Here is a 57200-nt window from a genome sequence, read left to right as displayed (position 1 = left end):
GGCGAACTGGGAACGCAGTTCAACAACGGCGGGCATAAATCGCAGGTGGAAGCGCCAGTCAATGCCTCTATTGGCTTTAAAAAGTCGTTCTGACAACCTCTGAGGGGAGTAGGCCGGGTGAAGGCAATGCCTCACCTGGCCTACGTTGTTCAGGACACCTGTAGGCCTGATAAGCGAAGCGCCATCAGGCTAACGACAAGCTCAGGATAAAAATGACAGCTGATGGTTGAATCTGACGATCAGTTTATTCAGTTCAGTAGAATGGGCCAGACCCAGCTTCGTGATGATTCGCATTTTATGCGTCTGTATCGTTTTATAGCTCACACTGATCAGATCCGAGATTTCATTTGGCGAATATCCGCTCACCAGCAAACTGAGGATTTGCTGTTCACGATCGCTCAGCCGTTTTTGTGAACGGAATAAGCGGGGATTCCAGCACTCCCCCGTCAGAGTCGTCAGTCGACCAAAATCACGCAGCGGTGATTTATCGGTCAGTACAATCACTTTTTCGACATACAGCAACTCAATGCACAATTTTGCCAGACGGTCATCGGCAATCACCACCACGGCATTATCGTAAACTTTAAAGCGGTTCTTATTTAAATAGCTGACAAAATCAGCGCAGGACTGTTCGTGACTGATGATATTAAAAATCATCAGCCGATGGCGATAGCGTGCAGAGTAATCCACCATCACCTGCCAGGGGACATTCGTCACCTCAGCATTTTTACTTTTTAAATACGTTGAGACACTGCTGCCGACAAAATCTTCATTTCCACACATCAACATAAAGTTCACCTTCCTTTATAAACTTTTCAATTTATTACTCATCAAAAAATGAATAATGACCTTTTCGACATCCAACGCGTCGCGTGGATGTTTGAATTCAAACTTGCAGGAGATCTGCTGACAGGAATAAAGCTGGTTGTTTTCATCAAATTCGTTGATGGCAACAACGTTGACGACCCGGAGATCGCAATGCAAACGACCAAACTGTTCAAAATCAAGGGATGCCCCTTTGATCAGCGCATTTTTATAAAGAAAGCGGGTATTTATTTTTTGTGAAATCAGCGCGCAACCGCCGCGGGAGATATTCTTAATCTGCAGTGAATAATTCTCACCATTTTTATAGCGCCCAGAACAGTAAAAATGATACCCCTTTAAAAAGGAGAAACGCTGATGCTGGCGGCGCTGAACCAATAAGATCACTTCAGGTATGCGATACGCCAGTCCGCACTCCAGTTTATCGGTCAGCGACTGACTGAACCGGGCATTGAACCGGATAATGCCGCTGTCGCTGTGCAAGATAAAAGACTGGATAGAAGAGAGTGGGATGTCGCTATTGTTGGCAATCACGAAGTAGTCGAAGTCAACCTTTTCTAATTGAGTGACCACGCTGGTGTCTTTAAATTTCAGTTCCACCTTAGTTTTTCTGAGAAGCTCTTCGCGAATAATGGCCACGATCTCAAATTTATTGTCCTTTGCCATCCCAAATCCCATAGTTAAATCCTTATTTTGTATTTCAGATACTTCTCATTCGTGTTTAATGATAAAAGGCTAAAACTGACTCCCGCAGATGGTTTTTTGATTACCATAAGGGATTACCTTTCAGATATTTCGCATGATATTAAGTTTTTGGCTATTTTTACTGATTAATTGATATGTAAAAACATTCAGTGAAGTGTAAAAGTGGCCCGCATTATGCGTAAAAGAGGGTGAACTTAACGAAAACTTGATAATAAAAATGAATAAAATGCGATTAACTGCACGATTCTGAAATATAAAACCGATGTTTACACTATTTGCAACATAAGGATTCGGGTTGTGCTTTTTATGCACAACCCGCTGAGGGATAACGGCAAAATTAAATATCAGAGGGGACGAATGAACAATAACGGGAGATTCAGGAAGGGATAAATCTTATCATCAGAAAAAGCATTTTACAGTATTGCGGAATATGTCAGAAAGAATGAAAGACTTCCGTCAGAATGATTTTCTCCGGCCCGCTTCATTTCAGCAGGCCGGATGATAAAGGTGTTAACGTGATATTTTGCGGTGACGATGCATCCACATCAACTTATAAGCCGCGGGGATAATAAACAATGACAACAGCGGTGCCGTGATCATGCCACCGATCATGGGCGCTGCAATCCGGCTCATCACTTCCGAACCGGCCCCTGTCCCCCACAAAATCGGCAGAAGACCGGCAATGATCACCGCCACGGTCATCGCTTTGGGTCGTACCCGTAGCACCGCCCCGTGATACAGCGCGTCATCCAGTTTCTCTGCGCTGAACGTCTGCGGGTTGTCCAGTGAAGGATCGGCCTCAATGGCATGGCGCAGGTACATCAACATAACCACGCCAAACTCTGCGGCGACCCCCGCCAGCGCGATAAACCCGGTTCCTGTCGCCACCGACAGATGGAACCCCATCCAGTAGAGGAACCAAATTCCGCCCACCAGCGCAAACGGCACGCTGGTGATGATCAGCAGCGCTTCTCCGACCCGGCGGAACGCCAGATACAGCAGGACGAAGATGATCATCAGCGTCATGGGCACCATCAGCTTCAGCTTATGGTTCGCCCGCTCCAGCAACTCAAACTGACCAGAAAACGCGACGCTGGTACCGGGCTTCAACTGGACGTTATCGGCAATCGCCTTTTTCAGATCGTTGACGACAGAGACCATATCCCTGTCGCGCGCATCAATGTAGATCCAACTGGTAGGCCGCGCGTTCTCCGTTTTTAGCATCGAGGGCCCCGGCGCGATGTTGATTGTGGCCACATCCCCTAGTGTAATTTGTTGCTTCATCGGCGTCAGGATCGGTAACTGGCGCAGCGCCTGTGGGCTGTCCCGGAAGCTCTGCGGATAACGCAGATTGATCGGATAACGGGCAATCCCCTCAACGGTCTCCCCGACCATCGCCCCACCGACGGCAGAGGTAATAAACAACTGTACGTCACCTACCGTCATGCCGTAGCGGGCTGCTTTCTCACGGTTAATATCGATGTTGAGATAGCGGCCGCCTTGCAAACGCTCAGCGAGCGCGGACGTCACACCGGGAACGGTTCGGGCGACTTCTTCAATCTGCTCAGCCATCGCATCGATATCAGCCAGTACGTTACCAGAAACTTTAATCCCAATCGGACTCTTAATCCCGGTAGAGAGCATATCAATACGGTTACGAATCGGCGGCACCCACAGGTTTGCCAGCCCCGGCAGACGAACGGTGTTGTCCAGTTCCTCGATGATTTTGTCCATCGTCATCCCCGGACGCCACTGATCCTGCGGTTTGAGCTGAATCGTGGTTTCCACCATCTCCAGCGGCGCCGAATCCGTGGCGGTCTCCGCTTTCCCGGTTTTGCCAAAGACTCTGGCGACTTCCGGTACGGTCATGATCAGCTTATCGGTTTTCTGTAACATACTTGCTGCTTCTGCCGCCGAAATCCCCGGCAGCGTGGACGGCATGTACAACAGATCGCCTTCGTTAATCTGCGGTAAGAACTCGCCCCCCACTTTACTCAGCGGCCAGGCAACCGTCAGGATCGAGAGCACCGCCACCAGCAGCGTGGTTTTCGGCCAGTGCAATACTTTCAGCAATAGCGGATGGTAAATACGGATCAAAAAGCGGTTAAGCGGGTTGCTGCTTTCCGCCGGAATTTTCCCGCGGATCCACAGCCCCATCAGGATCGGGATCACCACGATCGCCAGAAAAGCCGCCCCCGCCATCGCATACGTCTTGGTGAACGCCAGCGGCCCGAACAGGCGTCCTTCCTGCCCTTCCAGGGTAAAGATGGGAATAAATGAGAGCGTGATGATCAGCAAACTGATGAACAGCGCCGGACCGACCTCCACTGACGCATTGGTGATCACCTTCCAGCGCGTTTCGTTATCAAGCGCTTCGCCCGGATGCTGGTGTTCCCACTCTTCCAGCCGTTTATGCGCATTTTCGATCATCACAATGGCGGCATCCACCATCGCTCCCACGGCGATGGCGATCCCGCCAAGCGACATAATGTTGGCGTTCAGCCCCTGGAAATGCATCACGATAAAGGCGATACACAACCCCAGCGGCAGCGAGATGATCGCCACCAGCGCGGAACGCACGTGCCAGAGAAACAGCGCGCAGACCAGTGCCACGACGATAAACTCTTCCAGTAGCTTATAGCTGAGGTTATCGATGGCACGGTCAATCAACTGACTGCGATCGTAGGTGGTCACCACCTCCACGCCTTCCGGCAGACTACTTTTCAGCGTCTCGAGTTTATTTTTAACCGCCGAGATCACCTCACGCGCGTTTTTACCGGAGCGCAATATAACCACCCCGCCAGCCACTTCGCCATCCCCGTTGAGTTCGGCAATCCCCCGGCGCATTTCCGGGCCGATCTGCACTCGCGCCACATCCCGCAGGTATACGGGTACACCGTTTTCCCCTGACTTCAGGACGATATTATTGAAGTCATCCAGCGTTTGCAGATACCCGCTGGCGCGGACCATGTATTCTGCTTCCGAGAGTTCCACCGATGAGCCGCCCGCCTCCTGGTTAGAGGCATCCAGCGCCCCTTTCACCTCCGACAGATTGATGCCGTACTGAGCGAGTTTCATCGGGTCGATCACCACCTGATACTCTTTCACCACGCCGCCCACGGAGGCCACTTCCGACACATTCGGGATGGTTTTTAACTCATATTTCAGAAACCAGTCCTGCAACGAACGCAGTTCCGCCAGGTCGTGCTTACCGCTGCGATCGACCAACGCATACTCGAAGATCCAGCCCACGCCGGTCGCGTCCGGGCCCATTTCCGCGCTGACGCCCGCCGGGAGCTTACCCTGCACCTGGTTGAGATATTCCAGCACGCGAGAACGTGCCCAGTATGGATCGGTGCCATCTTCAAAAATGACATAGACATACGAGTCGCCAAACTGCGAGAAGCCGCGCACCGTCTTCGCGCCGGGTACGGACAGCATGGTGGTGGTCAGCGGATAGGTCACCTGATTCTCGACAATCTGCGGTGCCTGCCCCGGGTAGCTGGTTTTGACGATCACCTGCACGTCGGACAGATCGGGCAGCGCATCCACCGGCGTGTTAACGATGGTCCAGGTCCCCCAGACGCTGAGAAAGAGCGCGCCAATGATCACCAGAAAGCGGTTGGCGACCGAGCGGCGAATAATCCATTCAATCATCTGCGTTCTCCTCAGTGCGCATGGGCCGCATGATCGGGCGACGCTGGTGGTTGCTGGGCGCGCATCCGATCCAACGCCCCCGAAATGTTGGCTTCTGAATCAATCAGGAACAGGCCGCTGGCAACCACCTTCTCACCTTCAGCCAGCCCGGAACGGATCGCCGTTACCCCTTGTGAGGCCTGGAAAACAGAGACGGGTTTAGGGACAAAACGCCCTTCACCGTCCACGGTGATCACCCGCTGCTCGTTGCCGGTATCGATCAGCGCTTTAGACGGGATCAGCAACATCGGCTCACTTTGCGTTTTCAGATTGAGATAAGCGTTCATCCCCGGTTTCAGCGCTTCATCGGGGTTATCGACTTCCAGGCGCAGTTGCAACGTTCGGGTGGTGGCATCGGCGCTGGGCAGCAGCGTCCACTTGCGGAAGGTGAAGGACTTGTCCGGACGCGCCGGAACGGTCAGCGAAAATGGCGACGCGTCTTTAATCAGCCACGCGATGGATTCAGGCACCGCGGCGGTTACCCACACCGGATCCATCCCCTGAATTTTCGCTACCACGTTATCTTTGGCGATGTTCATGCCAGCGCGTAAATCAAAGGCGGTAATCACCCCGTCAATGGGTGCCGTAAGGGTAAAGCGGGTCTGAATTTTGCGCGTTGCGGTCAAACGCCGAATATCCGCTTCCGGCATTCCGGCCAGCCGCAGTCGCTCCAGAATCCCCTCAACCTGAGTTGCCGTGCCGCCAGTCTCTTTGAGCAGCAGATATTCACTCTGCGCTTCTACCCAGTCAGGGATCGTGAGTTCGAGCAGCGGTGCGCCTTTTTTTACCTTATCACCCACGGTGAGCGGCCAGACTTTCTCGACAAATCCGGCGGCCCGTGCCTGCATAATGACAAACTGATACTCGTTGTAACTGACGTTGGCCGGAAACGTCTGGGCAAAGGTGAGAGGACCTCGGCGCACGGCCTCGGTTTTCACACCGAGATTTTGCGTTTGCGTTGGATCGATACGGACGCCCGGCGCAGCGGCGCTGGCAGACTCTTCATCGGCATATTTCGGCACCAGATCCATATCCATAAAGGGCGATTTGCCGGGTTTATCGAAGCGAGTATTCGGGTACATCGGGTCGTACCAGAATAGCACCTTGCGGGCTTCTTTTTCCGTGGCAGGCGGTGTATTCGCCGACGGGTGCGTAGCGGCGAAATACGCGTAGCCGCCTACGGCGATAATGCCGCCCGCCATCATGCTACCGATAATCAGCGCGATATTTTTCATGAGGTCATGCTCAACGTTAAAATAAGAGAGAATTACTGGCTTTTAATATCCTGTAATAAAGAGAGGTTGCCCTGCTGGATAAACGTAAACGCCACGTTGTCGCCGGGTTTAATATCGTTGAGCTGCGTTTGTGGTGTGATGGTAAAACGCATGGTCATTGCCGGCCAGTTCAGCGCGGGGATCGGGCCATGTTCAATGGTGACTTTTTTGCTTTCCGTATCAACGCCTTTTACCACGCCAGTGGCGCTGATCGCCGGGCTTTGTTCGGCAGCAGGCATGGCGCTCATCATATCGGCGTGATGGTGTTCATTGGCCTGAGCATTCATTGCCAGCGTTGAGAAAATCGCGAATGCCGCCGCTTTACATACTGTGTTCATGTCAATCTCCTGTGATGTCTTTAGATTTATTCCAGCCAACCGCCGCCAAGCGCGGTATAGAGCGTAATTTCGTTAACCTGTCGGGCGTAATTAAGGTCAAGCAGGGTTTGTTGCGTCGCAAATAGCGAACGTTCGGCGTCCAGCACTTCGATATAGCTCACCGCACCGTTGCGATAGAGCGCTCTGGCACGCTGAAGAGTGATTTGTAGCGAGGTCAGGTAACGCTGCTGACCGCGAATCTGATCGGTAAGGCTCTGGCGTAGCGCCAGCGCGTCGGCAACCTCTTTGAACGCGTTCTGGATCTTCTGCTCATAATTGACCACCGACTGCTGCTGGCGGATTTCAGCCAGATCGAGGTTGGCCTGATTACGTCCGGCGTTGAAGATCGGTAACTCCACTTTCGGAATGAAATTCCACATCCCGCTTGCCGCCGAAAACAGACTGGAGAGATCGCTGCTGCTGCCGGAGATCCCGCTGGTCAGCGTGATGGAGGGGAAAAATGCCGCCCGCGCCGCGCCGATATTGGCGTTTGCCGCCATCAGCGCATGTTCGGCTTCCATGATGTCCGGGCGCTGCAACAGGATTTGCGATGAGAGCGATGGCGGTAACGTCACGCCGTTGATATCACCGACGTCCTGTCGCGTGTCATCCGGCAGCTTGCCGTAGCTCCCCAGCAATAGCTGTAGCGCGTTAGTCGCCTGCGCCAGTTCCCCCTGACGTTTCGCGATATCACTGCGGGTACTTTCAATCACGCCGCGCGCCTGTTCCAGCGCCAGCACGTTGGTACTGCCGGTGACCAGTTGTTTTTCCACCAGCGCATATGCGCGCTCATAGTTGCTCAGCGTTTCTTGCGCCACCTGAAGCTGGGCTGAGGCCAGACGCTGATTGAACCAGCTCTGCGCCACGTTGGACACCAGCAGAATATGCACTGCCCGACGCGCCTCTTCGCTGGCGAAAAAGTTCTGTCGATCGGCTTCGCTCATGTTTTTCAACCGGCCAAAGAAATCCAGATCAACGCTCAGGTTCAGCCCGGCCTCATATTCACGCGTACTGCGGGTGTCACCTTTAAGTTTTCCACTCCAGTTTCCGCTGCTTTCTGCGTTCAGTTGCGGATAGCGATCGGCATCAGTCACCCGATATTGCGCCCTCGCCTCCTGCACTTTCAGCGTCGCCATGCGTAAATCGCGATTGTTGCGCAGTGCCTCGTCAATCAGCGCTTTCACCTGCGGATCGACAAAAAACTGCCGCCAGCCGCTGTCCTGATAGCCTGTCGGTGATGTCACCAGTTGGTTCTGACTGAGAGAAAACTGCTGCGGCACCGGAAGCGCCGGGCGCTGATAGTCCGGGGCGAGTGAGCATCCTGCCAGCAGTAACGCCATTGAGAGCGTGAGAAGCTTAAAATTACGCATAAGCCTGATTTTCATGTGGGTTGATATCAGCAACTTTACCTGGCGCTCTCTGATCGACCCGTGACAGCAAAATGACAAAGCTGTCATTTTCCCAGAATGCGATTGCTATCCGATCTGGCTTCTCTAGAATTGAGTGGCCCCATGACATTCGCGTGGTGAAGGAGGACGTATTGAAGATTTTGATTGTCGAAGATGAGAAAAAAACCGGTGAATACCTGACCAAAGGGCTGACGGAAGCGGGCTTTGTTGTCGATCTTGCCGACAACGGTCTGAACGGCTATCACCTGGCGATGACCGGCGATTATGACCTGCTCATCCTTGACATCATGCTGCCCGACGTCAACGGCTGGGATATTGTCCGGATGCTACGTGCCGCGAATAAGGGCATGCCGATTCTGCTGCTTACCGCACTGGGAACGATTGAACATCGGGTGAAAGGGCTGGAGTTAGGGGCGGATGATTATCTGGTTAAGCCATTTGCCTTTGCCGAACTGCTGGCGCGCGTCAGAACGCTGCTACGCCGGGGGGCGGCGGTGATTGTCGAAAGCCAGTTTCAGGTGGCCGATCTGATTGTTGACCTGGTGAGCCGCAAAGTGAGTCGTAGCGGCACCCGCATCACACTCACCAGCAAAGAATTTACCCTGCTGGAGTTTTTCTTACGCCACCAGGGGGAAGTTTTGCCCCGCTCGCTGATTGCCTCTCAGGTGTGGGACATGAATTTTGACAGCGATACCAACGCCATCGACGTGGCCGTGAAGCGCCTGCGCGGCAAAATTGATAACGACTTTGAGCCTAAGCTGATTCAGACCGTGCGTGGCGTGGGATATGTGCTTGAGGTGCCGGATGGTCAGTAAGCGGTTATCCCGCCCTTTTTCGCTGGCGACGCGCCTGACCTTTTTTATCAGCCTCGCGACCATTGCCTCCTTTTTTGCCTTTGCCTGGATCATGATTCAGTCGGTCAGAGTGCATTTTGCCGAACAAGACATCAACGATTTAACTGAAATCAGCGCCACCCTCGAACGTATCCTTGGCCCCTCCGACGAGCCGGAATCCCGCCGTCTGGAGATCCTGAAAAACGTGGTGGCCGGCTACTCAAACGTCATTATTTCGCTGGAAGATGCTAACCAGCAGGCGCTTTTTCATTCCCCTCATATGCCGGATATCCGCCAGTTTCTTGCCCATGCCACGGTGGATAAAACCGTTCCGGGCGGCAACGTCTATTTGATTAACGGTCCGTCGATGCAGATGGCAGGGCACGGCACCCATTCCAGTTGGCGCATGATCCGCCTGCCGGTCGGGCCGCTGGTAGACGGTAAACCGGCCTATACCCTGTATCTGGCGCTGTCGATCGATTTTCACCTGCATTACATTAACGATCTGAAAAACAAGCTGATCATGACCGCCTCGATCATCAGCATGTTGATCATTTTTATCGTGCTGTTTGCCGTTTATAAAGGCCACGAACCGATCCGTAGCGTCAGCCGACAGATACAAAATATCACCTCGAAAGATCTCGACGTACGTCTGGATCCCCGGTCGGTGCCTATTGAACTGGAACGGCTGGTGCTCTCGTTTAATCACATGATCGAGCGTATCGAAGACGTTTTTACCCGCCAGTCCAATTTTTCTGCTGATATTGCCCATGAGATCCGTACCCCTATCACCAACCTGGTGACGCAAACGGAAATTGTCCTCAGCCAGCCCCGTAGCCAGAAGGAGCTGGAAGAAGTGCTCTATTCCAACCTCGAAGAATTTAGCCATATGGCGAAAATGGTCAGCGATATGCTGTTTCTGGCGCAGGCCGATAACAACCAGCTGATCCCGGAGAAAAAAGCGATCAATCTGGCGGATGAAGTCAGTAAAGTGTTCGACTTTTTTGAGGCGCTGGCGGAAGAACGGGAAGTCGGATTGCATTTTGAAGGGCGTCCATGTCTGGTTTCCGGCGATCCCGGGATGCTGCGCCGGGCGATCAGCAATCTCCTCTCCAACGCGATGCGCTACACACCATCGGGCCAGACCATTACCGTCCGCCTGACAGAGGCGGACGAACAGGTGCACATCATCATTGAAAACCCGGGAACGCTCATCCCTGCCGAACATTTACCACGGTTGTTTGATCGCTTTTATCGCGTGGATCCGTCCCGCCAGCGCAAAGGCGAAGGTAGCGGCATCGGACTGGCGATCGTGAAATCGATTGTGACTGCACACCACGGAAAAGTGTCGGTGACTTCGGATGCGAACGTGACCCGGTTTACCTTGAGTTTGCCGAAAGAGCAGGCCTGACTGGCCTGCTCCCCGTGCCGTAGCCTCCCTCCTCAGCACCGCCAGCACTAAGATTCATCCTAAAAAAAACAGCGGCTTATCTTGACTGATTTTTCATCGATACATCTTTTTAACATTTATATTACTTTCTGCGCTCCGCCAGTCCACTTCTGTGACAACATGGTTGACCGTCAATCTTCTCTCTTCTGTCCGATAACGCCTTGCCCGCTATCGGATAAACACTCTCTGTCCATGCCGATCCTCATCGCCAAAAATTCAAACTACTGCACAAAATTCATCACCAAAAGGGAATAAAAATCCGAAAAATTGACCCTCTATACATTCTGAAACATCGCAGAAAAATTATCTCAGACGTTGCAATGAGCAATCAGGAGCTTTTCAGCCACTCCTTTCACCTTCACCATTGTTAATATAGCGTTGATATTTTTTAAAAGGTTTAATTATTACAAGCAGAATAAAGCATGGTTTATTTTTTATTGTGAAATAAGTCTCTGACTGATACCGTAAAAATACACACTAACAGTTATAAATATAAACAGGAGATGACATAAAAGCTTATGCAATATAACCTCCTGTGGTTGGTTTGGGGGCTTTGGATTTACCTCATCATCCATTACGGCGTAGGGGATCAACATTTTTACATCACGTTGAAGTCTCGATGGAAGATTGTTGCCGCAATTATTTTAAGCTGTGGTTTAATTTATGCTGTTTACTTACTTTCATCATCGACGGGGATCCGCACCATGTTTAAACGTAAAGGGCAAAACACGACTTTTGCTGATACCAACGCAGATATTAACATTGCATCATCGCTTAATTCTTCCCAGGTCTCCTACCTCGGTGACGATGTAGAAATCACGGTAAAACCTTCGCATAGTGCACAGACGGAACCCTCCGTTGCTGTTATTCCTGAAACCTGCATTATTAAGGGTGAACTGAACTCTACCAGTGACATTCACGTCAATGGTCGTATTGACGGTATTATTCGCTCAGAGAAGACGGTCCACATTTTAAAAAGCGGACACGTTGAAGGTGATATTATTGCTTACGCTATCGCCATTGATGGCGTGCTGAATGGCAACTGTATTGGTGGCGAAGTCAGTATTAATGCGCAGGGTATTGTGAATGGTCAGGTGAAAAGTGATTCGCTGGCCATTCACAAAAATGGCCGTTTCTATGGCAACTCACTACCACGTGAGGATGAAGAAGAACATGAAAATGCGTTTATTTCTGCAATGGAATCAGTGAAAGAAAACACGGTCGATATTTCAGACTTTTATAGAGAGTAATGTATTTATCGACATGCCGGATGCTGGCGATGATCATCGTCGCCGCATTATGGCAAAGAGCTGCCTGGTTGCTGATCCAGGCCAACGGTTGCCGTAATGCTGGACATTGCAGAAAAATAAGAGATGGAAGAAAGGCTCTTGCGAACACATTTGCTTCTCCGCCTGAACGTAATGTGAAGCGATCGATTCACTCTCTCCCGATCCATCCTGACACCTCAGACTCATCGTTATCATTCCCTGCATCAGATTAGGTCTATGAATTTCATTCATAGCGCCTATTTAAATAGCGTAATTATCTTTAACCGCAACTTCGTTAATCTGGGTACATCACGTGACGATACGCCGCGAAAGGCAGCGGAAAGTGGCGACAGCTGATGGACACACCCCAGCCTGCGCGGCTGGGGCGTCATCGGAGGCTAACTAAATATTCTTATCGAAGAAGACGTCTAACTTTTGCAAAGCCTCATCAACGTATTTTGGCACCCAATAGGTCTCGATATGGGTAGCGCCTTCGATCAGGAAGAGTTCTTTGTCCTTCGTACCGGTGGCCTTCGCGAACGCATCTTCAGTCATATAGAGCGTATCCGCTTTTGTACCGGCAATCATCAGCAGCGGTTTATTGATGAGATTGATATGGTCCGTTACGTCAAAGCTCATAAAATCCAGCAGACTGCTGGTGGTGTATTTGAACGTGGAGTTCGGGTGGGCGTGGGTTTTCCAGTAGTACTCGTAGCCCTGGCGATACAAGGCAAAAGGTAATTTAGCAATCTGTTCATCAGTCAGGTTGGCATCGCCGGAGTAAAGCACTTCTCCTCCGGCGGCTTCCTGAGCACGTGCATCCGAAGCCTGCTGAAGACGCTGCTGGATAGTATCCAGCTGTGAATCCTGCATGCCGTTGCGGCGCACAAGGCCTGAATTAAACATGCTGATGGTTGCTATCGATTTAAACCGTTTGTCTGTTTCGGCCGCAACCAGCGAATACCCGCCGCCGCCGCAAATACCCAGCAGGCCAAGGCGGGCGGTATCGACGCCAGGATACTGACTGATGTAGTCAGCCATGCCATGGATATCCTCAATGCGATTAGCGGGTTTATCCACGCTGCGCGGCATCCCACCGCTGGCGCCCTGATACGCCGCATCGGCGGTAATCGTAATGTAGCCCTGCTCGGCGAGGCGCTGGGCATACAGCCCGGCAACCTGTTCTTTTACGCCGCCATTAGGATGCGCGACCACCACCGCAGGGTATTTTTTGGCGGGATCGTAGTTAGCAGGGGTATAGACATTCGCCGCAATCTGGATGCCCTGCAGATCGTATTTCACAGGATGAATATTGACCTTGCCTTTGACGTTTTCGGTGATGGCTTCGTCATAGACGAGTGTGAATGGATTTTTTTTGTAATCAGCCGCATTGACTGAGGTCACCCCAGCCATTGCCGTGAGTAGCATTGCACTAATAAGCGTGAATTTCATGGTCTCTCCCGATGCGTTTCGGCCTGGTTATACAGGCTCGCGGAATCAAATTTGCAGGCTCAGAGTAGGCGGAGAGGGCTGTCAGCATCGTGACGGGGAAATAACATTTTTGTCAGTTTACGCCGCATCCCTAACTGACCGAATTGTCAGGAAAATGTCAGCTAGCCGTTGGTAACGAATGCCTATTATTACCCTCAACAGCATACGAATGGATAACCGAAGAAGGAAACAGGATGAGGCTGCTATTGGTCGAAGATGAAGAAAAAACGTCAACCTATCTCAACCGTGCGTTGAGCGAGTCCGGATTTACGGTAGATGTCTCTGCAGACGGCGCTGAAGGTCTTCATTACGCGCTGGAGTTCGACTACGACGCGATAATCCTTGATGTGATGCTGCCGGGGATGGATGGTTACCGGGTACTTGAGGGTGTGCGAGCAGCCAAACAGACGCCGGTGCTGATGCTTTCGGCTCGCGGCTCGGTCGATGAACGCGTTAAAGGGCTTCGCCTTGGCGCAGATGATTACCTCCCCAAGCCCTTCTCGCTGATTGAGCTGGTGGCGCGTATTCAGGCACTGGTACGTCGCCGCGCTACGGATGGCGCAGATATCACCCAGCTGCAAATTCACGATCTGCATCTCGACTTACTGGCTCGCCGCGTATTTCGTGGCGGAACACGGCTGGAACTGACCGCGAAAGAGTTTTCCCTGTTGAGCCTTCTGGCCCGGCATCAGGGAGAGATACTGTCAAAAATGATGATTGCGGAGCAGATATGGGACATGAATTTTGACAGCGATGCCAACGTGGTTGAAGTCGCCATTAAACGCCTGCGAGCCAAAGTGGATGCGCCTTTCGATATCAAACTGCTGCATACCGTTCGTGGCATGGGGTATGTCCTCGAAGTCCGGTCCGAATAAATGAAGGGGATAAGCATGCCTGAGCGTTCCATTTCCGTTCATCTGGCGCTGATGTTTGCCTTATCCGCGCTGCTGATTGTGTCCGTCATCGGTATCCTGCTCAGAAGCTCTTTGCATGACTCTTTGCAAAAGCAGATGCACAACGAGCTTTTATTCCGGGAATCATTAATGAGCCCGTGGATCACCGCACGCACCTCGGCTGACGACTGGTCGACGTTGGCCAATAAATTCACCGTATTAACCAATTCTGAAGGTGAACGCGTTCGCTACTGGATAGTGAGCGATAACCCACGCTTTAGCATGGGAGGAACACCACCGGTGGGTGTTCAGTGGTCTTCTTTACAGGAAGGCTTTAATAAAGTGCCCGGCGCATCGGAAGGTGCCTGCTCGCTGTTTCTGTTAGTGAAAACGATCCCCGCCAACGGTGACAGGCCTGAGCTGCGCTATATTGTTGCCATCGACTCCACGCCGTACATGGGCACACTGAATGCCTTCACCCGGACGCTGCTCATCATAGCCGCACTGGGCGTCGTGATTGTCGCCTTGCTGGGATACATCGTATCAAGGATCGGTCTTCGCCCCGTTGGCGCACTCAGTAAAGAGGCCGAGCATCTTGCACCGGGAGACCATGGTCAGCGCCTGAATACCCGCGCGTTGCCCGAAGAACTGCAGCAACTGGCGTCATCATTTAATGGTGTGTTAGAACGTCAGGAAATCGCCTGGCGTCAGCTTGACAGCTTTAACGCCGATGTTGCGCATGAACTCCGTACCCCGCTGACCAACCTTATCGGCCAGACGCAACTGGGTCTCTCGCGCCGACGTTCGCATGAGGAACTGGAAGAATTATTGGGTTCCAATCTGGAAGAACTGGAACGCATGACGTCTATCGTTAACGACATGCTGTTCCTGTCCCATGCCCACGCGGGTGAACATGCCTCCCAGCTGACTAAGGTGTCCCTGCGAGAAGAAACCCTGAAAACAGCCGAGTATGTTGAACCCTCATTTGCGGAAAAACAGCTTTCTCTGGATGTTGAAGGAGATGTGACCGCGCACATCGATCGGCGACTGTTCCACCGCTCGCTGGCTAATTTACTGGAAAACAGCGCAAGGCATTCGCCGTCCAATAGCACGGTTACAGTGCGCTTAAGCGAAAAAGGTCATCAGGCCTGTGTTGAAGTGTCAAATCCGGGCGATCCGATAGCACCAGAACACTTACACCGACTTTTCGAGCGGTTCTATCGCGTTGACACCTCCCGGGCGAGAAGTGATACCCACCATGGGCTGGGCCTGTCGATCGTCCGCGCCGTCGCCATTATGCACCGGGGAGATGTCTTTGCCCGGAGCGAGAACGGTATCAATACCTTTGGGCTGACGCTTGCCAAACAGCCTGATGCAATCCGTACAGAAAGAGTGATATCGGAGACAAAATCGGGACACCAACGCGCTAAGCCTGCTGACAAAATTGTCAGAGAGCCGTCAGTCTGATGTCAGGCTACCTGCGCCAGAATCTCAGCCAGGACTCACCACTGCTGATTAAAGGGAGGAAACAGTGAGAATAAAAAAACTAGTTAGCGGTTTTCTGGCGATGATGGTCATGGGGTTTTTAGGGCAACCCGCGTTCGCATCAGAGGATTCAACCGTACAATCCCGCACGCTGATTATCTGGTTTTCCCAGCCCGAGGAAATGAAGCCCGATGCCGTGGATGGTTTTTCCGGGGCCAGCGTATTACAAAAAAATATGCCAGAGACCGGTAGCACGCAGTTTATCGCACAACTGATTCAGAAGCAGACTCACGGCGACCTGTTTCGCATTGAAACCGCTACCCCCTACCCTCGCCAGCATGATGCACTGTTACGCGTTGCCGAAAAGGAACAGCAAACTAACGCCAGGCCCTCACTCAAAACGCCGCTCCCCGATCTCAGCAATTACGACACCATTTACGTTGGCTATCCCATCTGGTGGTACACCATGCCAATGGTGATATATAGCCTTTTTGAGCAAAATGACTTTGCCGGTAAAACGGTCATTCCCTTTACCACCCATGGCGGCAGCCGGTTAGCTGACTCCCTGCGACAAATAGCCCGTATGCAGCCGCAGGCCAGGTTAGTCACTCGTGCGCTCTCGATCTCGCGCAATGATATTTCAGGCCCTGACGTACCCGCGCAGGTTGAGCAATGGGTAAAACAAGTCCAGCCACAGCGTTAACCCATCGACATGAAGAAAATTTATATTTTCCAGGTCATGCAGGATACGCTGATGACGTTACTTCTGCTGGTACTGATGGGATTTCACCTTCACGGTGAAATCGTACATGAATGGGCGGGGATTATTTTTACGCTGCTCATCATGTTGCATTTATACCTTAACCGACATCGACTATGGTTACTGTCACCGACTATTCCGTTAACGATGCAGAGAGTGAACAGGGTCATTAACGCAGTGACATTCGTTGTCATCCTGACCGCGATTATCTCTGGCATGATGCTGTCCCGACATATTCTTCTGGCGCTGCCGTTCCACAACCCGGCGAACTGGGTCAGAAAAGTACACATGACGTCGGTCCACTGGGGAATGCTCATTCTGGCGCTGCATATCGGGTTGCACTGGAAAATGCTGGCCACGTTTTTTTGCCGAGTCCTGAACATCTCCGGCAGCTCACACGTTGCAAATATCATTATGCCTGGTGTTTTTTCACTCATCGCACTACTGGGATTGTACGGATTACTGAGCCAGGACTATCTCGATTATTTGCTGATGAAGGTCGATTTCTCCTTTTTCGATTACGATGAATCTGCCCTTCTTTTTTATTTCCGCTACCTGGCCATTATTGTTTTATTTGCCTTAATGACGCGCTTTTTGCTTTGGTCTTTTATTTTTAGAAAATGCAAAGCAATGTCACCCCAATAGGGGTTAACTGACAGAATTGTCAGGCTGGCGTCAGTCTGACGACATGTCACCCTGATTAGAATCATTGCAGACCCTCCCCATCATCGTAGATAAGGACGCTTTGCATGATCAGACATTTACGTTACCTCGGGCTGTTACTGCCCCTCGTCACATTTTCATCCTGGGCAGCGGAACAAAATCCCCCTGTCCATATCGCCCCCGCAGGAAGTCAGAACGCGGTGGATGGGCCAGCCGAGAACTTTACCGGTCGCGTCCGGGTTGATCCTCTCTTCAGGCCGGATAACGACATCCCTGTTTCCGGGGCTTATGTCACCTTTGAACCGGGTGCTCGTTCCGCCTGGCATACGCATCCGGCAGGTCAGCGGCTGATTGTGACCTCGGGTGTTGGGCTCACCCAACAAGAAGGGCAGCCGGTGCAGGTCATCCGCGCTGGCGATGTTGTTTCTTGTCCGGCGGGCGTCAAACACTGGCACGGGGCGGCGCCTGGCAGCGCGATGACGCATCTGGCGATAACCGGGATTGTGGATGGCAAAAGCGTTAACTGGATGGAGAAAGTGACAGATGAACAATACCACGCCCATTAAAGCATTAGCGGCAGCAGTAGTGCTGACCATTGGTTCTGGTCTCGCCGCACATGCTGCGCCCGTCAACAAAGGAGCCTCAGAAATGAACCACGAACAAACGGTTTCAGATACGCTGTCAGCCCGCCAACAGGCCATCCCGTTGATTGCCGCATCGATGGCCAGCAGTCAGATGGATAAGCTGAATACTACGCTTAATCAGGGGCTGGATGCCGGACTCACGGTAAACGAAACCAAAGAGATTCTCGTCCAGCTTTATGCCTATACGGGCTTCCCCCGTAGCCTGAATGCGCTTAATGAACTGATGAAGGTCGTCGAAGCACGTAAACAACGTGGCATCGAAGACGTTGAGGGTAAAGAACCGGTTGCCCCGGTCCCTGTCGGGGATGAGCTTCGCCGTGTCGGTACCGCAAACCAGACAAAAATCTCAGGCGCTCCCGTCCAGGGCCCGCTGTTTGATTTTTCCCCGGTCATTAATCAGTTCCTGCAAGCGCATCTTTTTGGCGACATTTTCGCCCGCGATAACCTCGACTGGCAAAGCCGCGAGCTGGCAACGGTTGGCGCATTAGCGGCCACGCCGGGCGTCGAATCACAACTGCTGTCGCATACCCGAGCCAGCATGCGGGTCGGCCTGACGGCAGCGCAGCTGCGCCAGCTGGCACAGGTTCTGCGTGAACATGGCGAAAGTGATGCAGCAACGCGCGCTGAAAAGGCGTTGCAGCAGGCGCTCGACAGCAAATAAGGTAAGTTGGTCAGAGACGATACGCGGCTAATCGTGCGCATTCATGAGTCTGCCAAATAAGGGCAATCAGGGGTGCTAAATAATTCACGCTGGCAACTCAGATATGATTGAACGGCAAACATAACAGAGGATGTAATCTTGAAGACTGTCTTAAAAACGCTGGCCATCTGCGTAATGGCGGGTGGCCTGGTGACTCAGTCGGTATACGCCGAGCCGCTGGTCATTCAGGAACAGGGAAGCTTCTCTGCAGGTGGTACTATCATCACCGCCCCAGGAACATTTGACGCGAAAAAGCCGCTGGATTCTGCTGGCCAAACCTGGCATGGCGATCATGCGTCTGTGTTCTACCAGATTCCGGAAAATCCGCATAAATACCCTATCGTCATGCTGCACGGCGCAGGTCAGTTCTCCCGCACCTGGGAAAGCACGCCGGATGGTCGCGAAGGGTTCCAGAACATATTCCTGCGTCGCGGATTCTCAACTTATCTTGTCGATCAGCCACGCCGTGGCAGCGCCGGACGCACGACGGTAGAAGGTACGGTTACGCCTAAACCGGATGAACAAATGTGGTTCAACCAGTTCCGCGTTGGCGTGTGGCCAGAATATTTTAAAGGTGTTCAGTTCTCTCACGACAAAGAAGCACTGAATCAGTATTTCCGTCAGATGACCCCGAACACCGGGCCGTTTGATATCAATGTCATCTCTGATGCGATGTCCGCCGTCGTGGATAAATCTGGCCCCGCTATCCTCTTCACCCACTCTCAGGGTGGCGGACCAGGCTGGTACACGGCGATGAAAAATGACAAGGTCAAAGCCATTGTCGCCTTCGAGCCTGGCAGCAGCTTTGTCTTCCCGGAAAAAGAACTCCCTGCCCCTATGCCAAGCGCGTTCGACACGCTGAAGGGTGAGCCTGTGCCAATGGAGCAGTTTATGGCACTGACCAAAATCCCGATTCTGATTATTTACGGCGATAACATACCGGATAAACCGGTAGCCATGCCCGCGCAGGACAGCTGGCGCGTAAGGCTGGCGATGGCTCGTGAGTGGCGTGACGTGGTGAACAAGCATGGTGGGGATGTCACGGTGACACATCTGCCTGAAGTGGGAATCAAAGGGAATACCCACTTCCCGTTCTCTGATCTCAATAATGTGCAGATTGCTGATTTGGTGAGTCAATTCCTGAAGGAGAAAAATCTGCAGTAGGCGTTTTAGAAAATCACCTAAATCGTTTAAAAGAGCGCCCAACCCATAGTGGGCGCTCATCGCCTTGTGTAACTTATTCAAGTACCGGCAAAATATAACCTTTACGCGCACTTTGCCACGCAAGAACAGCGAGGCCCAACGCAATGAAGGACAGAATTGCGCCCGCCCAGTTCGGAGAAGCCAGTCCAAAACCCGCAGCAATGGTTACCCCACCGGCCCATGCCCCCAGCGCATTTCCCAGATTAAACATGCCGATATTGACCGAGGCCGCCATTGTCGGAGCTCCCGCATGGTTGGCGCGCTCCATTACCAGTTTCTGAATCGGTGAGACCGTCGCGAAGCCGAACGCCGCCATCAGGAAGACTGAGATGCTGGCAACCCACTGGCTTTCAACACCCGCCCAGAAGACCAGCAGCACCAGCCCCTGAGCCGCGAGGGTAACGAATAGCGTGCCAAACAGAGAGCGGTCAGCGAAGCGCCCACCAATCCAGTTGCCAACGGCAAGCCCCAGACCAAACAGCACCATTAACCCTGCCACGCCGCCTGAGGAGAAACCGGCCTCCTGCACCATCATAGGGGCAATGTAGGTAATCGAGGTGAAAAAGGCAGCCGGGCCGAAAATCGTGATCCCCATAACCAGCAGCACCTGCGGGTCAACAAAGGCTCTCAGTTCGTTACGTAAAGCAATCGCTTTGCCTCTCGCAATATGCGGAACCAGCAGGGTTACACTTGCCATCGTCAGCAGCCCGATACCGGCAATGATCCAGAATACCAGCCGCCAGCTAAAGGTCTGTGCAAGCCAGGTCCCCGCAGGAACGCCGAGAAGATTGGCTAATGTCAGCCCCGAAAACATAAAGGCAATGGCGCTTGCCTGACGCCCGGGCGCCACCAGCGATGCGGCAATAATCGAACCGATACCAAAAAAGGCCCCGTGATTAAAGGAGGTGATAATACGGCCGACAATCGCAATCTCCATGGTTGGCGCGATGGCCGTCATGATATTACCGATCGTAAAGATACCCGCCAGCGCAATCAGCATGGCCTTGCGGGGGATCTTCGCGCCGACAATCGTTAACAGCGGTGCACCAATAAATACGCCCAGCGCGTATGACGTCGCCATCATTCCCGCTTTCGGGATACTGACGCTAAATTCTGCGGCGATTTGTGGGAGGATCCCGGCGATGACGAATTCCGTCAGGCCGATACCAAATGCGCCCACGGCGAGGGCGAAAAGTGCGATAGGCATTGCAACTCCATTATTCGTTTTGTGGCTTAATAATATTAGGTAGAATTAAGTATATTCATATTTTCATTCAGACTGAGAAGCCCTGTGAGCGCATTTGATAAAGAAAAAGATAGTATTCGGCAGACAAGACATAAACCGGCGGAACTGGATGCCATTGACCGAAAAATATTAAGTGCCCTGGCAGAGGACGCAGGTCGCAGCTACACGGAATTGAGTGAGATTGTGAACTTATCAGCCCCGGCGGTTCACGATCGCGTAAAACGACTGAAGCGCGATGGAGTGATCAAGGGTACCGTAGCGGTCCTGGATGGCTGCAAGTTGGGACGGACGCTGTTAACGTTCCTGGTTATCGACACCAGTAGCTATCAAGCAACACGCGCCCTTTTGCAGTTCACCAGCCGCAAGGAAGTGGAAGAGTTGCACACCGTTGCCGGCGACGGCTGCGTCTTTATCAAAGTACGCGCCGCCGATACCGAATCGCTGGAAAATTTCCTGATGGAGATTCAGAGCCTTGAGGGCGTACGCTCCGTACGCAGCTATATTGCGCTTTCCACGTTTCTGGAGCGCGGGCCTTCGCCGGATTAAGACGTGCTGACCTTCTGGCGGGCGGTGAAAAATGTCAGTACCCCGGCGTAAAGGAGCAGCACGCTACTCATGGCAAACGTGCTCTGCCAACCGAGGTGGTCAAACACGATGCCTCCTGCCGTTGATCCAAGGGCGATGGAGAGCTGAATCACCGCGACCATGAGCCCGCCTCCGGCTTCAGCGTTATCAGGTAACGTACGCGCAATCCATGCCCACCATCCGGTTGGCGCGGCAGTGGCCAGCATGCCCCAGAACCCTAACAACAGAGAAACCGTCCAGAGCTGATGCCCGGTCAGCATCAGGCCGATGGCAATGGCGGCCATCAGTCCGGGTATGGCCATCAGCGTGGGGTAAAATTTTCTGTTGAGGAATGTCGAAACAACCAGCGTGCCGATAAAACCTGTTACGCCGATAATCAGCAAAATCAACGACAAACCTGAGGAATCAACCCGCGTCACCGACTCCAGGAACGGGCGCACATAGGTAAATAGTGTAAACTGGCCCATGAAAAACAGGCCACAGGCCAGCATGCCAACCGCAATCACACGGCGGCTAAGTATGCGGAATACCGCGCCAGGTGACGTGTGGCTTTTATTCGCATCCATGCCGGGCAGGCTGATGCACTGCCAGATAAAGGCGACAACCGCGATAGGCACCAGGCACAAGAAAGCGCCTCGCCATCCGACCGTGGCACCCAGATAGCTTCCCAGCGGCGCGGCCACGACCGTCGCCAGCGCATTACCGGCGTTGAAAATCGCCAGCGCACGCGTGACCTGTTGCTGCGGCACCAGACGAATCGCCGTTGCCGCAGACATCGACCAGAATCCGCCAATCGCCACACCAATCATCGCGCGACCGACCATATACATCAGATAACTGGAAGCCAGCGCAATAATAAGCCCCGATACGGCCATCAGAACCGTCATTCCCAATAGCAGGAATTTACGATTCATCTTTCCAGCTAGCGTTGAAAGCGTCAGGCTGGTCAGAACCGCCAGCGTGCCGGAGATAGCAATCCCCTGCCCTGCCAACCCCTCCGTCACGCCCAGGTCACGGGCAATCGGCGTGAGCAGGCTGACGGGCATAAATTCAGAAGCAATCAGCACAAACACGCACAGGGTCATGGCAAAAATACCGCCCCAGTATGCGCGCTGATGATGAGGTGATGGTGTTTGGTTTAGCGTCGACATAGTGAAATTTCACGAAGGTCAGGATAAAAGCCACCGGCCTCTATGGCGGGTGGCTTTGCATCAATTCAGGAGAGGGTTTATTTCAGTTTGGTCTGGAAAAATTGTTCGAATTTCGCGAAAGGTATTTTTCCGGCCTCGTTATCGTACAAGTCCACGTGATTTGCCCCAGGCACCACCACCAGCTCTTTGTCTTTACTGCCAACAGCCTTGTAAGCATCTTCAGCAAAATAGCGTGAATGCGCTTTCTCACCGGTCACAATCAGCGTCGGGATGGTGATTTCATTGGCGTAGCTCAGCAGCGGCATATTCATAAATGACAGCGGCATCGTTGCCGTCCACGCCCCGGTAGAGTTAACGGAACGTTCGTGGAAGCCGCGCGGCATGCGATAGTAATCGAAGAACTCTTTCAGTACCGGATGAGGATTTGCCGGCAGCGTTTCTGGCAGAATACGCTCGCCCGCGCTGACCTTGCCGTTGCTGTCGACATTAATATCATGGCCACCGTGAGCGAACGTTCCGCTCTGCGCATCCTTCCAGCGCTGTTCATTCAGATACTGCAGAACAGCACGACGATCGGCGGTTGAATAACGATCTTTGCCATCCCCCACACCATGACCCATCGCCCGGCTCATGTCATACATCACGCTGGTAGCCACCGCTTTAACGCGGGTATCCATCGCGGCATCGTTAAGCGCCATGCCGCCCCAGCCACAAATACCGAGCAGCCCGATACGGTTGCGATCCACCTCTTTTTGCAGACCTAAGAAATCCACGGCCGCGCTGAAATCTTCCGTGTTGATATCCGGTGAGGCGATGTTTCGCGGATAGCCGCCGCTTTCCCCGGTGTAAGAAGGATCGAACGCCAGGGTAACAAACCCTTGTTCCGCCAGCGTCTGCGCATACAGGCCGCTGGATTGCTCTTTCACTGCGCCAAATGGCCCACTGACCGCAATCGCCGCCAGCTTGCGATCGCCACGGTCTTTAGGCAGGTAAAGATCGCCCACTAAGGTGATGCCATATCGGTTCGGGAACGAGACTTTACGATGTTCGACTTTCTGGCTCTCGGCGAACGTTTTATCCCATTTATCTGTCATGGACACAGGGGCATTAGGATGGGTTGAATCAGCATAACTCATTGTCGTGACTCCACTTAATGATGCGAATAGCAGCATGGCCGGCATCGCGGTTTTTAGCGTTCGGGTGAAGGCTTTCATAAAAATCCCCATAAAAAACAACAGAGAGATACAGGTTTCCAACGGACAACGCTGCGGTGCTTTGCTTTGATGGGGTCATTATAGTGAGCAGAATTAGTGCTGATTAGGGGGCGATTATTGCTAAGATTGATACCATATTGTTATAAATGAATGCTGAGATTGCTGGCATGAAGGGGGGATTTTTCAATGGCGAAAAGGGAGAACTACAACGAGCTGTACCTGTTTATGCAGGTGGTGCGGGAAGGCAGTTTCACCGCAGCGGCTCAGCGGCTGGGTCTTGCTCAGTCAGGAGTCAGCCGATCTGTTCGCGAGCTTGAAGAAAGGCTGGGCGTCCAGCTGCTGGTGCGCACCACGCGTAAACTGTCGCTGACGCAAGCTGGCGAGCAGCTCTACCAGAAGACGGCATCTGGATTTGATACGTTAGATCGTGGGCTTGCCACGCTGGCGCACTACCGTGAGACGCCCTCCGGTACGGTACGTATCAATGCCAGCCAGCACGCGATTGATAAATGCCTGCTGCCAAAGCTTGCGGTATTTAAACAGCGCTATCCTGATATCAGGCTTGAACTGATGAATGAGAGCCGGTTCGTGGATATCATCGAGGAAAGATTCGATGCCGGCGTCCGCCTGGGGCCTGAAGTCGGCCAGGGTATGGTCGCGGTACGCATCACGCCCGATATGGAGATGGCGATTGTAGGAACTCCGGAACATTTTCGTCGCTATGGTTTTCCGCAAACCCCGGCGGATTTAAAGGCGCATCCCTGCATCGCCTATCAGTTTGCCGACGGCAGCGTATACCAGTGGGAACTCAATCAGGATGATAAAAAAATTACCCATCGTCCTGAAGGACAATGGGCCTTATCTGACAGCTATATGGAGGCAGAAGCCGCCCGGTTGGGCTTAGGATTGGCCTATGTTCCTGTTGAACTGATAGCGGATGATTTAGAACACGGTAAGCTTATCAGGGTGTTGCAGCGTTACAGCCTGCGAATGGAGGGATTGTTTCTCTATTACCCTCATCGCAACGTCTCCCCCGCCCTGCGGATGGTCATTGAGACATTGAAAATCTGAACGTTAACAACGACCGACTCTTCACTGTACAAAATTGTGTCAGGTAGTCCCTCTGCTTTCAATTCCAAGGTCCGTTGTGAGCGAAAAGCGGACGTAACGTCATACTTCGGCATTAAGAGGATCTTTCCAGCGTATTCATTTCAGCAAGCAACCAGCGTTCAAAATTCTCTAGCGCCGCTTCATTTATTCCAGTTTCCGTCGGTTTTACTAAACAGAATTTTTTGCTCAGGCTTTCTGATGCTGGCCAGGGCGAAACAAGCATGCCACGACTCAACTCATTCTCGATATACATATGCGGTACCAGTGCCACGCCCTGTCCCACCATTACGGCAGCGATGGCCATTTCATGAAGATCGTAGCGAACACCCTGAGCCGGATTATCGAGAAGTATCCCACTTTCCCGGGCATAGTGATGCCATGCATCAGGGTTCTGTCGACGGTGAATCCGCGGAAGTTCGTTTAGCTGTTTATTGACGTCATTATTTGTTAACAGTGCCGGATGGCACACGGGCACCAGATTTTCCTGAAACAGAAATTGCATACGCATGCCTGCCCATGCGGAATGTTCAAAATGAATCACAGCGTCAAAGCCACTTCCGGGCAAAATGAAAGGATCGGTTCTGGCAGCAATATTTAACGTTATGTCCGGGTACGAAGATTTAAAGCCGTTCAGGCGGGGAATAAGCCAACGGCTGGAAAAGGTTGGCAGGACGGCGATATCCAGACTCTTACTACCCTCTGGCATTCCCATTATGTAGTGCGTATCCCTTTCTAACCTGTCGAGCGTTTCACGTACGTGATGCGCATACCGCGCGCCGACAGGGTTGAGCTTTACCCTGCTTCCCACACGATCGAACAACTTACAGTTCAGCAAAGATTCAAGTCGCGCAATCTGACGGCTAATGGCCCCTTCCGTTAACGATAATTCCTCTGCAGCACGGGCAAAATTACCATGCCTTGCAGCGGCATCAAAAGCCTGAAGTGACGCACTACTGGGTATTTTTCTGCGCATGAAAACTGTTCCCTGCTCTGAGCCTGCAATCTGATTTCATTGACTGAATGTCACTAATTCGTGACTTATTATCGATTTTAAGTCGTATAACCAGCTTGTAGCATGATGAAAAATCATTGAGCAACTGTTTTTGCTTGTGTCTATGACTCATGTGGAGATGAACTGATGTGGTATACCGTGGAATGCTCGTATAACGATTCTGAAAGCGAGGCAGAATGGAATGCCTTTTACAACCAGCAAAAATTGCCCGCATTGATATCTGTTACTGGGTTCACTACATCTCAACGCTTTCGTGCCGTCACACCCGGCTGCCCTGTTTACCTTGCCATTCATACTGTTAAAGATGCGGATACTCTTAGTCGTGATGATTACTTTTTAAAAGGAGGAGGTAATTTCGCTCGTTGGCAGAGCTGCATTACTGACTGGCATCGTAACCTGTATGAAGCTGAAGACCTTGCTCCAAACATATCTTCTGATGAAATTCTGCTATTGAGCTCAAAACCCATAGACTTTTTAGATACAGAAATGGGATATCGTGGGCTGGAAATGCTGGCGGTGGGCCTGGATAAAACACCTGAATATCGCGTTGCATACGTTTTGCCTTCTGAAATTGCCTCGCGATTTACAGATGTGCCCGAGGTGGACCTCTACGAGCCTCTTACATCGCAGTTGCAGAGTGCTTTAAAAGAGAAACCATACCCGGCAGAACACATATTCGCCCGAAACTAATCCAGAGGTATTTATGAGCCATCAACCCTTCCCATTCCGTCAGATTGGAGATTTTCAGATAACTGCGCTGAGTGACGGCACTATGTCAGCCAGTCTGGATTTACTGTCAGGCATTGAAAAAGCTGATGCGGACGTCATTCAATATAACGCCGGAATCGATGAGCCCGGCAATATCCATATAAACTGTTACCTTATCCGCGGTCGGGGAAGAGTCATTTTGGTTGATACCGGCGCAGGACCGCTGAACAACGTGGGGGGGCAACTTCAAGCAAACCTTGCAGCCGCTGGCGTCAGCCCTGACGACGTGGATACTGTTTTATTGACGCACTGCCATCCGGATCATATTGGTGGCCTGCTGGATGCTGAAAAACGGCCAGTCTATAAACATGCTGAAATTATTCTTCATCCTCTCGAAGCGCAACACTGGCAGGATGATAAAAAACTAAAAATAGCGAATGAGCGCGGGCAACGTAATTTTGGACTGGTCCGCCAGACGTTACACGCTTATGCGCAGAACGTGAGTTTTTTTAACGGGGATAAAATAGCAGATGGCATTCTCCCGGTATGGTTACCAGGCCATACGCCGGGACATACAGGCTTTCGCATTGATTCGGATGCTCAATGCTTATTAATATGGGGAGACATCGTCCATTACCCTCATATTCAGTCAGCACAACCGGCTGTTTCCATTTTGTTTGACACCGATCCCGCTCTGGCCGAAGAAACACGGAAGAAAATTCTGGAAAAAGCGGTCAGGGAAAAACTGATTATTGCAGGCATGCATTTAGGCCAGGCCGGGTTTGCTAACATTCTCAGTGCTGGTAATGGATACCGCATTTCCTACTCTGAGAAATGACACGTTCACACTTACGGAGCAGGTAACAAAAGGCCAGCTAAGGCCACTGAAGCAAGCGGAAAAAACGGATGAATGGCCTCTGTGATGGTCATATTGTCGCAGGGCTTGATGACTATCTGTTCAAAAAACGTACTTAGCGTACGTTTTCGTACGGTAGGGCTTCAGACCACATTTAGGTCCCTAAGGTGAAAAGTTGTGCCTCTTGTTCACGAACGTCCTCCTTGATTAAGGATAGCGTTGCATCGACCCGTTGAACTCACAGCTCAAAGCGGCCCTTCAGCTTAGTTGGCTCTACCGCTATGGGCATGGCGCGGACCCGAATATGGTGGAAAGTTATAGGGTTACTTAGTCCTTACCTTATAAAGTGATACTATTTCAAGACATCCCTTCCTAGGAATAATATAATGAGTATTATTTATATTGTTGTTTTAACCTATATCAAACCACTTGAACAAGTTGACTCTCAAATTCCAGAACATATTGAATGGCTTAAAAAAGGTTACTCAGATGGTGTATTTTTAGCTTCAGGAAGAAGAGTTCCACGTAATGGAGGTATCATTATCGCAAAATGCGACAGTGCCGAATTATTGGAAGAACGTCTTAGGCAGGATCCGTTCCAAAAGCTAAATATCGCTAAAGCTGAAATAATTCCCTTCGAAGCTACTATGAAAGCCGAATTTCTGGAAAATATGCTCTGATCATGATTCGGCTCAATAGCTCATATTGAGCCGAATCATAGTGGGATATTACCGCCTCTTCGGCTGCTACTACCACCAGAACATAACTTTTTCCATCCAGTTTTTCAGATAACAGACCTGTGCCCTTATTCCACCCGAAAACCGGCCGATTGGTTAACCAATCGGCCGGTAATCAATCGAATAAAGCCGCGTTCTTTGCGAATTACTCATCCTGTAATCAACTGGCTGTAACGACTGATATCGACGTTGCCGCCGCTGATGATAATCCCTACACGCTTCCCCTGCAGGTGTTCTTTATGTGCTAATGCTGCGGCAAAACCCAGACAACCAGCTGGTTCCACTACCATTTTCATCCGTTCGGCAAAAAAACGCATACAGGAAACCAATTCGCCATCGCTGACGGTAAGGATATCATCAACTTTTTTTTGAATGATCGGAAAGGTGTATTCGCCGAGATGTTGCGTCGTAGCACCATCAGCAATGGTTTCCGGCGTTTCGATATGAACGATTTTTCCGCAGCGCAACGATTGTTGTCCGTCATTACCTGCTTGCGGTTCAACACCGTAAATTTTGCATAAGGGCGAAAGATGACGTGCAACTAGTGCCGAACCAGCCAGCAAACCACCACCGCCGAGGCTGATAAACAGCGCATCAAGTTCGCCTACTTCTTCAAACAACTCCTTGGTTGCCGTCCCTTGCCCGGCAATGACATCCGGGTGATCATAGGAGGGGATGAGAGTCATACTATGTTTTTCTGCCAGTGCCCGACCAATCTCTTCGCGGTCTTCGGTATAACGGTCATACATAACCACATCCGCACCATAGCCCCTAGTAGCAGCGACTTTTGCTGCCGGTGCATCCTTTGGCATAACAATGGTTGCCGGTATCCCCAGCAGTTTTGCTGATAGCGCTATGCCTTGAGCGTGGTTGCCAGATGAGAAAGCAACCACCCCATACTTTTTTTGCTGCATAGAAAATTGCGCTAACGCATTCATGGCTCCGCGGAATTTAAAGGCACCAGTACGCTGGAAATTTTCACATTTAAAAAACAACCTAGCCCCTGACATATTGTTGGCTGAGATTGAGGTGAAAACCGGCGTTTTATGGGCGAAACCGTTGATACGTTCAGCCGCTGCCACGACATCCTGATAGTCCGGGAGGATTAATTCACTCATCGTGATAACCTTATTCAGTTGTGAAGTTAATGTATACTAGTGAAGGCGTGTGATGTTTAAACGAATGAAAATTTCTGATTAGCATAAATAATTAGTGTAAGTATATCGTTGTTATGACCTGTTGAATTCACATCCAACACCTGACGTAGTTAACGGCGTGAAGTAAGAACCAAAGGAGTAAAATAATATTCACACAGTCAATTCGCTTGTTATTAGCGCTGCAGTATAAATGCTAACCACAGGTATTCTGTCGCTCCCATTGGATTTATTTAAACCACTCTCAATGTGGCAATTGCTACGGTAAAATTTAATTTTATTCAGCTAAATAACCCCCATCAATTGGATAAACACCTCCAGTACAGAACGCTGAATTATCTGACAGTAGAAATAATATGAAATTTGCCACTTCCTGCATTTTTGCCATTCTTTTCATAGGGTGGCTATTTGCGAAACTGCGTAAGATGTTTTCTGGGAATTCACTCATTCGCGTGGTTTGGACATACCCTGGGGCGACTGCATTGATTCGAATGCCTTTGCATGCAAACTCTAGTGCTGCAGATTGGGTTAGTCCGATTATACCATGTTTAGCTGCGGTGTAAGGTGCCAACCCAGGAATGCCAACCAGACCATTAACTGCAGATAAATTAACGATGGAACCACCAGACTTCATCATCTGAGGTATTTCGTATTTTAGACAGTAAAAAACACCGCTTAATGAGGTGGCAATAACCTTATCCCAATTATCGACAGTTTGCTCTGTTATGTTTTTATCATGCTCACCTGTTAAACCTGCATTATTTACAGCATAATCAAGTCTGCCGAATTTTTTTATAACGTCATCTATCATTTGTCGTACTTGTTCTGGCTGTGATACATCACATCCGATCCCAAGCGCTTGAGGTCCATGTGAGGATAATAGTTCTGCTTTTTGTTTAGCCTCCTCTGATGAGCGGGATACAATAACAACTTTTGCACCATTTTTGTGTAATTGCTCTGCGACAACTTCACCTATCCCTGTGGTGCTTCCTGTTATAACTGCTACTTTATTCTTGAAATTCATAATACCCTCATTGAAGTGGATGTGAGCCTTATATCTGGAAGCAGTATACAAATTAGCTGTGACAGTTTTTGTCAGTACTCGCTCTCCACGCCGATCTTTTCTTTCTCTCTCCATTTTTTCAATAAAATCAATCTACTCTCACTATAAGTAGAACCCAGTTGTAAGAATGTTTGAATTTTATCAACCCTAAAATGACGAAAATCATTTCTCATTTCACACCATGCAACCAAAAGCCAACATGACTCCATATATACTAATGCGATGGGCCAAATGACTCTAAAAGATAAAACATCCTTCTTGTCACAATAATTTATTTTTACTCTCATTTGATTTTTTATAGCATCGTGGATATTTTTAAAAAAAATCACATTATTTTCTGAAGGACCTGTGATATAGGATTGATTCTCGATCAGGTTTTTTAACTCACCGGGAATGACAGAGTGTATTTTTGCAAGTGCAGCCCTTGCGGTTTTTTTGAAGTCACCATCTGTATTATTAGACACCCAATTTAATCCAAGTGTAATAGCATTGATCTCGTCATGGGAAAGATTTAAGGGGGGCAAATGAAAATCAGATTTAACGATATAACCAATTCCAGCACAACCTTCAATACACACTCCTTGATGCTGTAGCGTTCTTATATCTCTATAAATGGAGCGAACACTTATTCCTAACCTTTCTGAGAGTGAAAATGCTGTGATCGGGTATCTTCGCGACCTTAAAATCTGTAGCAATTCGAGAAGTCGTTCTGTTCTGTTCATGTTGATAAATCCGTCTTTGCCTTAAATGATACCTTAAAGCATCTTAGTATAAAGTAAGCGTAAATGCTTAAATTGAGTTTCTTCCAATTGATTAATATAGCGCAATATTAATAGTGGTGGTTAGTGCCTCCCCTCCACACACCATGCTCAGAGCAGACTTTCGATTCATTTTTCTCTCCCATTTTGTGCCAGAAGCAGATAATGGAGTACACTGAAAAGTGCTGTTCTGAATAAACCCGTAGGGTATTCTCATTCATTTTTCGCTTTCGAAAATGCGGTATCCACTACCCTTTCGAGGCACGCAGGCAACCCTGACTGACTCATATGCATACCTGCAATAATCAGTTTTTCATTGGCAGCCTTTCTCATGATGCATTTTTTTGTTTTCTTGGCCTGAGCAGGGTCACTGTCGAATAAGATTGAAACATCCGGTTGTGCTGACTGAATATGAGGATAATGCACAATATCTCCCCAAATTAATAAGTATTCATCATTCGCATCGATGCTAAACCCTGTATGCCAGGTGTATGGTCCGGTAAACATACTGGCAGAAAGCCTCCTGCTATTTTTTCTCCGTTAAAAATATATATTTCAGGCATAAGCGTGTAACAATTGCCGAGCAAGAAAAAATTAGTTGAATGCTCGTTTCGCTGATTTGCCTGAGCATAGTGCAATACCGCAGACAATCAGTAATGCGCTGACCAGATGATATAAATGCAATGGTTCACTAAGAAACATCACGCTGAATAAACCACCACTCAGTGGGATAAAATGGGAAAACACTTCTCCACGCGTCGCACCAATTGCCTGAATACCTTTATTCCATAACAAATACGAGAGCCACGACGGAAAAATAATCAGGTACAGCAGACCAATAACCAAACTGCTGTGGCTAAATTCGGCAAGCGGCGGAATACCATTTTTTGCCATAGAGAAAATCAATATTGGAAGAAGCACTACAGCACCTATCGTCGCGCTAACGGCTACAAACGCATTTCCCCCCACTTCACGAGGCTTAAGACGTAGAAACGCGCAATATACCGCCCAGCTTGCTGCCGAGCCCATCGTCCACAGATCGCCACGATTGAGATGCTTTAGGGTGTCCAGGTGCCATAAGTCCCCCTGCATCACCAGACAGATCACACCGAAAGAGCTGATAATAACGCCAACGATATTCTGAATTGTTATTTTTTCTTTGAAAATATTTTTATTGATCAATAAGACCAATGCTGGAGTAGTAGATAAATAAATGGCAGCATTAAGCGAGGAGGTATATTGCAGGCCAACATACAGAGTCAGTGGGAATAATACCTGTCCAAACAAAGCTAGAAAGGTGATTATGTGAAAAGAACGTTGCATAGCATTCCATTGCCCGCGAATCTGCCTGTAATAGAGTGCAACCAGCAATATGGCAGTAAATATCCAGCGAGCAGAGGATAATAGAACAGGATCAACAAGACTGACTAACAGATGTCCTACCACATAATTTCCGCCCCAAAAGCATGCAGCGAGAGTTAGTAAGAAATAAGGCATAGTCATACCCCTTAATAATACATTTTGTTACCTAGAACATTACCGCGATGAAAATAGAGATGCTAATATAATTTTTTGCTCAGACGGCATCGTTTTAAACTATGAAATTTACCCTCAGGCAACTTGAGTTTTACATAGCATTATCAGAAACATTGCAAGTTTCTAAAGCTGCCAGCCGTTGTCACGTTTCGCAGTCTTCCATGACTGTCGCGTTACGTAATCTGGAAGAGGCGCTTGATGTACAGCTCTTTCTGCGTCAGCCAAAAGGGATCCGGCTTACTTTGGCCGGTGATCGCTTTCTGACGCATGCCCGCACAATCATCAGCAACAGCTACATCGCCTTGGAGGATTTGCATCGTCAACCGGAAACCACTGCCGGGAAAGTGCGGATAGGGATAGCTCAGACACTTTCGGCTTACCTACTACCAGAGATACTGAGTGACATTGAAAGCCGTTTCCCCTTACTGGAAATTGACTATTTCGAGGCTACAGCGCCTGACCTGCTGGCTGCTCTGCGCCAGCAGCAGGTTGATTTTTGTCTACTGCTCACATCGAACATACAGCGCGACAGTGATCTGGAGGTCGAAACCATTATTCGATCGCTACGCCAGCTTTGGATTGCCCCGGGACACGCTTTGCTGAGTCAGTCTGTTATCCGCCTGAGGGATATCGTGAAGCTGCCATTTTTGATGCTGGAAACCGATCAATATCCCAAGGTGATCACCAATATCTGGCAGCACGCTGGCTATCAGCCCTCCGTCCAGTTTCGCAGTAACTCCTTTGAAACCGTTCGCAGCCTCGTAGCCCAGGGCAACGGTATCACAATCTTATCCAACTTGGTCTATCGCCCCTGGTCGCTAAACGGTCAGCGCGTCATTCGTCGGACGATTGAAGACTGTATCACCTACATGGACGTCGGCGTGGTAACCAACGCCGGACAATCCCTGTCAGCTCCAGCTCAGCGGTTCATGGATTTTTTACGTTCGCTGATTGTGAGACTTGAAGGTAAGAGTTAAGTGCGTTGTTAAAAACCTGTTCTGAAAAACTAATGAATGAATAGCGACGACTTCGATAGTCATCTTTTAAGTTGGCAGATTAGTGCAAATTTCTGCTGTTCGCTTAGGGGTCAGTTTGGATATCGAAAATTATTGTACGTTAAGGTGATATTTTGTACACCTCGGCTGCGGTAAAGGATATTGACCACGTTGACAGGTAGCTAAGAGCGAGTAGCGGAAGCTCGCAATTGTTATTACCGCGTAGGATGCATTACTAACGTTGCTATGTGTTAACGAACGGGGAGCGGGTCAAGCTAATCGTAAATGCAGGTCGAACCGATTTCAAATGCAGGTCACTACATTTATGCTTACGGCAATTGTTGACAGAAATAAGTTGGCAAGGTCGATCTCGAAGGAGTGGACTGGAAAAAAAGCTGGTTGAGGTGGATTAAAATGGCTATGGAAGTTCACGGGTTTATTATTTCGTCTCCGTTCGTGTTCGTCTGCGATGGTAAGGTTTATCGCAGCCAATCGGGGAAAAACTGGACGGTCATATTTAGCCGTTACGGTACGCAAGCCTGGGGGAATGATACCTATGCTTCCCAGCGCGTTGACCGTGCTTGCCCGCCAAATCGTAACGAAGAAGTTCGTTTGGCTTTCCGTGGCGCAGTTATGCGCCACTTCAAGCTGAACTACACCCAAATTGAGGCATTCTTCCAGCGTCAGATCGACGAGGACAAGCAAATCCTGGTCGAAGGAAATTCGGTTAAACGCCATGTGGGTGGCCGCAGCAGCTACAGCACAGGCAGTAGTAGCACGACGTTATCTGCTCCCGCGCCCGCTCCAGTCAAAAAGGAATCCCCCCATCCAGCGCTTAAACATGGTTGTCCAGCAAGTCGTTTGGAAGAATTCCTGGCCTGGGAAAAAGCGCACCTTGGGATTTTGAATCGTGTCAAAATGCCCCAGCGCGTTGCCATGTTCCTGGGAACCTGGGAAGAACCGAATGCGGTCAAACCTGAACCCGTGGTGGCCGAAGAACCCCAGGCTGAAGAACCTCGAGCCGAACGGTCGCTGGCTGAAGAACGCGAACATAAAGAAGATGTACCCTTCTATGGCCGTCGCCGTCGTGATCAGGGGAAATTCCGTGAAGATGTGATGCTTAACTGCGGTGGCCGTTGCGTCTACACGAATGCCATTGCGGTACGCTGCGAAGCCGCACACCTTAAAGCCCACGCTCGCAAAGGTGGCGCGAGCTTTAAAAACGGTCTGCTGCTGCGCGCTGATATCCACAAGCTCTTTGACGCGGGACTATGTGCCATCGATCCGCACACGCTTAAACTCTGGTTCGCGCCAGACCTGGTAAAAAAAGACGCAGATCTCGCGGCCATTGATGGGATAACGATGCGCAAAACGCTGCTCCCTATCAACAAAGACAACATCGAAGACCGCTGGGATGCCTTCGTTAAGATCTTGCTGGCATGATTAACTGGTCACAAATGTCCGCTCCTGGCACAAAGCCGACCATCAACCTCCCCCTAAATTAATGAGCACATCTAATAAACCCTAGCTAATTACCCCATCTAATCGAATAAATCCGTTTGCGTTATGCTTTTCCTACACAACAGCTGAAGGATAACGTCATGCCAACTGTAAAACTGAACAACGGGATTGAAATGCCCCTGCTGGGCTTTGGTGTCTTCCAGATGACGGATGCCGCTGAATGCGAAAGAGCCGTTATTGATGCCATCGATACGGGATACCGCCTGATCGATACCGCTGCGTCTTATCAGAATGAAACCCAGGTCGGGAACGCACTGAAACAGACCGGTATTGCCCGCAACGAACTCTTTGTAACGACCAAGCTGTGGCTGCAGGATACGAATTACGAAGGCGCTAAAGCCCAGTTCGAACGCTCCCTGAATCGGCTGCAGTTGGATTACGTTGACCTGTACCTGATTCACCAACCTTACGGCGATGTCCATGGGGCATGGCGTGCTATGGAAGAACTGCAGCAGGCAGGCAAAATTCGCGCTATTGGCGTCAGCAACTTCCATCCTGACCGACTGGCCGACCTTATCGCCTTCAACAACGTGGCCCCTGCGGTGAACCAGATTGAAGTTAACCCCTTCAACCAGCAACTGCATGCGGTTCCATGGAATCAAAGCCGTGGCATTCAGCCGGAAGCCTGGGCTCCGTTTGCTGAGGGGAAAAATGGTCTGTTCCAGCATCCCGTGTTAACGGCAATTGGCCAGAAATACGGCAAAAGCGTGGGCCAGGTGGTGCTGCGTTGGATCTTCCAGCGAGGCATCGTTTCACTGGCGAAATCGGTGCGCAAAGAACGCATGGCAGAGAACATCAACATTCTCGATTTTGAACTCAGCGCTGAAGATATGTTGCAGATTACCGCTATCGATACCGCAACAAGTGCTTTCTTCTCACACCGCGATCCTGCCAGAGTTGAATGGTTGGCCGGTCGCAAACTGGACGTTTAAGACGCGATAAAAAGAGGCAATGAATTAATGCAAAAACGTTATCTGGGTCAATCCCGACTCGAAGTGTCCGCGCTTGGCCTCGGTTGCATGGGCTTAAGCCATGGCTACGGCCCGGCGACCGATACGCGTCAGGCTATCGAACTTATTCGCGCCGCGGTTGAACGAGGCGTCACCTTCTTCGATACCGCTGAAGTGTATGGCCCCTTTCTTAATGAAGAGGTGGTCGGTGAAGCCTTAAAACCATTTCGTGACCGCGTGGTCATCGCCACCAAGTTTGGATTTACTTTTGGCGACGACAACAAGCAGCAGATTTTAAACAGCCGTCCGGAGCATATCCGTAAAGCGGTGGAAGGATCATTACGCCATCTTAAGACTGATGTTATTGATCTGCTGTATCAACATCGTGTCGACCCGGATGTCCCGATTGAAGATGTTGCGGGAACGGTGAAAGACCTGATCGCTGAAGGCAAAGTTAAACATTTCGGTCTGTCCGAAGCGGGTGCGCAAACCATTCGTCGTGCGCATGCCGTACAACCTGTTACGGCGCTGCAGAGCGAATACTCCATGTGGTGGCGCGAGCCTGAGCAGGAGATCCTGCCGCTACTGGAGGAACTGGGCATTGGTTTCGTTCCCTTCAGCCCATTAGGCAAAGGCTTCCTGACGGGCTCGATTAAGCCAGGAACCACTTTTGGCAAGGATGATTACCGCAGCACGGTGCCGCGTTTCGCCGAGCAGGCGATTGAAGCCAATGAAAAGCTGGTCTCATTGCTGGGTGAACTGGCGGCAGAGAAAGGTGTGACGTCTGCACAAATCGCTCTGGCATGGCTACTGGCACAAAAGCCGTGGATTGTTCCTATCCCTGGTACAACCAAAATGCACCGGCTGGAGGAAAATCTGGGGGCTGCCGACATCATTCTTTCTCAGGATGACTCACGGCAGATAACCCAGGCGCTTGAAACCATTAAAATCGTCGGCGAACGTTACTCCCCTGAACACCAGGCTCGCGTGGGCCGTTAATACCCGGGCGGGTCTACGGACCCGTTATTCCTGGTAGCGAAGTGCATCAATCATCAGCGCAAAAGCGGGCGGATGCTGCTTACGGCTCGGGTAGTAGAGGTAATATCCGGGGAAAGACGGACACCAGTCCTGCAGAATCTGGATAAGCGCTCCTGACTGTAGATAATCCTGCACCCTGTCTTCAGGTATACAGGCGATACCAAAACCGGATAACGCCGCATCAATTCGTTCCGCCTGCAGATTGAACGTGACCTGCCCTTCCACTCTGACCCGTAACGGTTTCCCATCCTTCTCAAACTCCCAGTGGTAAAGCCCACCGGCAGTCGGCAGGCGCATATTGATGCACCGATGATTTTGTAGCTCGTGCGGCGTTTCAGGGGCAGGATTTGCAGCGAAATAAGACGGTGCTCCCACCACAGCCATTCTCATGTCCGGCCCAATTCTTACCGCAATCATGTCTTTATCCACGCTTTCACCCAGACGGATCCCGGCATCAAAACGCCCCTCGACAATATCGACAAAGCCGTTATCAACGATCAGTTCAACATTGATTTCCGGGTATTCCCTGAGGAAGGGTTTTAGCTTCGGCCATACCAGACTTCGCGCGGCATGCTCCCCGGCTGATAAACGAATATTGCCGGAGGTGGTGCCGTTAAGTTGAACCAGCGATTCCAGCTCCTGTTCAAGATCGGCGATACGCGGTTCAAGGCAGGCAATAATTCTCTCACCGGCCTCTGTAGGGGCAACGCTTCGGGTCGTACGGGTCAGAAGGCGGATATTCAGCCTTTCCTCCAGCGCCTTCATCGCGTGGCTGAGTGCGGACTGAGAAACGCCCAGTTTGCCCGCTGCTTTGGTAAAACTTCTCTCCCTCGCTACCACAAGAAAGATTTGCAGTTCGTTGAAGTTTTCTTTGAGCATCGGCGATTTCCTTATGGAGGCATTCCCTTCATCGCACACTCATGAAGGGTGTTCATAGACGCAATCATTTTAGCCCTATTACTGACAATAATGATAATTGATATTCTGACCGTATCGAAAATAAGTCAGAAATATCAGAAGGTTTATCATGAAAATACTCGTTGCAGGCGCGACCGGAAGTATTGGTCTTCATGTCGTGAATACCGCTATTGAAATGGGTCATCAGCCCGTGGCGCTGGTCAGAAATAAACACAAAGTAAAATTGCTTCCTCGTGGAACGGATGTTTTTTACGGCGATGTTTCAATGCCTGAAACACTCACCGATTTTCCGAAAGATATTGATGCCATCATCTTCACGCTCGGTTCCGATGGTCAGGGTCGTATTGGTGCCAGAGCGATCGATTACGGCGGAGTGCGCAATATTTTACGAATATTCAGGGATACACCTGTTCGTATCGGCCTGATGACCACGATTGGCGTGACTGAGCGGCTCAGCACCTGGAATCAACGCACTGAGGTTCATGACTGGAAAAGACGTGCCGAGCGTCTGGTCAGGGCTAGCGGTCATCCCTATACCATAGTCAGGCCCGGCTGGTTTGATTACAACAATGATGATGAGCACAGAATCGTTATGCTTCAGGGAGACAGGCGTCATGAGGGAACACCGGAAGATGGTGTGATATCCCGGGAGCAAATCGCCCAGGTTCTGGTCAGTGCCCTGACCAACGACGAGGCAAAAAATAAAACGTTCGAGCTGGTAGCTGAACGAGGTGAAGCACCACAGGATCTTACCCCACTGTTTGCAGACCTGCAGTCTGATGATCCACAAAAAAATGATGGGGTTCTGGACATAGACAATATGCCTCTGCGTGAAGAACCTGAGTGCATTATTAACGAGCTGAACCTGTATTCAAAAAATTAAACAATCTCCAACTCTGACAATTTTGTCATATAGCGGTCAGCCTCATGACAGATTAGATCTGTATATTTACATATACAGACGGGGAGAGTTCCCCTGATACGAGTCCAGTTTCATACATAGATTTTAAAAGAGGTATTAGATATGAAAGCATTACTTATTACTGCATTGGTCATGGGGTTTATTTCAGTGAATGCCGCCTCTGCTGCTCAGGAAATTAACCATCCAGACGGGAAAGAAAAGATCGGTGTCGTCTCAGCCAGCAATACCTATACACTTGATGAGTTATCGAATGCGCTCTCTCGTAAGGCTGATGAGCAAGGGGCAACGTCATTCAAAATCCTGTCGGCAACAGGAAATAACAGACTGCATGGGGTTGCGGAGATCTATAGGTAAATAATCAGCATCTCAAAAAGGAGATGTCATAGGCCCTATATCATGCGCGTCGATTTATATTCAGCACAGAAGACATCATCAGTAATATAACTCTTATGGATTGATTCAAACTTACATAAGCCGCTTTTCAGGCAGTTTATTTATCCGTAGGAGTCAGTATGGAAATGGTGCTGAGAACCTTAGCCATGTATTTTACTGGTCAGGTTTAATATCGTTGGACGCCGGGCGTTATTACAAATGACCAGTTTCGACCTGATTTTATTGTTGATTATTAGCGAAGCCACACAACAGGCATTACTGAGCAATGATTTTTCCGTTACGGGGGCGATGCTCACAATAGTCTCTCTGGTGGCAAGCAAGTTTAATCAGTCCATGCGTAAATTGTTTTTCAGCACTGTGATATCTGAAAGCAGGTGAATAAATACATCTTCAATACTTTTCATATTCATAAGAATACCCTCTGGATTATAGAAATATCTGCGAGTCTAAAACAGACCCGCAGGACACTCTTTTTATTAAAGGATGAGACTGGAGCTAATAATCAGGAATTGTCAGATTTACGGCCACCACTGTGCTGGCCACCTTTGCGATCTGCTTCAGACGCCTTATCTCGGTCTTCAGCGAAATTACCGGAACCACCACGATGCTCTGCCATATATCACCTCATACATATCGGCTATGTCAGTCAGATACAAAAATGTATTCGTACCTGTCGTTGTTCAGTGCTTAACGTTAGTGTTAATTCTGACTTAGTCAAATTTAATACCCGCACCCATTTTTTACCATTGTTATTTTTCAACACATTATAAAACCACCTCTTTGTTTATTTTTCACCCACCATGACATTAACAAAAAGTCACCCCATGACTACTCTAAGAATAATAAAACCCCACTCAACCCAGGATTAATCTCATACAAGGCATTATTAAGATACAAGTCGTTAAATTTGTTCTACGCTTATTGATTCTTGTCAGAAAAATAGAGAGAGGTGATTGAATGGCTAATAAATATAATGAAAAACAGGGGGCTATTATGAAAAATACAGAGCGCTTTCCTGCTCCGCCTTTTCCACACCAAAAACAACCCTTTCCGGGGCTTGCCGGAAAAATGCAACCACGTCCCGATCACGGTGAAGAAAGCTATCACGGAAGCGGTCGGCTTACTGGCAGAAAAGTGTTAATTACCGGTGGTGATTCAGGTATTGGTCGTGCAGTTGCTATTGCGTATGCGCGTGAAGGTGCGGATGTCGCTATCAACTACCTGCCTGATGAAGAAGAGGATGCTCGTGAGGTCGTCGATCTGATAAAAAAAGCAGGAAGAAATGTCGTGGCGATCCCTGGTGATATTCGTGAGGAATCGTTTTGCCAACACCTGGTTAGTCAAGCGGTTGAGTCCTTAGGTGGGCTTGATGTACTGGTCAACAACGCGGGGCGCCAGCAATTCTGTGAATCGATTGAAGAGCTCACAACTGATGCCTTTGATGCAACCTTCAAGACCAATGTCTATTCGATATTCTGGATTACTAAAGCGGCAGTCCGCCACTTGCCATCAGGGGGAGTGATTATCAACACCTCGTCAGTGCAAGCTTACGAGCCCAGCGAAATCCTGCTGGATTATGCTCAGACCAAAGCAGCGATCGTTGCTTTTACAAAATCGCTTGCAAAACAACTGGCACCGAAAGGGATCCGGGTAAATGCCGTTGCTCCAGGTCCCTACTGGACGGTTCTACAATGTTGTGGCGGCCAACCACAAGAGAAAATTGAGCAGTTTGGTGCCAATTCACCGCTCGGCCGGCCGGGTCAGCCCGCAGAAATTGCACCACTTTATGTCACCCTGGCTTCCGCGGAGAACAGCTATACGTCCGGGCAAGTCTGGTGTTCTGACGGTGGGACCGGGACGTTATAACATGTGTTTATAAGAATGAACCGCAACAGAACAGGTACAGTTCCATACCTTAGTTTGCGAAGTCGAGAGCCGTTCTGTTCATAAATATCTGATTAGGAGATATCCGACATAGAGCTCACCCTAATTCGTTTAGGACTAGAATAGAGTAGGTGTATGACGTATTCCACTTTAGTACTGTCTTTTACCTGACACCCAGGAGATTAAATGGCTGACTTAAATGAACGCATTGAAATCCTTGAGAAAAATATCGATGATCTGAGCCTCGATCTTCACGCATCAAAGGTTGCTATTAACGTTTTATCTACGGTGATAAACACCATGAGTGGTGAACCTGGTTTACTTGAGAGATCATATGAGCAAACCAGAAGTTCTGCTCCTCTTTTAAAGTTCAATCACCCAGTAGAGGAAGGTTATGAGGATAAACTTACGGAGAGAATATTGAATTTACTCTCGGCTACCCAACACGAGCTTAACTAATGCAAAGCTACCCAAGAGGATAAACGGAATATCCTCTTAAGGGGATCGCATTCTGGAATGACTCAATTAAGTTGGACAGTTCATGTTACGGGCCTCCATGGCTGAAGCGTAACCACTATCAGACGGGGTACTACGGCGGTCCTGTTCAGCGCCAGTACTGTAATAGTGACTTAATCCCGTGTCTTCCGGTTATTTTATTCAACCGTATCAGCGTTAACATTCCGTACTAAAAAACAGCCATTCTGCGCACCACGACAGAAAAGTAATTCTGCCTACCCCTGATTAATCTGCTACAGCGACACAGTCAATAATGTGGCGTTTCTGACCGCAATGATGAGCGAGGACCTGGAGTAAGCTATCCAGATGATATATAGCAGTCTCTGCTTTGCAGGCCTCATTACATCCTGTGCTGGTAAACTTCCTTATTCATCGTGCGGTCAATACGACATAAACAACTTCAGATGTCCCTTCCCCGGAAAGCGACTGCGACATCGGCATGAGGATGTTCTACTCTATTAATGAGCGTTTTATCAAAGCTGTTAAGTCTATTCTTTTCGCCGATAGCCATTAAGAATAAGATCATAAGATAGTAATCATTACAGCGCTGAACACGAAACGAAGCGATAGGCTATCATCCCTCGATATTATTGCTTTATATATTTATGAAAAACATTCGGCCAATCACTCTTTTCTGCCATTTTATTGAGTAGTTGCATTAACTCATAATCGCTACGTAAATTAAATCTTTGCATAATCTTGTATTTATGAGTGAATACCGTTTTTTCACTGATCATCAATTCGTCTGCAATTTGCATAACTGACATACCCTTATATAAACAAATCATGCTGCGGACCTGCTGAGGTGATAGTGTTTTTTGCTGACAGTCATAACATGAAACGGATGACTGACGATAACCTTCCTGCCGCATCTTGTGCCAGGCAGCATTCAATGCCGAACGTAACTGTGTCACGGAGGCCCGACGAGAAATAAAAATAACATCCTGAAAACAAGGAGGCGGAGCTGAGACGCGCTTATCATTATCAACAAAGCCAATCACAACTCCCTTTTTACGCTCCTGTAATTCAGGGCAGCAAATAAAGCACTCTCCAGGACATAATGCAAGCACAATGACATCAGCTACCTTCACGCTTTCTGATGTGAAGTTATAATTGAAATCAATTTTTATATTCTTATGAGAAAAGAAGTCACTGAAAAACCAGGTCAATCCACTCTGAAAAAATGCATCTAACTCTTTTATAACAATATTAATCATTTACCATACCAATATATAATTAAATTTCTCTATAGATAGGTCTTTTTCTCAACAGACGAACTTCTTGTTATATCGCCCCGTGGAATTAAAAATTGGCAACAACATAGCATTCAATCTTCGCCGGGAGTTATTACTCTGTTCCCAGGCAGCGATATAAAAGCCCGTATAAAAGAACCCTGCAATACTAAAAGAATGCTCCCTTTAAGGGATGGCAAATAACACGCCTATATCTTTTTTCAATCAGCAGCCTGTCAATTGTATTGCATTGTCAAAACGACGACTGCGCGAATGGTCCCCGGTGTTGGCCTTCCAGCTACCGACGTGACCATGGCTTTCATGGGAATGGTCGCCGTTCTGTCTGCAGCAATATTTTGCGAGATATGGGATCCGCTACCCATTAACAGACCTGTGGTGGCATCAGATATCGCGATAGCCACGCGAGTTGCCGTGCCATTATTTTGGTAATAATGTTCACCAGCCTCTGGGTCAGGCGTTCCGGTAAAACCGGTCATCACGCTCAGCGTACCCTGTGGGCAACGGGTAAATAACAGGTTAAAAGAGACCGGTTCAGAAGATGACCCTGGTGTGAACATGTTTGTTGCCTGTATATTACCAAGATCGATATTCATATTCGAATTTCCACCATTAAAAATACACGGTGATGCGATAATGCGACCTTTGACCTTTATATCCACATTATCTGCCGACAGCGCTGGTAATGAAATGGCGCAAATCAGAAGCATAGCAAAGTTGTTAATATTCATTTAACAGTCCTTATTGATAGGTCAGACTCAGCGTTGCGGAAGCATTCGCAATCCCCGTTGTTACCGTAGTTTTTGTCTGATAATAACGTGCGGTTAACGGGAACATCTCCTGGCCACCATTTGTTCTCTTCAAAACAAGGTTATTTCCAGGAATTAAGGGGATATTATTGTAAACAAGCTGTATGCCAACCCCACTCGCGACCCCTACACTTCCCTGACCTGTTAATGCAAGCACGGTGTTATCACTGACGTCTGGATTTTGTATCCCGGTTAGCATAACGTTAATATTGGCTCCGGGATCACAGTCCAGAATTAAATTTTGCGTCTTCTGTGCATCAACTGGCATTGTTCCCACTGCAGAACCAAACTGGCTAACTAAAACATCACCCATTTCAAACAAAATATTCGATGTTTTTACTGAGCACGCCACCTGAGTGATAGATCCAGTTCCCGCATTCACGGGAATTTCAGGCGCAATTTCTCCACCTCGATATTGCATCGTAAAGGCCACAAACGATGCCAATTGCCCGGTCACCGAGCCAGATGTAATATCACCAATCTTCCAGAATTGTATAATCGGCTGAAAGTCATTAATAGCAAGATTGCCAGAGTTAGATGACCAACTGAATGTTGAATAATTATCACCGCCAATAAAGTTAGTGCTAGAATAAGTTGCCTGGCCTGCTTTAGTGTTTTTATAAAAGCCTAAAGAAACACCTACCCCTGGCAAATTCGTTTTATAAACACGCCGAGTTCCGTATGTTGCGAAATAGGGTAAAACACCACTTCTCATCCCTGCACTTGATCCTTCATCTGCGGTTGCAACGCAGGTATAAGCATGCGTTAAGGAGCCATATATCTCATTACTGATCGCTTGCCCAATAGGGATATCTCGCTGAACAATAATATTGCCATAATCTACTGAATATGGAGATCCGATATAATTATAGTTACAGCAGAATCCACTTAGTGGAAATAACATGCTTAGCATTAAGAATGCAAAACTGATAATTCGCATATCTACACACCTGATTTAAATAGTTTCATTTTGACGTTAACGGCAAATCGCATTATCCAGAATCACATCGTTATTCTGCTTCATCATGTTTATAGAGTAATGTACATTGCAGGTGTTTTCGGATTGATTTCCCCATTTCACAGTCAGGTTTACTTTCGGATCCAGTCCCGTTAAGTACACCTGACCATTATTGCCAACGATAAAGCCGCTATGCTTTGCACCTTCAATGCTGACTATTGCGCCGAACGGCACGAAATGACCGTTTCTCTGGGTCAAAATCATCAACATGCGAGCACCCACACTTGCCAGATAGTTCGCCCTGACGATGGCTCCACGGGTAGGCACCACGGTTTTGACCGTTTGTTCAAACTCAACGTTAGCCGGCAATGACTCGGTGATTAATGACACATCATTTTTGCGGTAAGGCATTAAATTCGAGGCAAGGGTATATCCTCGATAATCTGTTGTAGCCCCACTCATATTATGGATGCCAACACCGGAAGCCCCTGGGGCGGCAATCAGGACGTTAGTTTCTCCCAGCGGTTGAGAGAACGTCACGCCATTTGCATGAGCGACAACGCCCCCCTGAAGCCCGTAATTAAGACGATCGATATTTTTGTCATAGCTGTATCCGGCCGTTAACTCACCATAGGTGCCTTTATAGTCACCGTTCATGTTGCCGGTATAACCCACCCCGTTAGTGCCATAACCCTGCTGAACATTCCAGTTAAAAACGTTATTCGGCAAAGCCACACCATTCATCCCAACGCTGTGTGTCGTGCCATTACGCTTGCTGGCATTCATGCCATAGTTTGCCCATGTCTGCGGCAAAAGCTTTTCCAGGGGGATGCTGATATTCAGTGCCAGCATCTGGTCTTTATCGTAGTTCTGGTGAGCGCTGTGCGTGCCCGCGCTAGCATTCTTACTCAGGGTCCAGGTCAGACCGTAACTAATACTACGCCAGTAGTTGTTATACCCAACGCTCCAGGATTCCATCGTCTTACCGGAGTCCCAGTAATCTTCACGCGCGACGCTCAGCATCAAAGAACCCAGGTTATCTCCCAACCCCTGGCTCAGCGTCAGCTCAGCACGATTGCGACGTCGATCCTGAAGCGCATGACTGTCACCATAAGAATCAAGGACCTCCTGCATGCCATAGTAGCCGTTGGTGGAATAGCGGTAGCCTGCGATTGCAAAGTTGGTGCCAGTTGTAGCAAAGTTTTTACTGTATCGTGCCCGCCAGGATTGACCGTTTGATTTTGGCATATTTTGTGGCGTGGACCAGCCCTGGGTTATATCGGTGGAGATAGCGCCGAAGTCGCCCATATTCTTACCCACACCCGCGGCGAGAGCCTGATACTTCCTCGATTCCTGCAATCCGCCATAAAACGTAAAACCATAGGGCAAGCCGAGAATACCGCTAATCTGACCAAAAGGTGTTTTATCCACACTGCTGTTATAGGAACGATATTGACCACCTGTTAACGCATATTTTATTCGCCCTTCACGCTGCAATACGGGAAGTGAGGCAAACGGCACGCTAAAGTGTTGTTCACTGCCATCAGCCTCTTTAATGGTGACATCAAGATCTCCGGCGCCGCCGGTAGGATACATGTCCGTAATTTCAAAAGCGCCTGGTGCCACAAAGCTCTGGTAAATCTGATAGCCATTCTGACGAATAAGCACCTGAGCATTGGTTCTGGCTATGCCGCGCACCACTGGGGCATAGCCCTTGAGAGAGTCAGGCAGCATGTCATCATCGGAAGCAAGTTGAGCTCCCCGGAAAGGTATGCTGTCGAAAACATCTGCCGGGGCAGAACTGTCCCCCAGCGTGAGCTGCGATTTCAACGGAATTATCGTGCGTTGGGCGTAAGTGTAAACCGTATCCCAGGCATCGTGTCCCTGCGAATCTCGCGACCAGGTAGTGTAATTTCGTAACCGCCAGGGACCAATGTTCACTCCCGGACGAAGGTTGGCATACTGGCTATCGCTGTTGCTGCTGTTATTTTTTGCCCAGTTGTTCGCCCCACTCAGAGTGTAGTTGAGCATAGCGGCGCTAATGCCTTCATCCCAGTGTTCGGACGGCACCGACCCTCGAGCTTGCGCTGATATTGCCGCCTGCGGAATGCTCAATACCAGGCGCTGCATGGCAAACTGGAAATCCGCACTAGCGTGAGGAATGGCGTATAGATTTGCACAGGATGTATCGCCCTTCAAACCGGGAAAAAGTCCTGTCTTTACCCCCCAGTTTTGTAATTGCTCAATGGTTAAGCAGGGTTCTAATTTTTCATCGCCATTAAGCTCTTTCATTAATATAAACGTAATATCGCGGGTATCGACTAACTGATCATCCAGTACAACATCAACATGATAATTCCCTGGTGCCTGTGCGCCAGACTCAAACCCTGAAAGATCGACTTTCACTGTCCCTGGATTATCCAGCTCAACCAATTCTGGGTTAAAAAAATCGCGACTATAACTATTTTGTGCATTACCGAAGAGCACGACAGTTATCAATAATATCAACCGAGCAGGTCGTTCTTTTATAGAATCCTTAGCCATTATCCTAAATCCCACTCAGTTTGTTTTTACCTTTCTACAGACTGGCCTTGTGTTCTGCACCTGGACTGCCATAATCATTGATAATTTTGAATACAACTGCCCCCTTTGTTATCCCGGAAGGTAAGTCGAATGTCGCCGTACCGCCGGGTAATACATAACTGACATCAAGCAATTTCTTACCCGCCACTGAAATCTCATTAAAATTAATCACATGTTGTGTCGGATTATTTACCTGTATTTTCTGTCCTATCTGTTGCCAGCGTAATTTATCAGCCTGCTCTTCCGGAAGTGTGCCTTTCATCACCGCTGGCCGGTAGATAAGCTTAATTCTAGTCTTAACGGCAATTTGCAATGTATTGTCGACTTTAGACGAAGAAGGTATAGCTTTTATGTTGAGCCAGAACAGACTCTCTTTATCCTGAGGTAATGCTCCGGTTACCACAATACGCTCGACATTTTGTTGTCCATTATTCAGACGGTACAGAGGCGGTGTAATAATAAAAGGAGCCTTCTCTATACCACCGTCAGGCGTTTCGATCCATGACTGGATAAGATATGGCATGTCATCTGGATTGTTAACGTTAATAGAGGCCTCTTTTTTATTACCATCAAAAATAACGCGAGTCCCACCAATAATCACACCAGCCTGGGCAACAGATAAACCGGCGCTCAATATCGCGGCGGTAAGTAATATGTTGCGAAGAAAATTCATTTTACACCTCTAAAAGATGGGGCCGTACCAGCCCCATCTGTTTTCTGAACAAGAAACTAGTTATACACAACGGAGAAGTTAGCAACGGAGTTTGCCGTACCTGGCGTTACCGATGTGGTGGTAGAAATATATTGCGCATAGAATTTCAACGTATTGTCTTGCGTACTGCTAAGTATGTAGCTATAGCTGTTTTCGCCGTGCAAAGGCAGATCGGCTTTATCTGCAGTCATCAGATTAATCGCCACCCCCGATGCCGCACTCGATGTTGATGTATCAATAGCCAGCAAGTTAGGATTCGTCAGATCCGGTGTACCATCAAAGCGCACTTTTGTAGACGAAACCGTGACCGGACAGTTTTTCAGAACAATATTAAAATCCTTCGCAGCCGCTTTTGTGCCGCTATCCGGGAATTCACTTTTATAAAAGTTACCCAGATTTACTTCCTGATTTTTCGAAGCCACATCGACTTCACAGGCATTATCCAGAATGTTGCCGACGAAATTAACGGTGCCAGCGGCAGCATAAACGTGAGACATAGACAGCGCTGCGATTGTAGTTAGTGCCACTAAAAAAAGATTTTTTTTCATCACTCTGTTTCCTTATTAACTTTGTTTACTACCCATTTTTTGACAATAGGCTTCCTGTGGGAGTTACACCCTTTTGTGCCAGTGACTTTATTTTTAGAGTGCAGCATGCCAACCATAATTAATTACGGGAAAATACTGAACTGTTCAGCTGACTGGTTAAAATTTATCTAATCATTTTCTTAAACTCAAATGTTTTCTCAGTCTAGCTGTAGACTTTCCGTTAACGAATATTCAACATTCATTTCTTGTTTCTCCCCATCAGCAACGTCCAGTCTATTTTTAGACTTACGTATCAAGAACCAAAAAATCAATAAGTTAGAACGCAAATTTTCCCAAGTCTACTTTTAGACCTTGTGCAAATATTCCTTGAATTCTTAATTTTTAAGATAATTCTTCATGCCGTTCAAAAAATGATCATGCATGCGGAATTGAGGTTTCTTATGAACACGCGCTTAACGACCACGGAAAACAATGACAAATCATCCGCCCTGGAATTAAAACCATTCATGCATATAGAGACACTGAATAAACATGTGTTACCCGTTGCAGAAAGATTAGTGATCGGCAGAGGTGATGTTGTGCATTATTATAAAGATGATATCCGGCAATGTTTTTTGCTATTACAAGGTAGCGTCGCCTTGCATCGCCGCGGCGATGGTATTGTTTTAAACTCTGAATCGGCACCGTTTATTTTGGGCGTCAGCAGTCAGTTTTCCTCTGAACATCTTTATGTCAGAGCTCTGGAAACTTCAGAGATAGCCCGTGTGTCATTGGATTGTTTTAATAACATCGTTGCGCAACAGGATTTATGGGAGCATTTTTCGAAACTCTTGATTTACACTGCCTCCCGCGTGTATGAGCATTGTGCGCAAATATCGCAGATGTCGGCCTATGACATTATTCGCTTTCAGCTTGTTGAACTCATGCAAGAGCCTGACGCGATACGACAAACAATTACGGCTGCGGCCTATATCAAAAGCCGAACCTATCTTTCACGTAGCGGTATCATGCGTATTCTGGCAGAACTGCGAACCGGGAAGTACATCACCATGGAACGGGGTGTACTACTTGATATCAACCATTTACCCCGTAAATATTGACGATTGCGATGCATGGCACAGGGAGTAACGCTATAATCAGACAGGTCAATATGAAGGTTATCGGTTATGTCCTCTTCAGAAAAACCTCACAAAGGTTCGCCCTATGCGCAAGAGCTGATTACTCACTTACAGCCGTATTCTACTCTACGTAAAATAGAACGTGGGGAGCAGATGGATTTCCAGGTGAATGGTCAGGGAATGTGTTATCTCATCCTGGAGGGAACCGTGGCGATTTATCGCCGAAAGGATAATATGATGCTGTCAACTGCGCGCAGTCCCGCTCTGTTTGGTCTTGCCAATCTGACGGATATTTACTTCGATGATTATATTAAAACCGTCAATTCCTGCGTGATTGGCGAGATCTCCACCGATCGTGTAAACGAAATTATCAAAGAAAAGTCGTTATGGGGGCTTCTCTCAAAACAGCTGATGTTTGTGTATGCCCGACTTTACAACAATGTGATGCCTCAGGGTGCTCCGACTGCGTACGAGATGATTCGTCAGCAGTTACTTAAGCTAATAGAAGAAGATGAGAGTTATCGTACCGCAGTCACGGCAGAACTCTACATACGCGAAAAAACCCATCTTTCTCGCAGCGGCGTCATGCGCATCCTGGCGGATTTAAGAACGGGTGGTTTTATCGAAATGGAAGAAGGTAGGCTCATTAAAATACACAAGCTTCCCGCCAGATACTGAGAAAATAGAAAACTGATAACAACGGGATGAGATGTAAAAATGCTGCCAGGATCATTAGCCACAGCAAATTGAGTACGTATCGACGCCGCAGTTGAGCAAGTTGATGTACCAACAGTTGGCTTAGTCTACTCACGTTTGATGCCCACGTCTGGCACTAGAGAGACCTTCAAATTCAGCGGTTGAAGAGATATACAGGCATAAAAAAAGACGTCCGTTGACGTCTGTTGACTTCGAAATGGCGCCCCCTACAGGATTCGAACCTGTGACCGACGGCTTAGAAGGCCGTTGCTCTATCCAACTGAGCTAAGGGAGCATTGAACTGCAATGCGGACTGACACAAAACTGGTCGGTATTATACGTTCACAACCTTAACGGTCAATGGCTTTCCTCTCAACTGCTTGAGTTGTGAGCATCCTGCCTTTCCTCCGGGCAAATCCCCCGCGAATCGCCATCTAAAACAGCGTCGACTGTAAGCGGTAACTGACAACCGTCTTCACTTCTGACAAAATAGCGCCATCCCCTTTGACGTGAAGTAACAGATGGAATCCTCTCTCTGATGGCAGCAAAGATTATTGACGGTAAAACGATTGCGCAGCAGGTGCGCTCTGAGGTTGCTCAAAAAGTTCAGGCGCGTATCAAGGCCGGACGTCGCGCCCCAGGCCTGGCGGTAGTCCTGGTCGGCAGCAACCCGGCATCGCAGATTTACGTCGCAAGCAAGCGTAAAGCCTGTGACGAGGTGGGATTCGTCTCCCGCTCCTATGACCTGCCGGAAACCACCAGCGAGGCGGAACTGCTTGAGCTGATTGATACGCTCAACGCCGACAACACTATCGACGGTATCCTGGTGCAACTGCCGCTTCCGGCAGGCATTGATAATGTCAAAGTGCTGGAGCGGATTGATCCCGATAAAGACGTGGACGGTTTCCATCCGTACAACGTCGGTCGCCTGTGCCAACGTGCACCCCGTTTGCGTCCCTGCACGCCGCGCGGGATCGTCACTCTGCTCGAACGTTACAACATCGATCTCTATGGTCTGAATGCGGTTGTGATCGGCGCCTCTAACATCGTGGGTCGTCCCATGAGTATGGAGCTACTGCTGGCCGGTTGCACCACCACGGTGACCCACCGCTTCACCAAAAATCTGCGTCACCACGTTGAGCATGCCGATCTGCTGATCGTTGCCGTCGGGAAACCGGGCTTTATTCCTGGTGACTGGATCAAAGAAGGCGCTATCGTGGTTGATGTCGGCATCAATCGTCTGGAAAATGGCAAGGTCGTCGGCGACGTGGTGTTTGAAGACGCTGCCGCACGTGCCTCGTACATTACGCCCGTACCGGGCGGCGTGGGGCCAATGACGGTCGCCACACTTATCGAAAACACGCTACAGGCGTGCGTTGAATATCACGATCCTCAGGACAATTAATATGGCAACATTTTCTTTAGGCAAACATCCTCACGTTGAACTGTGCGATTTGCTGAAACTGGAAGGCTGGAGTGAAAGCGGCGCCCAGGCGAAAATTGCCATAGCCGAAGGTCAGGTCAAAGTGGACGGCGCGGTAGAAACCCGCAAACGCTGTAAAATCGTGGCCGGTCAAACCGTGAGTTTTGCCGGACAGACCATCACCGTAACAGCCTGAGCTGTCTGACGCCTCAACCCGCTCTCTCCTCCGGGGATGTCGGGTTGAGACCCCCTTATTCTCTTCCCCTATCTCCCTACGACCATAGCGGTTAATTATCGATCAACTTCAAAGAATCGCGATTTCATTTGATGAAGCGTGAAATTTCAGTTGCGCAAAATCCACGCCTTCATCACGATAAGTAGAACGTTCTACTATAACGTTCTACTTACAATAACAGCGTCAATAAAAACGCTACTCGGGGGAAATCAGCATGGGTCTGATATCAGGGTTTGTTAAATCGTTGTCTAAATTATCGATGATTGGTCGCGCCTTAATGCTGCCAATTTCTCTGCTTCCCGCTGCGGGCCTGCTGTTGGCCTTCGGGGATAAATTCCATCTGCCGCTGATGATGAACGCAGGCGGCGTTATCTTTGATAACCTGCCGATGCTGTTTGCTATCGGTTCTGCCGTCGGTCTCGCTTCAGAATCAGGTATCGCGGCGCTGTCGGCGGCGGTCTCTGTGTTTGTCACCAATATCACCATCAGTACGGTGCTGAGCATCACGCCGGAGATGGCCTCTCAGGGCGGCAAATACGCGATGGTAGTCGGTATCCCGACCCTGCAGATGGGCGTCTTTGGCGGTCTGATCTGCGGTATTCTCGCCGCCTGGTGTTACAACCGCTTTCATACCATGCAGTTGCCGGAATTCCTCGGTTTCTTCTCCGGTAAGCGTTTTGTGGCCATCGCCACCGCGTTTCTCTCCTTCGTGCTCGGTCTGCTGCTGCCCTACGTCTGGCAACATATCCAGTCCGGTATCGATGCGCTTTCGGTGGTGGTTAACGGCGATAATCAGGCAGTCTCAACCTTTATCTTTGGCCTGGTTGAACGTGCGCTGATCCCGCTCGGTTTACATCACATCTGGTATCCCTCCTTCTGGTATTCCTTTGGGGATTACACCACTCAGGCCGGTCAGGTGATCCACGGCGACCAGACAATCTGGTTCAAAATGCTGGAGGAAGGGGTCAAATCCTTCAGTAGCGATACCTATCAGAACGCAGGTAAGTTCATGCAGGGCGAGTTCCCGCTGATGCTGTTTGCTCTGCCTGCGGCATGTCTGGCGATGTACCACGAAGCGCACACGAAAAATAAGAAAATTGCCGCCGGTATTCTGTTCTCAGCGGCGCTCACCTGCTTCCTGACAGGGATCACCGAGCCGGTTGAGTTCACCTTTATCTTCGTGGCGCCGATTCTGTACGTCTTCAACGCCGTGATGGCGGGACTGGCCTATATGACCATGTACCTGTTGCATGCGCATATTGCCAAATCGTTCTCCGCCGGTTTCATCGACTACCTGTCGTTTGGCATTCTGCCGTCCTTCAATGGCTATCAGACCAATTTCCTGAACGCCATTATCATCGGCGTGCCGATGGCGCTGATTTACTACTTTACCTTCCGCTTTGTCATTCGCCGTTTCGATATCAAAACGCCAGGTCGTACCGAAGTGACCGCCAATGCAAACGACAAGACGGATACAGAAATTGCCACTGAAATCATCGGTCTGCTGGGCGGTGCGCAGAACATCGACTCCGTCGGCTCCTGCATCACCCGTCTGCGTCTGGAAGTGGCGAAAAGCGACGTGGTCGATAAAGACGGTCTCAACGGCCTCGGCGCGCGCGGCGTGGTTTTTGTCGGCGATAACGGTATCCAGGTGATTTTCGGTGCCAGAGCACAGTTTATCGCCCAGACCATGTCCACGATGATCGGCAAATAATAAGATGCCTGAATGACACGTCTCCTGTACGCTGGGAGACGTTGTTGTATCTGGCTGATAACCGGTATTTTTCAGGGAGCGATTTTGAAGAAAGTCAGCATTATTGATGTGGCAAAGCAGGCGGGCGTTTCGGTCTCAACCGTTTCGCTGGTGCTACGCCAGAAAGGGAAAATCTCAGAGGCAACCATTGAGAAGGTTCATGCCGCCATCAATACGCTTGGCTATGTCCATAACATCGCCGCAGCGAATCTTCGCGCCAATACCTCCAATTTGATTGGTCTGATCCTGCGCGATTTTAGCGACAGCTTTTCCATCAAGGTAATGGCAAGCATTGTTCAGGAACTGGAAAAAAACGGTTTTATGGTTTTTCTCGGCCAGCCGCTTAACGATGGCGATCACCTGGAGCGCTGTCTGCTGTCGTTTAAGCAGCAGGGCGTCGCCGGGGTGATTTACCTCGCCTCCGATAATCGCGCCTCAACATTGCCAGAGAAAATCCGCCACTGCCCGCTACCGCTGGTGGTGGTGTCTCAGTCGCTGCTGGAAGACAAATGCGATCTGGTGATGCGCGATAATCGCCAGGCCGCGAATCTGGCGACCCGCTACCTCATCGAGCGCGGTCACCGTAATATCGCCTATATCGGCGGTCAGGAAGGCTGCCACATTCGTGAACAACGACTGCTGGGTTTTCGCAGCGCAATGACACAGAACGGCCTGGTGTATCGCGAGGAGTCCGCACCGGCCTGTAGCGACGATACTCAGGCGGCGGGGCTCGCCACACGCCAGTTACTGGAAAAGAACAACACCTTCACCGCCCTGCTCTGCCATTCTCCCGCCGCGATGATTGGCTCGATCTCCGGCATTCATCAGGTTGGGCGCACGGTCGGGAAAGATGTTTTCCTCACGCAACAGGTTGCCCTGATTGGGTTCGAAGACATGCTCCACGTGAATCTGACCTCGCCGTCATTAACCTATGTTTCATCCGCCAGTGAAGAGACCGGACGCCAGGCGGCAGTCCTTATGATGCGCAAACTGAAAGAGCCAGAGCTACAAATCCAGCGTATTACGCTTTCCGGTCAACTGGTCGTGCGCGAATCGGCGTAAATTCAGAATTCACCCGCCTCCTCTCCCGCTTGTCACTGCTATATTGCTATGATTTGCCAGGGATAATGCCAATGCCTACCGTTATCACGCACGCCGCCGTCCCGATTTGCCTTGGGCTGGGTCTGGGACTGAAAGTCATTCCTCCACGTTTACTGTTTGCCGGGATCGCCCTTGCGATGCTGCCGGACGCTGACGTGCTTTCGTTTAAACTCGGTGTGTCCTATGGAAACGTGTTCGGCCATCGCGGATTTACCCATTCGCTGCTGTTTGCGTTGGTGGTTCCGCTGCTCTGCGTGTGGATGGGACGACGATGGTTTAAAGCCGGGTTAATGCGCTGCTGGCTGTTTTTGACGGTTTCGCTGCTGTCGCACAGTCTGCTGGATTCTGTCACCACCGGGGGCAAAGGCGTTGGCTGGCTGTGGCCGTGGTCGGATGAACGCTTCTTCGCGCCGTGGCAGGTGATAAAGGTCGCGCCGTTTGCGTTATCACGTTATGCCACGCCGTACGGACACCAGGTGATATTTTCGGAATTATTATGGGTATGGCTACCGGGAGTGATGATGATGGGTGTGCTGTGGTGGTATAGACGTCATTAATAGTGCCTGATGGCGCTACGCTTATCAGGCCTACCGATCATTCCATCGTAGGCCGGATAAGGCGTTAGCCGCCATCCGGCAATTCAGGTAATTATTTACGACGCCAGGTCGTCCCCTGCGGGCCGTCTTCCAGCACGATGCCCATCTCGTTCAGGCGGTCACGCGCCGCATCCGCTGCCGCCCAGTCTTTGGCTTTACGGGCATCCAGGCGCTGTTGAATCAGCGCTTCAATTTCCGCGACTTCACCGTCGTCCGCCTGCGCTCCGCTTTGCAGGAACGCTTCCGGATCCTGCTCCAGCAGTCCCAGCACGCCAGAGATCTTACGCAGATGAGAGGCCATCGCGTTCGCAGCGGTCATATCCTCGCCTTTCAGACGGTTCACTTCACGCGCCATATCAAACAACACGGAGTAGGCTTCCGGGGTGTTGAAATCGTCATTCATCGCCTCAACAAAGCGCGCTTCAAACGCCTCGCCGCCGGCAGGCGCGACCGACGTATCCGTTCCGCGCAGCGCGGTGTACAAGCGCTCCAGCGCAGAACGTGCCTGCTTCAGGTTCTCTTCGCTGTAGTTCAACTGGCTACGATAGTGGCCGGACATCAGGAAGTAACGCACGGTTTCCGCGTCGTAATACTTCAGCACGTCGCGTACGGTAAAGAAGTTACCCAGCGATTTAGACATCTTTTCGCGGTCAACCATCACCATCCCGGAGTGCATCCAGTAGTTCACGTACTCACCGTCATGCGCACAGGTGGACTGGGCAATTTCGTTTTCGTGGTGCGGGAACATCAGGTCAGAACCGCCGCCGTGGATATCAAAGTGATTTCCCAGCTGTTTGCAGTTCATCGCGGAACACTCAATGTGCCAGCCAGGACGGCCTGCGCCCCACGGTGACGGCCAGCTCGGCTCGCCCTCTTTGGACATTTTCCACAGCACGAAGTCCATCGGGTTGTGCTTCACATCCACCACGTCCACGCGCGCACCAGCCTGCAGTTGATCCAGATCCTGGCGCGACAGTTGTCCGTAGTTCGGGTCGGTCGGGACATCGAACATCACGTCGCCATTGTCCGCCACATAGGCGTGACCTTTAGCAATCAGCTGTTCAGTGATTTCAATGATTTCGGCGATATGGTGGGTTGCGCGCGGCTCCAGATCCGGACGCAGAATATTTAGCGCATCAAAATCGTTGTGCATTTCGGCGATCATACGATCCACCAGCGCGACAAAGCTTTCGCCATTTTCATTTGCGCGTTTAATGATTTTATCGTCAATATCGGTGATGTTACGCACGTACTTCAGCTTGTAGCCCAGAAAGCGCAGATAGCGCGCCACCACGTCAAACGCCACAAACGTACGGCCATGACCAATATGACAGAGATCGTAAACGGTAATACCACACACGTACATGCCGACTTCCCCGGCATGAATAGGTTTGAATTCCTCTTTTTGGCGCGTCAGTGTATTAAAGATTTTTAACATCGAAGATTCCGTGTAAGACGTGTGTGGATAACAAAGTCTG

The 57200-nt window shown here is 49.6% G+C and carries 55 protein-coding genes, 1 tRNA gene and 3 pseudogenes (1 of these 59 only partly in view); 32 read left to right on the top strand and 27 right to left on the bottom strand.

Translation table 11 applies throughout. From position 1 onward, the window contains the following. Positions 1 to 93: the end of an autotransporter outer membrane beta-barrel domain-containing protein gene (locus AL479_RS15810; protein ID WP_061076749.1), read on the top strand. It extends 9222 nt beyond the left edge of the window; only the last 93 of its 9315 coding nucleotides appear in the window; its start codon lies beyond the left edge, outside the window; it ends in the stop codon at positions 91 to 93. Positions 94 to 201: 108 nt separating this feature from the next. Here AL479_RS15810 and AL479_RS15805 read toward each other — a convergent pair whose 3' ends face one another. The 6 genes from AL479_RS15805 to AL479_RS15780 form a co-directional block, all read right to left on the bottom strand. Beyond that, positions 202 to 789: a helix-turn-helix transcriptional regulator gene (locus AL479_RS15805; protein WP_061076748.1), complete on the bottom strand. Its 588-nt coding sequence runs from the start codon at positions 787 to 789 to the stop codon at positions 202 to 204. Positions 790 to 804: 15 nt separating this feature from the next. After that, positions 805 to 1500 carry a flagellar brake protein gene (locus AL479_RS15800; protein WP_061076747.1) on the bottom strand — a complete coding sequence of 232 codons (696 nt, stop codon included), beginning with the start codon at positions 1498 to 1500 and terminating at the stop codon, positions 805 to 807. Between the two features lie 537 nt (positions 1501 to 2037). Beyond that, on the bottom strand, positions 2038 to 5184 hold the full coding sequence (locus AL479_RS15795) for a CusA/CzcA family heavy metal efflux RND transporter (RefSeq protein WP_061076746.1): 3147 nt from the start codon (positions 5182 to 5184) through the stop codon (positions 2038 to 2040). Positions 5185 to 5195: 11 nt separating this feature from the next. After that, positions 5196 to 6458: an efflux RND transporter periplasmic adaptor subunit gene (locus AL479_RS15790; RefSeq protein WP_061076745.1), complete on the bottom strand. Its 1263-nt coding sequence runs from the start codon at positions 6456 to 6458 to the stop codon at positions 5196 to 5198. A 32-nt stretch (positions 6459 to 6490) separates the two neighbouring features. Then, on the bottom strand, positions 6491 to 6835 hold the full coding sequence (gene cusF, locus AL479_RS15785; RefSeq protein WP_061076744.1) for a cation efflux system protein CusF: 345 nt from the start codon (positions 6833 to 6835) through the stop codon (positions 6491 to 6493). Between the two features lie 26 nt (positions 6836 to 6861). Next, positions 6862 to 8244, bottom strand: a complete 1383-nt coding sequence (locus AL479_RS15780) for a Cu(I)/Ag(I) efflux RND transporter outer membrane protein (protein ID WP_061076743.1) — start codon at positions 8242 to 8244, stop codon at positions 6862 to 6864. A gap of 170 nt (positions 8245 to 8414) precedes the next feature. Here AL479_RS15780 and cusR point away from each other — a divergent pair, with 170 nt between their 5' ends. The 3 genes from cusR (at position 8415) to AL479_RS15765 (ending at position 11816) form a co-directional block, all read left to right on the top strand. After that, positions 8415 to 9098 carry a copper response regulator transcription factor CusR gene (gene cusR, locus AL479_RS15775; protein WP_061076742.1) on the top strand — a complete coding sequence of 228 codons (684 nt, stop codon included), beginning with the start codon at positions 8415 to 8417 and terminating at the stop codon, positions 9096 to 9098. Further along, complete coding sequence (locus tag AL479_RS15770) at positions 9088 to 10527, top strand: Cu(+)/Ag(+) sensor histidine kinase (protein ID WP_061076741.1); 1440 nt, start codon at positions 9088 to 9090, stop codon at positions 10525 to 10527. The genes cusR and AL479_RS15770 overlap by 11 nt, the downstream gene beginning before the upstream one ends. Positions 10528 to 11084: 557 nt before the next feature. Next, positions 11085 to 11816, top strand: coding sequence for a bactofilin family protein (locus AL479_RS15765; RefSeq protein ID WP_061076740.1), 732 nt, complete (start codon positions 11085 to 11087; stop codon positions 11814 to 11816). Between the two features lie 420 nt (positions 11817 to 12236). Here the strand turns inward: AL479_RS15765 and AL479_RS15760 are convergent, their stop codons facing one another. Beyond that, positions 12237 to 13286, bottom strand: coding sequence for an alpha/beta hydrolase (locus AL479_RS15760; protein ID WP_061076739.1), 1050 nt, complete (start codon positions 13284 to 13286; stop codon positions 12237 to 12239). Between the two features lie 233 nt (positions 13287 to 13519). On the opposite strand from AL479_RS15760, the gene AL479_RS15755 reads away from it, so the two are divergent. The 7 genes from AL479_RS15755 to AL479_RS15725 all read left to right on the top strand — a co-directional run bounded on the left by AL479_RS15755 (position 13520) and on the right by AL479_RS15725 (position 19634). Then, on the top strand, positions 13520 to 14200 hold the full coding sequence (locus AL479_RS15755; RefSeq protein ID WP_061076738.1) for a heavy metal response regulator transcription factor: 681 nt from the start codon (positions 13520 to 13522) through the stop codon (positions 14198 to 14200). A gap of 15 nt (positions 14201 to 14215) precedes the next feature. Then, a complete protein-coding gene (locus AL479_RS15750) occupies positions 14216 to 15685 on the top strand; it encodes a heavy metal sensor histidine kinase (protein WP_061076737.1) in 1470 nt (489 codons plus the stop codon). Positions 15686 to 15788: 103 nt separating this feature from the next. Next, positions 15789 to 16406, top strand: a complete 618-nt coding sequence (locus AL479_RS15745; protein ID WP_225851911.1) for a flavodoxin — start codon at positions 15789 to 15791, stop codon at positions 16404 to 16406. 51 nt (positions 16407 to 16457) lie between these two features. After that, positions 16458 to 17108, top strand: a complete 651-nt coding sequence (locus tag AL479_RS15740) for a DUF4405 domain-containing protein (protein ID WP_061077991.1) — start codon at positions 16458 to 16460, stop codon at positions 17106 to 17108. 104 nt (positions 17109 to 17212) lie between these two features. Beyond that, on the top strand, positions 17213 to 17692 hold the full coding sequence (locus AL479_RS15735; RefSeq protein ID WP_061076735.1) for a cupin domain-containing protein: 480 nt from the start codon (positions 17213 to 17215) through the stop codon (positions 17690 to 17692). Then, the gene (locus tag AL479_RS15730; RefSeq protein ID WP_061076734.1) at positions 17670 to 18431 is read left to right on the top strand and encodes a carboxymuconolactone decarboxylase family protein; all 762 of its coding nucleotides are present in this window, start codon (positions 17670 to 17672) and stop codon (positions 18429 to 18431) included. Before AL479_RS15735 ends, AL479_RS15730 begins: the two co-directional genes overlap by 23 nt. 138 nt (positions 18432 to 18569) lie before the next feature. Further along, on the top strand, positions 18570 to 19634 hold the full coding sequence (locus AL479_RS15725) for an alpha/beta hydrolase (RefSeq protein ID WP_061076733.1): 1065 nt from the start codon (positions 18570 to 18572) through the stop codon (positions 19632 to 19634). Between the two features lie 73 nt (positions 19635 to 19707). Here AL479_RS15725 and AL479_RS15720 read toward each other — a convergent pair whose 3' ends face one another. Next, entirely contained in the window at positions 19708 to 20880 is a 1173-nt protein-coding gene (locus AL479_RS15720; protein ID WP_061076732.1) for an MFS transporter, read from the bottom strand. Between the two features lie 84 nt (positions 20881 to 20964). Here AL479_RS15720 and AL479_RS15715 point away from each other — a divergent pair, with 84 nt between their 5' ends. Beyond that, the gene (locus AL479_RS15715) at positions 20965 to 21465 is read left to right on the top strand and encodes an Lrp/AsnC family transcriptional regulator (protein WP_192477856.1); all 501 of its coding nucleotides are present in this window, start codon (positions 20965 to 20967) and stop codon (positions 21463 to 21465) included. On the opposite strand, the gene AL479_RS15710 is transcribed toward AL479_RS15715, so the two are convergent. After that, complete coding sequence (locus tag AL479_RS15710) at positions 21462 to 22589, bottom strand: MFS transporter (RefSeq protein ID WP_061076730.1); 1128 nt, start codon at positions 22587 to 22589, stop codon at positions 21462 to 21464. The two genes, AL479_RS15715 and AL479_RS15710, sit on opposite strands and share 4 nt — an antisense overlap. 143 nt (positions 22590 to 22732) lie before the next feature. Then, a complete protein-coding gene (locus tag AL479_RS15705; protein ID WP_146109677.1) occupies positions 22733 to 23791 on the bottom strand; it encodes an alpha/beta hydrolase in 1059 nt (352 codons plus the stop codon). A gap of 264 nt (positions 23792 to 24055) precedes the next feature. On the opposite strand from AL479_RS15705, the gene AL479_RS15700 reads away from it, so the two are divergent. Beyond that, positions 24056 to 24940, top strand: coding sequence for a LysR family transcriptional regulator (locus AL479_RS15700; RefSeq protein WP_061076728.1), 885 nt, complete (start codon positions 24056 to 24058; stop codon positions 24938 to 24940). A 112-nt stretch (positions 24941 to 25052) separates the two neighbouring features. Here the strand turns inward: AL479_RS15700 and AL479_RS15695 are convergent, their stop codons facing one another. After that, on the bottom strand, positions 25053 to 25952 hold the full coding sequence (locus AL479_RS15695; protein ID WP_061076727.1) for a LysR substrate-binding domain-containing protein: 900 nt from the start codon (positions 25950 to 25952) through the stop codon (positions 25053 to 25055). A gap of 165 nt (positions 25953 to 26117) precedes the next feature. Here AL479_RS15695 and AL479_RS15690 point away from each other — a divergent pair, with 165 nt between their 5' ends. The 3 genes from AL479_RS15690 to AL479_RS15680 all read left to right on the top strand — a co-directional run bounded on the left by AL479_RS15690 (position 26118) and on the right by AL479_RS15680 (position 28235). Continuing rightward, complete coding sequence (locus tag AL479_RS15690) at positions 26118 to 26681, top strand: hypothetical protein (protein WP_061076726.1); 564 nt, start codon at positions 26118 to 26120, stop codon at positions 26679 to 26681. A 13-nt stretch (positions 26682 to 26694) separates the two neighbouring features. Beyond that, positions 26695 to 27537: an MBL fold metallo-hydrolase gene (locus AL479_RS15685; protein WP_061076725.1), complete on the top strand. Its 843-nt coding sequence runs from the start codon at positions 26695 to 26697 to the stop codon at positions 27535 to 27537. 404 nt (positions 27538 to 27941) lie between these two features. Beyond that, positions 27942 to 28235, top strand: a complete 294-nt coding sequence (locus AL479_RS15680) for a YciI family protein (RefSeq protein WP_061076724.1) — start codon at positions 27942 to 27944, stop codon at positions 28233 to 28235. Positions 28236 to 28441: 206 nt separating this feature from the next. On the opposite strand, the gene AL479_RS15675 is transcribed toward AL479_RS15680, so the two are convergent. The 5 genes from AL479_RS15675 to AL479_RS15655 form a co-directional block, all read right to left on the bottom strand. After that, positions 28442 to 29410: a threo-3-hydroxy-L-aspartate ammonia-lyase gene (locus AL479_RS15675; protein WP_061076723.1), complete on the bottom strand. Its 969-nt coding sequence runs from the start codon at positions 29408 to 29410 to the stop codon at positions 28442 to 28444. 313 nt (positions 29411 to 29723) lie between these two features. Next, positions 29724 to 30470, bottom strand: coding sequence for an SDR family NAD(P)-dependent oxidoreductase (locus AL479_RS15670; RefSeq protein WP_061076722.1), 747 nt, complete (start codon positions 30468 to 30470; stop codon positions 29724 to 29726). A gap of 71 nt (positions 30471 to 30541) precedes the next feature. Further along, the gene (locus AL479_RS15665; RefSeq protein WP_061076721.1) at positions 30542 to 31231 is read right to left on the bottom strand and encodes a helix-turn-helix transcriptional regulator; all 690 of its coding nucleotides are present in this window, start codon (positions 31229 to 31231) and stop codon (positions 30542 to 30544) included. 249 nt (positions 31232 to 31480) lie between these two features. Further along, a complete protein-coding gene (locus AL479_RS15660; RefSeq protein ID WP_061076720.1) occupies positions 31481 to 31774 on the bottom strand; it encodes a hypothetical protein in 294 nt (97 codons plus the stop codon). Positions 31775 to 31861: 87 nt separating this feature from the next. Further along, positions 31862 to 32764: a DMT family transporter gene (locus AL479_RS15655; RefSeq protein ID WP_061076719.1), complete on the bottom strand. Its 903-nt coding sequence runs from the start codon at positions 32762 to 32764 to the stop codon at positions 31862 to 31864. A 101-nt stretch (positions 32765 to 32865) separates the two neighbouring features. On the opposite strand from AL479_RS15655, the gene AL479_RS15650 reads away from it, so the two are divergent. The 4 genes from AL479_RS15650 to AL479_RS15635 all read left to right on the top strand — a co-directional run bounded on the left by AL479_RS15650 (position 32866) and on the right by AL479_RS15635 (position 37268). Continuing rightward, positions 32866 to 33780, top strand: a complete 915-nt coding sequence (locus AL479_RS15650; RefSeq protein ID WP_061076718.1) for a LysR family transcriptional regulator — start codon at positions 32866 to 32868, stop codon at positions 33778 to 33780. A gap of 432 nt (positions 33781 to 34212) precedes the next feature. Beyond that, entirely contained in the window at positions 34213 to 35241 is a 1029-nt protein-coding gene (locus AL479_RS24060) for an HNH endonuclease signature motif containing protein (RefSeq protein WP_224397248.1), read from the top strand. A gap of 158 nt (positions 35242 to 35399) precedes the next feature. Further along, the gene (locus tag AL479_RS15640; protein WP_061076717.1) at positions 35400 to 36251 is read left to right on the top strand and encodes an aldo/keto reductase; all 852 of its coding nucleotides are present in this window, start codon (positions 35400 to 35402) and stop codon (positions 36249 to 36251) included. A gap of 27 nt (positions 36252 to 36278) precedes the next feature. Next, positions 36279 to 37268: an aldo/keto reductase gene (locus AL479_RS15635; protein ID WP_061076716.1), complete on the top strand. Its 990-nt coding sequence runs from the start codon at positions 36279 to 36281 to the stop codon at positions 37266 to 37268. Between the two features lie 24 nt (positions 37269 to 37292). On the opposite strand, the gene AL479_RS15630 is transcribed toward AL479_RS15635, so the two are convergent. Then, a complete protein-coding gene (locus AL479_RS15630; RefSeq protein ID WP_061076715.1) occupies positions 37293 to 38186 on the bottom strand; it encodes a LysR family transcriptional regulator in 894 nt (297 codons plus the stop codon). 148 nt (positions 38187 to 38334) lie between these two features. Between AL479_RS15630 and AL479_RS15625 the strand changes: the two genes are divergently transcribed. The 3 genes and pseudogenes from AL479_RS15625 to AL479_RS24055 all read left to right on the top strand — a co-directional run. Then, positions 38335 to 39108: an SDR family oxidoreductase gene (locus AL479_RS15625; RefSeq protein ID WP_061076714.1), complete on the top strand. Its 774-nt coding sequence runs from the start codon at positions 38335 to 38337 to the stop codon at positions 39106 to 39108. A gap of 141 nt (positions 39109 to 39249) precedes the next feature. Further along, positions 39250 to 39501, top strand: a complete 252-nt coding sequence (locus tag AL479_RS15620; RefSeq protein ID WP_061076713.1) for a DUF1471 domain-containing protein — start codon at positions 39250 to 39252, stop codon at positions 39499 to 39501. A gap of 158 nt (positions 39502 to 39659) precedes the next feature. After that, positions 39660 to 39894 (top strand): annotated as a pseudogene (locus AL479_RS24055) (DUF421 domain-containing protein); the annotation flags it as partial. Here the strand turns inward: AL479_RS24055 and AL479_RS24050 are convergent. Both AL479_RS24050 and AL479_RS15610 read right to left on the bottom strand, forming a co-directional pair. Then, positions 39856 to 39950, bottom strand: a pseudogene (locus AL479_RS24050) (hypothetical protein); the annotation flags it as partial. The pseudogenes AL479_RS24055 and AL479_RS24050 overlap by 39 nt on opposite strands. Positions 39951 to 40063: 113 nt before the next feature. Beyond that, positions 40064 to 40156, bottom strand: a pseudogene (locus AL479_RS15610) (KGG domain-containing protein); the annotation flags it as partial. A 341-nt stretch (positions 40157 to 40497) separates the two neighbouring features. On the opposite strand from AL479_RS15610, the gene AL479_RS15605 reads away from it, so the two are divergent. Both AL479_RS15605 and AL479_RS15600 read left to right on the top strand, forming a co-directional pair. Then, entirely contained in the window at positions 40498 to 41406 is a 909-nt protein-coding gene (locus AL479_RS15605) for an SDR family oxidoreductase (RefSeq protein ID WP_071887638.1), read from the top strand. A 204-nt stretch (positions 41407 to 41610) separates the two neighbouring features. Beyond that, positions 41611 to 41883, top strand: a complete 273-nt coding sequence (locus AL479_RS15600) for a hypothetical protein (RefSeq protein WP_061076712.1) — start codon at positions 41611 to 41613, stop codon at positions 41881 to 41883. Between the two features lie 644 nt (positions 41884 to 42527). Here AL479_RS15600 and AL479_RS15595 read toward each other — a convergent pair. The 6 genes from AL479_RS15595 to AL479_RS15570 all read right to left on the bottom strand — a co-directional run bounded on the left by AL479_RS15595 (position 42528) and on the right by AL479_RS15570 (position 48800). Next, the gene (locus AL479_RS15595) at positions 42528 to 43157 is read right to left on the bottom strand and encodes a LuxR C-terminal-related transcriptional regulator (protein ID WP_061076711.1); all 630 of its coding nucleotides are present in this window, start codon (positions 43155 to 43157) and stop codon (positions 42528 to 42530) included. Between the two features lie 251 nt (positions 43158 to 43408). Continuing rightward, positions 43409 to 43921: a fimbrial protein gene (locus AL479_RS15590; protein ID WP_061076710.1), complete on the bottom strand. Its 513-nt coding sequence runs from the start codon at positions 43919 to 43921 to the stop codon at positions 43409 to 43411. Positions 43922 to 43931: 10 nt separating this feature from the next. Then, entirely contained in the window at positions 43932 to 44939 is a 1008-nt protein-coding gene (locus AL479_RS15585; protein ID WP_061076709.1) for a fimbrial protein, read from the bottom strand. Between the two features lie 36 nt (positions 44940 to 44975). Beyond that, positions 44976 to 47501 carry a fimbria/pilus outer membrane usher protein gene (locus AL479_RS15580; protein ID WP_061076708.1) on the bottom strand — a complete coding sequence of 842 codons (2526 nt, stop codon included), beginning with the start codon at positions 47499 to 47501 and terminating at the stop codon, positions 44976 to 44978. Between the two features lie 34 nt (positions 47502 to 47535). Continuing rightward, positions 47536 to 48213, bottom strand: coding sequence for a molecular chaperone (locus AL479_RS15575; RefSeq protein WP_061076707.1), 678 nt, complete (start codon positions 48211 to 48213; stop codon positions 47536 to 47538). 56 nt (positions 48214 to 48269) lie between these two features. Next, positions 48270 to 48800 (bottom strand): fimbrial protein, encoded by a 531-nt coding sequence (locus AL479_RS15570; RefSeq protein WP_061076706.1) that lies wholly within the window; start codon positions 48798 to 48800, stop codon positions 48270 to 48272. Between the two features lie 440 nt (positions 48801 to 49240). On the opposite strand from AL479_RS15570, the gene AL479_RS15565 reads away from it, so the two are divergent. Together AL479_RS15565 and AL479_RS15560 are read left to right on the top strand one after the other, a co-directional pair. Continuing rightward, complete coding sequence (locus AL479_RS15565; RefSeq protein ID WP_061076705.1) at positions 49241 to 49900, top strand: winged helix-turn-helix transcriptional regulator; 660 nt, start codon at positions 49241 to 49243, stop codon at positions 49898 to 49900. A gap of 66 nt (positions 49901 to 49966) precedes the next feature. Beyond that, complete coding sequence (locus AL479_RS15560) at positions 49967 to 50596, top strand: helix-turn-helix domain-containing protein (protein ID WP_061076704.1); 630 nt, start codon at positions 49967 to 49969, stop codon at positions 50594 to 50596. Between the two features lie 236 nt (positions 50597 to 50832). Here the strand turns inward: AL479_RS15560 and AL479_RS15555 are convergent. After that, positions 50833 to 50909 (bottom strand) — tRNA-Arg (locus AL479_RS15555). A 243-nt stretch (positions 50910 to 51152) separates the two neighbouring features. Between AL479_RS15555 and folD the strand changes: the two genes are divergently transcribed. The 5 genes from folD (at position 51153) to AL479_RS15530 (ending at position 55683) form a co-directional block, all read left to right on the top strand. Continuing rightward, complete coding sequence (gene folD / locus AL479_RS15550) at positions 51153 to 52019, top strand: bifunctional methylenetetrahydrofolate dehydrogenase/methenyltetrahydrofolate cyclohydrolase FolD (protein ID WP_061076703.1); 867 nt, start codon at positions 51153 to 51155, stop codon at positions 52017 to 52019. 1 nt (position 52020) lies between these two features. Further along, positions 52021 to 52233 (top strand): ribosome-associated protein YbcJ, encoded by a 213-nt coding sequence (ybcJ, locus tag AL479_RS15545; RefSeq protein ID WP_042320912.1) that lies wholly within the window; start codon positions 52021 to 52023, stop codon positions 52231 to 52233. A gap of 253 nt (positions 52234 to 52486) precedes the next feature. Then, a complete protein-coding gene (locus AL479_RS15540; protein WP_061076702.1) occupies positions 52487 to 53986 on the top strand; it encodes a PTS transporter subunit EIIC in 1500 nt (499 codons plus the stop codon). Positions 53987 to 54070: 84 nt separating this feature from the next. Continuing rightward, on the top strand, positions 54071 to 55087 hold the full coding sequence (gene malI / locus AL479_RS15535; protein ID WP_061076701.1) for a Mal regulon transcriptional regulator MalI: 1017 nt from the start codon (positions 54071 to 54073) through the stop codon (positions 55085 to 55087). A gap of 71 nt (positions 55088 to 55158) precedes the next feature. Continuing rightward, entirely contained in the window at positions 55159 to 55683 is a 525-nt protein-coding gene (locus AL479_RS15530; protein ID WP_061076700.1) for a metal-dependent hydrolase, read from the top strand. Between the two features lie 91 nt (positions 55684 to 55774). On the opposite strand, the gene cysS is transcribed toward AL479_RS15530, so the two are convergent. After that, entirely contained in the window at positions 55775 to 57160 is a 1386-nt protein-coding gene (gene cysS, locus AL479_RS15525; protein WP_061076699.1) for a cysteine--tRNA ligase, read from the bottom strand. Positions 57161 to 57200: the final 40 nt, after the last annotated feature.

This window comes from Citrobacter amalonaticus, from assembly GCF_001559075.2.
Lineage (GTDB): Bacteria > Pseudomonadota > Gammaproteobacteria > Enterobacterales > Enterobacteriaceae > Citrobacter_A > Citrobacter_A amalonaticus_F.
This window is presented reverse-complemented; position numbering and strand designations above follow the sequence as displayed.

What these genes read in the sequence shown, in the direction of transcription:
- AL479_RS15585 (WP_061076709.1), bottom strand. Translation starts at nt 44,939, where the DNA reads ATGCGAATTATCAGTTTTGCATTCTTAATGCTAAGCATGTTATTTCCA.
- AL479_RS15600 (WP_061076712.1), top strand. Translation starts at nt 41,611, where the DNA reads ATGGCTGACTTAAATGAACGCATTGAAATCCTTGAGAAAAATATCGAT.
- ybcJ (WP_042320912.1), top strand. Translation starts at nt 52,021, where the DNA reads ATGGCAACATTTTCTTTAGGCAAACATCCTCACGTTGAACTGTGCGAT.
- AL479_RS15805 (WP_061076748.1), bottom strand. Translation starts at nt 789, where the DNA reads ATGTTGATGTGTGGAAATGAAGATTTTGTCGGCAGCAGTGTCTCAACG.
- AL479_RS15750 (WP_061076737.1), top strand. Translation starts at nt 14,216, where the DNA reads ATGCCTGAGCGTTCCATTTCCGTTCATCTGGCGCTGATGTTTGCCTTA.
- AL479_RS15575 (WP_061076707.1), bottom strand. Translation starts at nt 48,213, where the DNA reads ATGAATTTTCTTCGCAACATATTACTTACCGCCGCGATATTGAGCGCC.
- AL479_RS15710 (WP_061076730.1), bottom strand. Translation starts at nt 22,589, where the DNA reads ATGACCCTGTGCGTGTTTGTGCTGATTGCTTCTGAATTTATGCCCGTC.
- AL479_RS15675 (WP_061076723.1), bottom strand. Translation starts at nt 29,410, where the DNA reads ATGAGTGAATTAATCCTCCCGGACTATCAGGATGTCGTGGCAGCGGCT.
- AL479_RS15695 (WP_061076727.1), bottom strand. Translation starts at nt 25,952, where the DNA reads ATGCGCAGAAAAATACCCAGTAGTGCGTCACTTCAGGCTTTTGATGCC.
- AL479_RS15660 (WP_061076720.1), bottom strand. Translation starts at nt 31,774, where the DNA reads ATGTTTACCGGACCATACACCTGGCATACAGGGTTTAGCATCGATGCG.
- AL479_RS15685 (WP_061076725.1), top strand. Translation starts at nt 26,695, where the DNA reads ATGAGCCATCAACCCTTCCCATTCCGTCAGATTGGAGATTTTCAGATA.
- AL479_RS24060 (WP_224397248.1), top strand. Translation starts at nt 34,213, where the DNA reads ATGGCTATGGAAGTTCACGGGTTTATTATTTCGTCTCCGTTCGTGTTC.
- AL479_RS15560 (WP_061076704.1), top strand. Translation starts at nt 49,967, where the DNA reads ATGTCCTCTTCAGAAAAACCTCACAAAGGTTCGCCCTATGCGCAAGAG.
- AL479_RS15755 (WP_061076738.1), top strand. Translation starts at nt 13,520, where the DNA reads ATGAGGCTGCTATTGGTCGAAGATGAAGAAAAAACGTCAACCTATCTC.
- AL479_RS15800 (WP_061076747.1), bottom strand. Translation starts at nt 1,500, where the DNA reads ATGGGATTTGGGATGGCAAAGGACAATAAATTTGAGATCGTGGCCATT.
- folD (WP_061076703.1), top strand. Translation starts at nt 51,153, where the DNA reads ATGGCAGCAAAGATTATTGACGGTAAAACGATTGCGCAGCAGGTGCGC.
- AL479_RS15630 (WP_061076715.1), bottom strand. Translation starts at nt 38,186, where the DNA reads ATGCTCAAAGAAAACTTCAACGAACTGCAAATCTTTCTTGTGGTAGCG.
- AL479_RS15680 (WP_061076724.1), top strand. Translation starts at nt 27,942, where the DNA reads ATGAGTATTATTTATATTGTTGTTTTAACCTATATCAAACCACTTGAA.
- AL479_RS15625 (WP_061076714.1), top strand. Translation starts at nt 38,335, where the DNA reads ATGAAAATACTCGTTGCAGGCGCGACCGGAAGTATTGGTCTTCATGTC.
- AL479_RS15770 (WP_061076741.1), top strand. Translation starts at nt 9,088, where the DNA reads ATGGTCAGTAAGCGGTTATCCCGCCCTTTTTCGCTGGCGACGCGCCTG.
- AL479_RS15690 (WP_061076726.1), top strand. Translation starts at nt 26,118, where the DNA reads ATGTGGTATACCGTGGAATGCTCGTATAACGATTCTGAAAGCGAGGCA.
- AL479_RS15670 (WP_061076722.1), bottom strand. Translation starts at nt 30,470, where the DNA reads ATGAATTTCAAGAATAAAGTAGCAGTTATAACAGGAAGCACCACAGGG.
- AL479_RS15655 (WP_061076719.1), bottom strand. Translation starts at nt 32,764, where the DNA reads ATGCCTTATTTCTTACTAACTCTCGCTGCATGCTTTTGGGGCGGAAAT.
- AL479_RS15590 (WP_061076710.1), bottom strand. Translation starts at nt 43,921, where the DNA reads ATGAATATTAACAACTTTGCTATGCTTCTGATTTGCGCCATTTCATTA.
- AL479_RS15740 (WP_061077991.1), top strand. Translation starts at nt 16,458, where the DNA reads ATGACGTTACTTCTGCTGGTACTGATGGGATTTCACCTTCACGGTGAA.
- AL479_RS15735 (WP_061076735.1), top strand. Translation starts at nt 17,213, where the DNA reads ATGATCAGACATTTACGTTACCTCGGGCTGTTACTGCCCCTCGTCACA.
- AL479_RS15650 (WP_061076718.1), top strand. Translation starts at nt 32,866, where the DNA reads ATGAAATTTACCCTCAGGCAACTTGAGTTTTACATAGCATTATCAGAA.
- cysS (WP_061076699.1), bottom strand. Translation starts at nt 57,160, where the DNA reads ATGTTAAAAATCTTTAATACACTGACGCGCCAAAAAGAGGAATTCAAA.
- AL479_RS15595 (WP_061076711.1), bottom strand. Translation starts at nt 43,157, where the DNA reads ATGATTAATATTGTTATAAAAGAGTTAGATGCATTTTTTCAGAGTGGA.
- AL479_RS15565 (WP_061076705.1), top strand. Translation starts at nt 49,241, where the DNA reads ATGAACACGCGCTTAACGACCACGGAAAACAATGACAAATCATCCGCC.
- AL479_RS15730 (WP_061076734.1), top strand. Translation starts at nt 17,670, where the DNA reads ATGAACAATACCACGCCCATTAAAGCATTAGCGGCAGCAGTAGTGCTG.
- AL479_RS15720 (WP_061076732.1), bottom strand. Translation starts at nt 20,880, where the DNA reads ATGCCTATCGCACTTTTCGCCCTCGCCGTGGGCGCATTTGGTATCGGC.
- cusF (WP_061076744.1), bottom strand. Translation starts at nt 6,835, where the DNA reads ATGAACACAGTATGTAAAGCGGCGGCATTCGCGATTTTCTCAACGCTG.
- AL479_RS15580 (WP_061076708.1), bottom strand. Translation starts at nt 47,501, where the DNA reads ATGGCTAAGGATTCTATAAAAGAACGACCTGCTCGGTTGATATTATTG.
- AL479_RS15795 (WP_061076746.1), bottom strand. Translation starts at nt 5,184, where the DNA reads ATGATTGAATGGATTATTCGCCGCTCGGTCGCCAACCGCTTTCTGGTG.
- AL479_RS15570 (WP_061076706.1), bottom strand. Translation starts at nt 48,800, where the DNA reads ATGAAAAAAAATCTTTTTTTAGTGGCACTAACTACAATCGCAGCGCTG.
- AL479_RS15605 (WP_071887638.1), top strand. Translation starts at nt 40,498, where the DNA reads ATGGCTAATAAATATAATGAAAAACAGGGGGCTATTATGAAAAATACA.
- AL479_RS15640 (WP_061076717.1), top strand. Translation starts at nt 35,400, where the DNA reads ATGCCAACTGTAAAACTGAACAACGGGATTGAAATGCCCCTGCTGGGC.
- AL479_RS15530 (WP_061076700.1), top strand. Translation starts at nt 55,159, where the DNA reads ATGCCTACCGTTATCACGCACGCCGCCGTCCCGATTTGCCTTGGGCTG.
- AL479_RS15635 (WP_061076716.1), top strand. Translation starts at nt 36,279, where the DNA reads ATGCAAAAACGTTATCTGGGTCAATCCCGACTCGAAGTGTCCGCGCTT.
- AL479_RS15700 (WP_061076728.1), top strand. Translation starts at nt 24,056, where the DNA reads ATGGCGAAAAGGGAGAACTACAACGAGCTGTACCTGTTTATGCAGGTG.
- AL479_RS15780 (WP_061076743.1), bottom strand. Translation starts at nt 8,244, where the DNA reads ATGCGTAATTTTAAGCTTCTCACGCTCTCAATGGCGTTACTGCTGGCA.
- AL479_RS15705 (WP_146109677.1), bottom strand. Translation starts at nt 23,791, where the DNA reads ATGAGTTATGCTGATTCAACCCATCCTAATGCCCCTGTGTCCATGACA.
- AL479_RS15760 (WP_061076739.1), bottom strand. Translation starts at nt 13,286, where the DNA reads ATGAAATTCACGCTTATTAGTGCAATGCTACTCACGGCAATGGCTGGG.
- AL479_RS15665 (WP_061076721.1), bottom strand. Translation starts at nt 31,231, where the DNA reads ATGAACAGAACAGAACGACTTCTCGAATTGCTACAGATTTTAAGGTCG.
- AL479_RS15765 (WP_061076740.1), top strand. Translation starts at nt 11,085, where the DNA reads ATGCAATATAACCTCCTGTGGTTGGTTTGGGGGCTTTGGATTTACCTC.
- AL479_RS15745 (WP_225851911.1), top strand. Translation starts at nt 15,789, where the DNA reads ATGGTCATGGGGTTTTTAGGGCAACCCGCGTTCGCATCAGAGGATTCA.
- AL479_RS15540 (WP_061076702.1), top strand. Translation starts at nt 52,487, where the DNA reads ATGGGTCTGATATCAGGGTTTGTTAAATCGTTGTCTAAATTATCGATG.
- AL479_RS15790 (WP_061076745.1), bottom strand. Translation starts at nt 6,458, where the DNA reads ATGAAAAATATCGCGCTGATTATCGGTAGCATGATGGCGGGCGGCATT.
- AL479_RS15620 (WP_061076713.1), top strand. Translation starts at nt 39,250, where the DNA reads ATGAAAGCATTACTTATTACTGCATTGGTCATGGGGTTTATTTCAGTG.